53 protein-coding genes (2 of these 53 running past the window's edge) are annotated in these 57,671 nt (G+C 45.1%); 29 read left to right on the top strand and 24 right to left on the bottom strand.

Annotation, left to right across the window (positions count from 1 at the left end; translation table 11 throughout):
• The 11 genes from AC13DA_RS15135 to AC13DA_RS15185 all read left to right on the top strand — a co-directional run.
• Positions 1-1,550 carry the 3' portion of a class I adenylate cyclase gene (locus tag AC13DA_RS15135; protein ID WP_284451538.1) on the top strand. The gene continues 1,087 nt to the left of window position 1, outside the view, so 1,550 of the gene's 2,637 nt are visible here — the last part of the coding sequence; the start codon falls outside the window, past its left edge; its stop codon occupies positions 1,548-1,550.
• Between the two features lie 74 nt (positions 1,551-1,624).
• Positions 1,625-2,656 carry an N-acetyl-gamma-glutamyl-phosphate reductase gene (gene argC / locus AC13DA_RS15140; protein ID WP_284451537.1) on the top strand — a complete coding sequence of 344 codons (1,032 nt, stop codon included), beginning with the start codon at positions 1,625-1,627 and terminating at the stop codon, positions 2,654-2,656.
• Complete coding sequence (locus AC13DA_RS15145; protein ID WP_284451536.1) at positions 2,656-3,348, top strand: DUF6776 family protein; 693 nt, start codon at positions 2,656-2,658, stop codon at positions 3,346-3,348. Before argC ends, AC13DA_RS15145 begins: the two co-directional genes overlap by 1 nt.
• A 12-nt stretch (positions 3,349-3,360) precedes the next feature.
• A complete protein-coding gene (locus AC13DA_RS15150) occupies positions 3,361-3,804 on the top strand; it encodes a bactofilin family protein (RefSeq protein WP_007144006.1) in 444 nt (147 codons plus the stop codon).
• Positions 3,805-3,869: 65 nt separating this feature from the next.
• Positions 3,870-4,214 (top strand): iron-sulfur cluster insertion protein ErpA, encoded by a 345-nt coding sequence (erpA, locus tag AC13DA_RS15155; RefSeq protein ID WP_007144007.1) that lies wholly within the window; start codon positions 3,870-3,872, stop codon positions 4,212-4,214.
• Positions 4,215-4,340: 126 nt separating this feature from the next.
• Positions 4,341-5,606, top strand: a complete 1,266-nt coding sequence (locus tag AC13DA_RS15160) for a DUF2254 domain-containing protein (protein WP_284451535.1) — start codon at positions 4,341-4,343, stop codon at positions 5,604-5,606.
• Positions 5,607-5,694: 88 nt separating this feature from the next.
• Entirely contained in the window at positions 5,695-6,291 is a 597-nt protein-coding gene (locus AC13DA_RS15165; RefSeq protein ID WP_284451534.1) for a TetR/AcrR family transcriptional regulator, read from the top strand.
• A gap of 11 nt (positions 6,292-6,302) precedes the next feature.
• Positions 6,303-7,457 carry an efflux RND transporter periplasmic adaptor subunit gene (locus AC13DA_RS15170; RefSeq protein WP_284451533.1) on the top strand — a complete coding sequence of 385 codons (1,155 nt, stop codon included), beginning with the start codon at positions 6,303-6,305 and terminating at the stop codon, positions 7,455-7,457.
• 2 nt (positions 7,458-7,459) lie between these two features.
• The gene (locus AC13DA_RS15175) at positions 7,460-10,594 is read left to right on the top strand and encodes an efflux RND transporter permease subunit (protein WP_007144011.1); all 3,135 of its coding nucleotides are present in this window, start codon (positions 7,460-7,462) and stop codon (positions 10,592-10,594) included.
• Between the two features lie 2 nt (positions 10,595-10,596).
• Positions 10,597-12,018, top strand: coding sequence for an efflux transporter outer membrane subunit (locus AC13DA_RS15180; RefSeq protein ID WP_040576097.1), 1,422 nt, complete (start codon positions 10,597-10,599; stop codon positions 12,016-12,018).
• 63 nt (positions 12,019-12,081) lie between these two features.
• Entirely contained in the window at positions 12,082-12,261 is a 180-nt protein-coding gene (locus AC13DA_RS15185; protein WP_007144013.1) for a PLDc N-terminal domain-containing protein, read from the top strand.
• Between the two features lie 55 nt (positions 12,262-12,316).
• Here AC13DA_RS15185 and gloA read toward each other — a convergent pair whose 3' ends face one another.
• The 4 genes from gloA to AC13DA_RS15205 form a co-directional block, all read right to left on the bottom strand.
• A complete protein-coding gene (gene gloA, locus AC13DA_RS15190) occupies positions 12,317-12,871 on the bottom strand; it encodes a lactoylglutathione lyase (RefSeq protein WP_007144014.1) in 555 nt (184 codons plus the stop codon).
• Between the two features lie 55 nt (positions 12,872-12,926).
• Entirely contained in the window at positions 12,927-14,252 is a 1,326-nt protein-coding gene (locus AC13DA_RS15195) for an alanine/glycine:cation symporter family protein (RefSeq protein WP_284451532.1), read from the bottom strand.
• A gap of 104 nt (positions 14,253-14,356) precedes the next feature.
• Positions 14,357-15,784: a DHA2 family efflux MFS transporter permease subunit gene (locus AC13DA_RS15200; RefSeq protein WP_284451531.1), complete on the bottom strand. Its 1,428-nt coding sequence runs from the start codon at positions 15,782-15,784 to the stop codon at positions 14,357-14,359.
• A 14-nt stretch (positions 15,785-15,798) separates the two neighbouring features.
• Complete coding sequence (locus AC13DA_RS15205) at positions 15,799-16,593, bottom strand: SDR family NAD(P)-dependent oxidoreductase (RefSeq protein WP_284451530.1); 795 nt, start codon at positions 16,591-16,593, stop codon at positions 15,799-15,801.
• 98 nt (positions 16,594-16,691) lie between these two features.
• Between AC13DA_RS15205 and AC13DA_RS15210 the strand changes: the two genes are divergently transcribed.
• Entirely contained in the window at positions 16,692-17,594 is a 903-nt protein-coding gene (locus AC13DA_RS15210; RefSeq protein WP_284451529.1) for a LysR family transcriptional regulator, read from the top strand.
• 28 nt (positions 17,595-17,622) lie between these two features.
• On the opposite strand, the gene AC13DA_RS15215 is transcribed toward AC13DA_RS15210, so the two are convergent.
• Positions 17,623-20,742: a multidrug efflux RND transporter permease subunit gene (locus AC13DA_RS15215; RefSeq protein WP_284451528.1), complete on the bottom strand. Its 3,120-nt coding sequence runs from the start codon at positions 20,740-20,742 to the stop codon at positions 17,623-17,625.
• Between the two features lie 16 nt (positions 20,743-20,758).
• Entirely contained in the window at positions 20,759-21,901 is a 1,143-nt protein-coding gene (locus AC13DA_RS15220; protein WP_284451527.1) for an efflux RND transporter periplasmic adaptor subunit, read from the bottom strand.
• A gap of 163 nt (positions 21,902-22,064) precedes the next feature.
• Between AC13DA_RS15220 and AC13DA_RS15225 the strand changes: the two genes are divergently transcribed.
• Positions 22,065-22,793 (top strand): response regulator, encoded by a 729-nt coding sequence (locus tag AC13DA_RS15225; protein WP_284451526.1) that lies wholly within the window; start codon positions 22,065-22,067, stop codon positions 22,791-22,793.
• Complete coding sequence (locus AC13DA_RS15230) at positions 22,790-23,863, top strand: ATP-binding protein (protein ID WP_284451525.1); 1,074 nt, start codon at positions 22,790-22,792, stop codon at positions 23,861-23,863. Before AC13DA_RS15225 ends, AC13DA_RS15230 begins: the two co-directional genes overlap by 4 nt.
• Positions 23,864-23,890: 27 nt before the next feature.
• Here AC13DA_RS15230 and mnmE read toward each other — a convergent pair whose 3' ends face one another.
• From mnmE to rpmH, 5 genes are read right to left on the bottom strand one after another with little or no spacing between them, the layout of a single operon-like run.
• Positions 23,891-25,234, bottom strand: a complete 1,344-nt coding sequence (gene mnmE, locus AC13DA_RS15235) for a tRNA uridine-5-carboxymethylaminomethyl(34) synthesis GTPase MnmE (RefSeq protein ID WP_284451524.1) — start codon at positions 25,232-25,234, stop codon at positions 23,891-23,893.
• A gap of 9 nt (positions 25,235-25,243) precedes the next feature.
• Entirely contained in the window at positions 25,244-26,890 is a 1,647-nt protein-coding gene (gene yidC / locus AC13DA_RS15240; protein WP_284451523.1) for a membrane protein insertase YidC, read from the bottom strand.
• Positions 26,883-27,161 (bottom strand): membrane protein insertion efficiency factor YidD, encoded by a 279-nt coding sequence (yidD, locus tag AC13DA_RS15245; protein ID WP_379007012.1) that lies wholly within the window; start codon positions 27,159-27,161, stop codon positions 26,883-26,885. The genes yidC and yidD overlap by 8 nt, the downstream gene beginning before the upstream one ends.
• Positions 27,104-27,457, bottom strand: a complete 354-nt coding sequence (rnpA, locus tag AC13DA_RS15250; RefSeq protein ID WP_237701183.1) for a ribonuclease P protein component — start codon at positions 27,455-27,457, stop codon at positions 27,104-27,106. Before rnpA ends, yidD begins: the two co-directional genes overlap by 58 nt.
• A 32-nt stretch (positions 27,458-27,489) precedes the next feature.
• Positions 27,490-27,624: a 50S ribosomal protein L34 gene (gene rpmH, locus AC13DA_RS15255; RefSeq protein WP_040576298.1), complete on the bottom strand. Its 135-nt coding sequence runs from the start codon at positions 27,622-27,624 to the stop codon at positions 27,490-27,492.
• A gap of 270 nt (positions 27,625-27,894) precedes the next feature.
• Between rpmH and dnaA the strand changes: the two genes are divergently transcribed.
• From dnaA to AC13DA_RS15315, 12 genes are all read left to right on the top strand, one after another.
• Complete coding sequence (gene dnaA, locus AC13DA_RS15260) at positions 27,895-29,262, top strand: chromosomal replication initiator protein DnaA (protein ID WP_007144027.1); 1,368 nt, start codon at positions 27,895-27,897, stop codon at positions 29,260-29,262.
• A gap of 15 nt (positions 29,263-29,277) precedes the next feature.
• Entirely contained in the window at positions 29,278-30,381 is a 1,104-nt protein-coding gene (gene dnaN / locus AC13DA_RS15265) for a DNA polymerase III subunit beta (RefSeq protein ID WP_273181006.1), read from the top strand.
• A 97-nt stretch (positions 30,382-30,478) separates the two neighbouring features.
• The gene (locus tag AC13DA_RS15270; RefSeq protein WP_284451522.1) at positions 30,479-31,639 is read left to right on the top strand and encodes a hypothetical protein; all 1,161 of its coding nucleotides are present in this window, start codon (positions 30,479-30,481) and stop codon (positions 31,637-31,639) included.
• Between the two features lie 136 nt (positions 31,640-31,775).
• The gene (locus AC13DA_RS15275; protein ID WP_284451521.1) at positions 31,776-32,363 is read left to right on the top strand and encodes a DUF6151 family protein; all 588 of its coding nucleotides are present in this window, start codon (positions 31,776-31,778) and stop codon (positions 32,361-32,363) included.
• A 71-nt stretch (positions 32,364-32,434) separates the two neighbouring features.
• On the top strand, positions 32,435-32,950 hold the full coding sequence (locus AC13DA_RS15280; protein WP_284451520.1) for a DUF6653 family protein: 516 nt from the start codon (positions 32,435-32,437) through the stop codon (positions 32,948-32,950).
• A 72-nt stretch (positions 32,951-33,022) separates the two neighbouring features.
• Positions 33,023-33,733: a VC0807 family protein gene (locus AC13DA_RS15285; RefSeq protein WP_202796099.1), complete on the top strand. Its 711-nt coding sequence runs from the start codon at positions 33,023-33,025 to the stop codon at positions 33,731-33,733.
• A gap of 4 nt (positions 33,734-33,737) precedes the next feature.
• Entirely contained in the window at positions 33,738-34,403 is a 666-nt protein-coding gene (locus AC13DA_RS15290) for an adenosylcobinamide amidohydrolase (protein ID WP_284451519.1), read from the top strand.
• 73 nt (positions 34,404-34,476) lie between these two features.
• Positions 34,477-35,241 (top strand): undecaprenyl-diphosphate phosphatase, encoded by a 765-nt coding sequence (locus AC13DA_RS15295; RefSeq protein WP_284451518.1) that lies wholly within the window; start codon positions 34,477-34,479, stop codon positions 35,239-35,241.
• Positions 35,242-35,304: 63 nt separating this feature from the next.
• Positions 35,305-36,600, top strand: a complete 1,296-nt coding sequence (locus tag AC13DA_RS15300) for a DUF2868 domain-containing protein (RefSeq protein WP_284451517.1) — start codon at positions 35,305-35,307, stop codon at positions 36,598-36,600.
• The gene (locus AC13DA_RS15305) at positions 36,593-37,996 is read left to right on the top strand and encodes a DUF3482 domain-containing protein (RefSeq protein ID WP_482945999.1); all 1,404 of its coding nucleotides are present in this window, start codon (positions 36,593-36,595) and stop codon (positions 37,994-37,996) included. The genes AC13DA_RS15300 and AC13DA_RS15305 overlap by 8 nt, the downstream gene beginning before the upstream one ends.
• 78 nt (positions 37,997-38,074) lie before the next feature.
• Positions 38,075-38,494 carry a DUF4174 domain-containing protein gene (locus AC13DA_RS15310; protein ID WP_284451515.1) on the top strand — a complete coding sequence of 140 codons (420 nt, stop codon included), beginning with the start codon at positions 38,075-38,077 and terminating at the stop codon, positions 38,492-38,494.
• 154 nt (positions 38,495-38,648) lie between these two features.
• Positions 38,649-39,644 carry a GGDEF domain-containing protein gene (locus AC13DA_RS15315; RefSeq protein WP_284451514.1) on the top strand — a complete coding sequence of 332 codons (996 nt, stop codon included), beginning with the start codon at positions 38,649-38,651 and terminating at the stop codon, positions 39,642-39,644.
• A gap of 79 nt (positions 39,645-39,723) precedes the next feature.
• Here AC13DA_RS15315 and AC13DA_RS15320 read toward each other — a convergent pair whose 3' ends face one another.
• The 6 genes from AC13DA_RS15320 to hemC form a co-directional block, all read right to left on the bottom strand.
• A complete protein-coding gene (locus tag AC13DA_RS15320; RefSeq protein WP_273271272.1) occupies positions 39,724-41,760 on the bottom strand; it encodes a TonB-dependent receptor in 2,037 nt (678 codons plus the stop codon).
• 196 nt (positions 41,761-41,956) lie between these two features.
• A complete protein-coding gene (locus AC13DA_RS15325; protein WP_273180979.1) occupies positions 41,957-43,699 on the bottom strand; it encodes a monovalent cation:proton antiporter-2 (CPA2) family protein in 1,743 nt (580 codons plus the stop codon).
• Between the two features lie 18 nt (positions 43,700-43,717).
• On the bottom strand, positions 43,718-44,914 hold the full coding sequence (locus tag AC13DA_RS15330; RefSeq protein WP_284451513.1) for a heme biosynthesis HemY N-terminal domain-containing protein: 1,197 nt from the start codon (positions 44,912-44,914) through the stop codon (positions 43,718-43,720).
• Positions 44,911-45,942, bottom strand: coding sequence for a uroporphyrinogen-III C-methyltransferase (locus AC13DA_RS15335; protein ID WP_284451512.1), 1,032 nt, complete (start codon positions 45,940-45,942; stop codon positions 44,911-44,913). Before AC13DA_RS15335 ends, AC13DA_RS15330 begins: the two co-directional genes overlap by 4 nt.
• Position 45,943: 1 nt before the next feature.
• Positions 45,944-46,702: a uroporphyrinogen-III synthase gene (locus tag AC13DA_RS15340; protein ID WP_284451589.1), complete on the bottom strand. Its 759-nt coding sequence runs from the start codon at positions 46,700-46,702 to the stop codon at positions 45,944-45,946.
• Positions 46,686-47,615: a hydroxymethylbilane synthase gene (gene hemC, locus AC13DA_RS15345; RefSeq protein ID WP_273180970.1), complete on the bottom strand. Its 930-nt coding sequence runs from the start codon at positions 47,613-47,615 to the stop codon at positions 46,686-46,688. The genes AC13DA_RS15340 and hemC overlap by 17 nt, the downstream gene beginning before the upstream one ends.
• A 122-nt stretch (positions 47,616-47,737) precedes the next feature.
• Here hemC and argH point away from each other — a divergent pair, with 122 nt between their 5' ends.
• The gene (argH, locus tag AC13DA_RS15350; protein ID WP_007144045.1) at positions 47,738-49,120 is read left to right on the top strand and encodes an argininosuccinate lyase; all 1,383 of its coding nucleotides are present in this window, start codon (positions 47,738-47,740) and stop codon (positions 49,118-49,120) included.
• 29 nt (positions 49,121-49,149) lie between these two features.
• Here the strand turns inward: argH and AC13DA_RS15355 are convergent, their stop codons facing one another.
• From AC13DA_RS15355 to AC13DA_RS15365, 3 genes are read right to left on the bottom strand one after another with little or no spacing between them, the layout of a single operon-like run.
• Entirely contained in the window at positions 49,150-49,485 is a 336-nt protein-coding gene (locus AC13DA_RS15355) for a DUF3325 domain-containing protein (RefSeq protein ID WP_284451511.1), read from the bottom strand.
• The gene (locus tag AC13DA_RS15360; RefSeq protein ID WP_284451510.1) at positions 49,482-51,122 is read right to left on the bottom strand and encodes a PepSY-associated TM helix domain-containing protein; all 1,641 of its coding nucleotides are present in this window, start codon (positions 51,120-51,122) and stop codon (positions 49,482-49,484) included. Before AC13DA_RS15360 ends, AC13DA_RS15355 begins: the two co-directional genes overlap by 4 nt.
• A complete protein-coding gene (locus tag AC13DA_RS15365; RefSeq protein ID WP_273180962.1) occupies positions 51,119-51,400 on the bottom strand; it encodes a DUF3649 domain-containing protein in 282 nt (93 codons plus the stop codon). Before AC13DA_RS15365 ends, AC13DA_RS15360 begins: the two co-directional genes overlap by 4 nt.
• Before the next feature lie 498 nt (positions 51,401-51,898).
• On the opposite strand from AC13DA_RS15365, the gene sbmA reads away from it, so the two are divergent.
• Positions 51,899-53,131, top strand: coding sequence for a peptide antibiotic transporter SbmA (gene sbmA, locus AC13DA_RS15370; RefSeq protein WP_284451509.1), 1,233 nt, complete (start codon positions 51,899-51,901; stop codon positions 53,129-53,131).
• Between the two features lie 129 nt (positions 53,132-53,260).
• Here the strand turns inward: sbmA and AC13DA_RS15375 are convergent, their stop codons facing one another.
• From AC13DA_RS15375 to AC13DA_RS15390, 4 genes are read right to left on the bottom strand one after another with little or no spacing between them, the layout of a single operon-like run.
• Positions 53,261-53,428: a hypothetical protein gene (locus AC13DA_RS15375; protein ID WP_007144051.1), complete on the bottom strand. Its 168-nt coding sequence runs from the start codon at positions 53,426-53,428 to the stop codon at positions 53,261-53,263.
• A gap of 2 nt (positions 53,429-53,430) precedes the next feature.
• Entirely contained in the window at positions 53,431-54,798 is a 1,368-nt protein-coding gene (locus AC13DA_RS15380; RefSeq protein ID WP_273180955.1) for an ammonium transporter, read from the bottom strand.
• A 55-nt stretch (positions 54,799-54,853) separates the two neighbouring features.
• Complete coding sequence (eutC, locus tag AC13DA_RS15385) at positions 54,854-55,720, bottom strand: ethanolamine ammonia-lyase subunit EutC (protein WP_284451508.1); 867 nt, start codon at positions 55,718-55,720, stop codon at positions 54,854-54,856.
• Entirely contained in the window at positions 55,713-57,125 is a 1,413-nt protein-coding gene (locus AC13DA_RS15390; protein ID WP_284451507.1) for an ethanolamine ammonia-lyase subunit EutB, read from the bottom strand. Before AC13DA_RS15390 ends, eutC begins: the two co-directional genes overlap by 8 nt.
• Positions 57,126-57,304: 179 nt before the next feature.
• On the opposite strand from AC13DA_RS15390, the gene AC13DA_RS15395 reads away from it, so the two are divergent.
• Positions 57,305-57,671, top strand: the 5' end (the start) of a protein-coding gene (locus AC13DA_RS15395; RefSeq protein ID WP_284451506.1) for a helix-turn-helix domain-containing protein. It continues 602 nt past the right edge of the window; 367 of the gene's 969 nt are visible here — the first part of the coding sequence; it begins with the start codon at positions 57,305-57,307; the stop codon falls past the right edge of the window.

A 57,671-nucleotide genomic window follows, 5' to 3' on the forward strand; every position in this document is an offset into this window, starting at 1 on the left:
GGTTTACCAGATTATCCCCTGTTATTCAGTCTTTATTAGAAAAGCTCGAGCTTTATTGTAAAAAACATCAACTGGATACCCGCCATGAGATAACTTATCTCAAGCAGTTATACCGTTTGCGTTTTCAACCGCAGGGAAATCAGATTCCCTCACTGCCACTATCATTTCGCCCTGAACTTAATGAAAGCCGTTTGTATTTATACAGATTCAAGGATCAACAAGACTGGCTGGTCAGTCAGGTGCCGCTTGCAGATAATGCAAAATCGGGCTTATACCAACATTCGCAACTCATCGATGTTTTAAGCTGGGCGATCAATCATCATCTGTTAGCAAAAACCAACTGGCTGAGTGTGACAGACCAGCACCAGAAGTACACAACATCATCTGTCATAGAGCTCAGTCATTACATTATCAACCAGGGTCTGGGCCTGCTTGATATCCCGAAGCAACAAGCAGACATCACAACAACGGAAACCATTGTTCAGGTTTTGGTATTCCCTAATCTGGAGCAGCAGCCCAGCAATAAACTTTCTCAACAGGGTTTACAACTCGCCAGCAAGCAAAATGATCCGCTCAATTACAGTTCCTTTAAAGAAAGTCTGGTATTAACGATCGATTGCTTATTTATCTCCAGTCATGGTCAGATTTACAGTACGTTTTATCAGGGTCAGACGGCTGTGCTGGAGATGCTTACCAGCCTGCTACTTTGGCAGCCAGCAGCCTCCCCCAAAGTGAATAGCTGGTGTACAACGCCAGGGTTTGAAAAATCAATAAACCATCGCTTTGAAACGTTAATACCGCAAGTTTGCCAGCTTTATCAAACTCATCCACAACGAGGAAAATTTTTGATTAATCTGGCCGATCGTCCTTATCAACTTCAATGGCATGATGAGCAAGTTGAATATGTAAGACGGCCGATGTCACAAACCATCTGGCAACACCTTGCTGACAATACACACACTTTCACTGCACAGGCGCTGGATAGCTATCTTGATAAAGACCAACTTCTGAATACCCTATTGAGCTATCAGACAGCTGAGCAAGTAAGTATTTTTCTTTATCTCGAGAAAAATACCGTGGTGTATTATCTTATTGATGAATATGCCAATCTCGTCCGCCAGCAAGTTCAGCATCTCAGTGAGTCAACCCTGATGGGGCACCTTCAAATGTTTCTGTCACACATTAAGGCAGACAATAAACTTAAACATATCCGCTTTTACTTGCTCAGCCATCACCAGCAGGGCTGGAAAATCAATGCGATTGCCCGACAGAACTCAACACAAACTTTTCTACCTGTTCAGGTGACCATGGAGAGTCCGGCACTGGATGCAGCCTGCACCATTATGTGTGGTAAAAAATGGTTTGAAGGCCGTGCTGATGATACAAGCTTATTTGCTCAAGTCCATCAGCTTATTCATTCCTTACGACAAAATAACCAGACATATCCGCTTTATATCAATCAACTACAATTTACTGATAATCACGCTTACCCAACGGCTATATATATTCAGCAAAAGAACCGTTTGGAACAACTTTTCAACCAACAATAATCGATACGGGCTTTCTCTTTGGCCTGTGCTCTTTTATTATGTTGGTCTTTCATTATCGGACGACAGAGTAAGTTATGATCAAAGTCGGCATTGTTGGTGGCACCGGATATACAGGTGTCGAACTATTAAGATTACTTGCTAATCACCCTGAGGTCTCACTGGAAGTTATCACCTCCCGAAGTGAAGCAGGCATGCCCGTCAGCGATCTTTTTCCAAACTTGCGTGGTCATGTAAATATCGCCTTTTCAGAGCCAGATCCCGACATTCTTGCTCAATGTGATGTGGTTTTCTTCGCCACCCCTCATACCGTGGCGATGGCATTAGTACCTGAATTGATTAAACGTAATACTCGGGTTATCGATCTTTCTGCTGACTTCAGGCTCAAAGACCTTGCTGTCTGGGAGCAGTGGTACAACACCCAGCATACTTGTCCTGAGTTATTTGAACATGCCGTTTATGGTTTACCGGAACTGAATCGCGACAAGATCAAAGACGCACAGTTAGTTGCTGTACCGGGCTGTTATCCAACAGCCACAGAACTGGGCTTTTTGCCATTATTGGAAGCAGGATTAATTGACCCCCTGCACTTAATTGCGGATGCAAAAACTGGCGTCAGTGGTGCTGGCAGGAAAGCGGCCATACCCATGCTGATGGCAGAAACCAGTGGTAGCTTTAAAGCCTATGGCGTGAGTGGTCATCGTCACTTGCCTGAAATCCGTGAAGTCTTATCCCAGCATTGCCAGCAAGAAGTGGATTTAACATTTATTCCACATCTGGCCCCCATGGTGAGAGGCATTCATGCTACCTTATATGGCCAACTTATTTCACAAGATGTAGACTTACAAAAGGTGTTTGAAGATCGTTATGCTAACGAGCCTTTTGTGGATGTCATGCCGAGTGGTTCCATGCCGGAAACACGCAGCGTTCAGGGTAGTAATGTCTGCCGTATTGCTGTGCATCAACCCCAAAACAGTCATACGGTGGTTGTTCTTTCTGTTATCGATAATTTGGTCAAAGGCGCCTCCGGCCAGGCTATCCATAATATGAATATCATGTTTGGCCTCGATGAAAAAACAGGGATTAATGTAATTGCGATGATGCCCTGATGATTGATAAACCGTATGTAATCCAAACCAGACGACCGTTTAGAACCTTTTTGTTACTGCTGATAACACTCACAGTATCAACTTCGATTGTCTGGTATTGGACCACCCAATGGCAAAGTGAACAAAACAAACACCTTGCTGAACTAACAAAACAGAACAAAATTCTTCAGGGAGAAAACAAGAAGTTACTTGAGCAAAATAAACTTCTCTCCTCGCAGGTAAATGATATTTCGCGAATGCAGGCGATGCAGGATGCCACCGACTCTCAGTTACAATCGAATCTAGAAAGATTGCAGGATCAAGTCATTGAGCTGAACAAAGAACTATTGTTCTATCAGAATATTACCCAGGGTAATGCCAGTAGTGAACTTCAGATACGAGAGCTTCATCTCAGAGCCAATCCAGATAATCTATCGCAGTATTTCTATCGGATTGTTATTACCCAAGGTAAAAAAATCTCAAAAGCAATCAAAGGGGATGTATTGGTGACATTGAATTTTGCCGATGATAAAACCAAACCTCGGCTGGCCAATAAACACAGTTTGAAACTAAAACATGTGCAAGTGCTTGAAGGTGTATTCAGCATCGAAGAGAATGAACAACCGAAAAGCATTGATATCGAATTAAAACAAAATAAAAAAGTCTTAACTAAACGTACTTTTCAGTGGGAAGTGTCCACTACCCTGCCATAAATGAGGTTCATCATGTTCAAAAAAGATAAACCAAAAAAGAAAAAAACAACGACCCGCATAGATACATTAATTGGTCGTGATACACACCTAAAAGGCGATATCAACTTCAGTGGTGGTTTACGTATCGATGGCAGCATTCAAGGAACTATTGTTGCCAATGATGATGGTTCCTTATTAACCCTGAGTGAACAAGGAAAAATTGATGGGGAAGTCCGTGTGCCTAATCTCATCATCAATGGTGAAATAAATGGTAATGTCTTCGCATCAGAACATGTGGAGCTTGCGCCAAAAGCACGTATCAATGGCAACCTTTATTACCGCATGATCGAGATGGCCATGGGAAGTGAAGTGAACGGTCACTTAATTCGCTCTCAGGACGAAGAGGAAGATATACTCCATGTCGAGCATGAAGTCTTTGATGAAAAAGCGTCTTTCCACCTTGAGCAAAAAAGCTAAATCTTGACTATTTTAGTCAGAATTGGATAATGGCTATTAATTAACCATTTATTCGGAGTGATGACATGACAAGCGAAATGCCCAGCCCAATCATTTTTACCGAGGCAGCGGCAGCAAAAGTCAGCAATCTTATCGCTGAAGAAGGTAATGATCAGCTCAAGCTGCGAGTATTCATTACTGGAGGCGGTTGCTCAGGTTTCCAATATGGCTTTACCTTCGAAGAAGAAGTCAGTGATGGTGATACACAAGTAGAAAAAGGTGGTGTCACTTTATTGATTGATCCAGCAAGTTATCAATACTTGGTTGGTGCAGAGATTGATTACACAGATGGCATTGAAGGTTCTCAATTCGTCATTCGTAATCCAAATGCTACAACAACCTGTGGTTGCGGCTCTTCTTTCTCGCCATAAGCAAAAACATATGACCTCAAAAAACCGGTGTTTCAACATCGGTTTTTTTTTGCCGTCATTTATTGTCTTTGTTGCCTGTTAACGACGGGTTCATTATTCTGAAACGATACGGATAGAGGGTAGAAGATGATATCAAAATGGCAATGGTTATTAACTCAACTCACGCGCACATTGTGGTTGAGAGCCTCATTATTTGCAGTACTGGCTATTGTGACAGCATTAATCGCCATTCCCGCACAATCATTGATAAACAGCCCTCTTCCATTTGAGATTGGTGCTGAGGCTGTTCGGGGCATCCTAAATATCCTCGCTTCGAGCATGCTTGCCGTCACGACGTTTTCTCTCAGTGTTATGGTCTCTGCTTATGCAGCAGCAAGCTCAAGTGCGACCCCAAGAGCAACCCAACTGGTCAGGCAAGACACCACGACCCAGAATGTACTTGCAACGTTTATCGGCTCTTTTTTGTTCAGTCTGGTCGGTATTATTGCCTTGAGCACCGATATCTATGGAGAAAATGGTCGTTTAATCCTGTTTACCGTGACTATCGGCGTTATCATCCTGATCGTTGTCACCATCTTGCGTTGGATAGAGCACCTATCTTTATTAGGTCGATTGAGTGAAACCACGAACCGTGTGGAAGAAGCTCTTACAGAAGCCATGAAACAACGTATTGACTATCCATGCCTTGGTGCAAAACGCTTAGACAAAGACAACCCACCCAAGAAAGGCAAAAACGCTGTTTATGTTAAGCACATTGGTTATATCGAGCATATTGATTTGGGTGGGCTCAACCGCTGTGCCGAATCAAATGAAACTGAAATCTGTTTGTATATAGAGCCAGGTCACTTCGTTCATCCAGGTGAAGCTGTTGCTTATTATGACGGTGCTCAATCTGATACGATTGACGAAACTATCAATAAAGCACTTACCATCAATGACTTGAGATCATTTGATCAGGATCCTCGCTTTGGTTTCACTGTACTCGCTGAAATCGCCTCCCGCGCACTCTCTCCTGCCGTGAATGATCCGGGTACTGCCATTGATATTTTGAGTCGGGCAGTCAGAGTCCTGTCACTATGGCAAGAGCATAAAAATCTTGATGATGCTGATGAGAGTATTGCCTACCCACATGTTCGTATGCCAGAAGTGAAGCTAGATAATCTTTTTGATGATATTTTTCTACCCATCAGCCGGGATGGGGCTAGCATGCTTGAGATTCATATACGACTGCAAAAATCATTACTAGCCTTAAAACAAATCTGTCCCGAATGCTTTGAGAGCTGTGTAGACAAACACTCTGAACTTGCTTATCAACGTGCTTTATTAAGCTTAAAGTTAGATGCAGATAAACAACGCTTGCAAGTATTACGAGACACGATCAAATCTTCATAATTTAAACATCTGTCACAAAAATACACTTTACTAAAATTTGTTTTAACCATAAAATGAATGAACGTTCATTCATTATGGGTAGAATTTCATGTGTGCATCCTCATGCAAGGATAAACATCAAGCTATCTTATCTGCGACCTTAAAGTTGTTAGCTGAGAAAGGTTTTCACGGTTTTTCAATTAAACAACTTTCAAATGAAGCTGGCGTTGCTGCAGGAACTATCTATCTTTATTTCAAAGATAAAGATGCACTTATTGCTGATTTACACAGTACGATTATTAGTGCCGTAGCTAAAGCCATATTTAAAAACAAGAATGGCGCATTACCAATAAAAGATCAGCATCGACAAATGTGTCTGAATTTATGGCAATTCTGTCTCGAAAATGAGTCTATTACGTTATGTAAGCCGCAGTTTGATCATTTACCAATGGATGTACTTCACCACTTATATGATGATACATGGTCACAATTGAAACCGATTGCAGAATTGTATGAACAAGGACGTCAGCAAGGCGTATTAAAGAACTTACCTGATGACGTATTAAGCGCTTTTAGTTTTGAACCTATCGTAAATCTGGCCGGTCAGCAGCTTCGACGTACTATCGATATTACAAATGATGACCTAAATACTATGTTGGAAGCATCATGGAGTGCTATATCAACATCAACAATTGAGACTCAATAATGGAGTTATTCATGAAAATCTCACCTTCAATCTCACGTGTTATAGCACTATCGGCTTTATTGATATTAACCGCATGTCAATCGGATGAGCAGCAACAAGGGGCTCAACAACAGGAGAGTCATGTTGATGTTGTCACTCTCGCCCCACAAAAGGTCACATTACGTAGTTCATTACCAGCTCGCACTACCGCCTTTAGGCAAGCAGAAGTTCGCCCACAGGTGAATGGTATTATCGAGAAACGCCTATTTGAAGAAGGCGCTCAGGTGAAAGAAGGCCAACAGTTATATCAAATTGATGCCGCTTTATATGAAGCTGAAGTAGCCAATGCCAAAGCACAATTAATGCGAGCCAAAGCGGCTCTCCAGACAGCTAAATCGAAAGAAGCCAGATATAAAAATCTGCTCGCTGATAATGCCATCAGTCAACAAGATTATGATGATGCCTTAGCAACCTATCAGCAAACAGAAGCTGATATCAAAGTTCAAGAAGCCACATTAAAAACGGCCGAAACCAACTTAAACTACACGCATGTCTATGCACCCATTTCTGGGCAAATTGGTAAATCAAACTTCACAGAAGGTGCATTAGTGACAGCCCAGCAAGCAGCGGTGCTAACTACAATCTATCAACTTGACCCTATATACATTGATGTATCACAACCATCGAAACAACTACTGGATTTACGTAAACGTATTATTGCCCGTCAAATCAACAAGGGAAAGGCTCCGAAGGTTACTATAACACTGGAAGATGGAACGGCTTACTCTGAAACAGGCACCTTGCAGTTCGCTGAGGCTAATGTGGATCCAACAACGGGTGATGTGGTGTTGAGAGCCATTATGCCAAACCCAGATAATCTGCTGTTACCCGGCATGTTCGTCAAAGCGACAATTGAGGAAGGACAACTGGACAATGTCATTTTAGCCCCACAAAAAGGGATCACTTTTGATCGTGAAGGCAATGCCACAGCTTTAGTTGTTAACAAAGAAAATAAAGTGGAGTTACGTCAACTAGAACTTGATCAGGCTGTTAATGACAACTGGATTGTTAAATCAGGGCTTAATGCTGGTGATCAAATCATTGTTGAAGGTCTGCAAAAAGTCGCACCAGAAGCATCAGTTAAGATTGATAACAATACATTACAAACAGCGGATAGTGGAGCGTAACCATGGCTAGATTTTTTATTGATCGCCCTGTTTTTGCCTGGGTTATCTCCATTATCATCATGTTGGCGGGGATAATTTCCATTTTTCAATTACCGATATCCCAGTATCCGACGGTAGCTCCACCCTCAGTAGAAATCAGTACAACCTATCCTGGCGCTTCTGCAAAAACGGTTGAGGATACGGTTATTCAGGTTATCGAACAAAACCTAACGGGGATTGATAATGTACTTTATATGTCTGGTACCAGTGATTCATCTGGTGCAGGCTCGTTAACGGTCACCTTTAATGCAGGTACTGATGCCGATATTGCCCAGGTACAAGTACAGAACAAACTACAATCTGCCATGCCTTTGCTACCTCAAGCAGTTCAGAATCAGGGCATAGAAGTTACCAAGTCCAGTGCGGCGTTTTTAATGGTGCTTGGCTTTTACTCTGATAATGGCAGTCTGGACAAATATGACATTGCTGACTATGTCTCGGCAAATATCAAAGATCCCTTAAGCCGTATAAATGGTGTAGGTCAAATCCAAGTATTTGGCTCGCAATACGCCATGCGTATCTGGCTCAATCCAGATAAATTAGCACATTACAAATTGACCACAGCTGATGTAACCAGTGCCATTAGTGCACAGAACGTGCAAATTGCTGCCGGTGAACTCGGAGGAGCACCCGCTGTTAAAGGTCAAGAATTTAATGCCAGTATTATCGTACAGACCCAGCTGGAAACACCGGAAGAGTTCGGCCAAATCATCTTACGTGTGAATGAAGATGGTTCACGCATCAAACTGTCTGATGTGGCTCGTATTGAATTAGGTGGTGAGAATTACCAATTTGAAACGGAATACAATAGACAACCGGCTGCTGGTATCGGTATTAATTTAGCTTCAGGCGCCAATGCACTGGAAACAGCCAAAAAAATTCGTGAGCGTATCGACGAATTATCACCTTATTTTCCAGAAAGCCTGAAAGTCGTTTATCCATACGATACGACACCTTCGGTCAGAATCTCGATAGAAAACGTTATTCACACCTTAATTGAGGCGATCGTTTTAGTGTTCCTGGTCATGTATTTATTCTTACAGAATATCCGGGCCACATTGATTCCAACCATCGCCGTGCCGATTGTATTATTAGGGACGTTCGGTGTGCTGTTCGCTTTCGGCTTTAGTATCAATACACTGACGATGTTTGCCATGGTGCTGGCGATAGGTTTGCTGGTTGATGATGCGATCGTGGTGGTTGAAAACGTGGAGCGGGTCATGCATGAAGATGGGCTCTCCCCTAGGGAGGCCACCCGCAAATCAATGGATCAGATTACTAGTGCGCTCGTGGGCATCGTTCTGGTACTTTCAGCCGTATTTATTCCTATGGCCTTTTTTGGTGGCTCAACGGGCGTAATTTACCGACAATTCTCGGTAGCCATCGTCTCTGCTATGGCCTTATCGGTTCTGGTTGCCCTGACATTGACCCCCGCCCTATGTGCAACATTGCTCAGAGCAGGCGATGATGAACACAATGATAAAAAAGGCTTCTTCGGCTGGTTTAACCGTAATTTCAACAGAGCAACGAATAAATACCAAAGCTCTGTCGGCCATATGATTCACCGTACTGGCAGATATATGCTTATTTATTTATTGATTGTGGGCGTATTGGCGGTTTTATTCACTAAACTTCCCACCTCTTTCTTGCCAGAAGAAGATCAGGGCACCATGTTTACTTTGATGACATTGCCTGCCAATGCCTCAAAACAACGTTCTGCTGAGGTGATGAATAAAATAGAAGATTATTATCTTGATCAAGAGAAAGAGAGTGTCAACTCAGTCTTCTCTATCATCGGCTTCAGCTTTGCTGGTCGTGGTCAAAATAATGGTATGGCCTTTACCGATATGAAACCTTGGGATGAAAGACCTGGTCAGGAGTTAAGCGTACAAGGTGTTGCCGGACGTGCATTCCAATATTTTTCATCCATCAAGAATGCCATGATATTCCCTATCATCCCTCCTCCCATTACTGAACTCGGTAATGCCAGCGGCTTTGATTTACAGCTCAAAGATGTGGGTGGACAAGGTCATGCTGCATTGATGAATGCTAGAAATCAATTACTGGGTATGGCTGCTCAAGATCCAAGGTTAACGGGTGTGAGACCCAATGGTCAGGAAGATACGCCTCAATTTAAAATCGATGTGGATCATACAAAAGCAGCGGCTTTTGGGGTGGACTTAAACCAAATTAATCAGACCTTTAACACAGCTTGGGCATCCACCTATGTCAATGATTTTATTGATAATGGTCGGGTCAAGAAAGTCTACGTGCAAGGCGATGCGCCATATCGTATGATGCCGGAGGATGTATCAAAATGGTATGTCCGTAATAATGATAATGAGATGGTGTCACTGGGTTCTCTGTCAGAAGGACGCTGGATTTATGGTTCACCACGACTTGAACGCTATAACGGTGTCTCATCAGTGAACATTCAGGGTGAAGGTGCGCCTGGTGTCAGTTCTGGTGACGCGATGAAAGCCATGGAAGAGTTAGTAGCTAAACTACCTCCAGGTTTTTCTTATGAATGGACAGGTCAATCTTATCAAGAACGTGAGTCTGGCGATCAGGCACCACTACTCTATGCTATCTCTATCATGGTAGTGTTCCTGTGTCTGGCAGCACTATATGAAAGCTGGTCAGTGCCTTTCTCCGTTTTAATGGTTATACCTTTGGGTATTATCGGGGCTGTCTTGTTTACCATGGCCCGTGGATTATCGAATGACGTGTATTTCCAGGTAGGCCTATTAACGACTATTGGTCTGGCATCAAAAAATGCCATCTTAATTGTTGAGTTTGCTAAATCACTTTATGAAGATGGTATGTCGCTGATTGATGCCACCATGGAAGCGGTCAGAATGCGTCTTCGCCCTATCATCATGACATCACTTGCCTTTATGCTTGGCGTATTACCTCTGATGGTAGCTACGGGGGCTGGCTCTGGCAGTCAAAATGCCATTGGTACAGGTGTTTTTGGTGGTGTTTTCACTGCTACCGCATTAGCCATATTCTTTATACCCGTCTTCTTTGTTGTGGTATTTAGTTTGCGTGAAAAAGTGACTAAAAAATCATCACATAATGAAGTTAAAAAGGCCTGATTATGATAAAACCTCTTAAACTATCTGTTGCTATAACGGCGATATTAACGATATCAGCATGTTCTTTGATGCCAGATTATCAAAGACCTGAGCCGAATATTGCCATTGCTAATCAATCAGTCGAGAGTTCAACCGATGTGGCTGAACTCGGCTGGAAAGATTTTTATCTTGATCCGAAATTGGATCAATTGATCAGCATTGCGTTAGCCAATAACCAGGATCTTAGAGTTTCATCGCTGACGGTCGAACAATTACGTGAACAATTTCGTATTCAAAAAGCCGCCAAATTACCCACTGTTAATGCAGAAGGCTCGGTGACACGTCAACGCACCCCAGAGTCATTAACTGGTACAGGCCGAAGTGGCATCACTGATACTTATAGTGTTGGGCTAGGTGTATCTGCTTGGGAACTCGATTTCTTTGGACGAATAGATAGCCTGTCAGAGTCTGCATTACAACAGTTCCTGGCTTCTAAATCATCACGCGACAGCATGCAACTGACCCTGATTGCCCAAGTAGCTGATGCCTGGTTTAGTTGGTTAGCGAGTGATGCACAACATCAATTATCATCAGAAACACGGGAAGCACGTGCTGAAAGTTATCAACTGATTGAAAAACGCTTCAAAAGTGGCTTAGCTTCTGAACTGGATGTCAGACAAGCTGAAACAGCTCTGCACGAAGCACGTGTTCTGGAAGCGCAATACCAGCAACAAGCAAATCAGAACTTCACCAACTTACAGCTCTTAGTGGGCCAAAGCTTGGATAAGGATGAATGGAAAAAAGACTGGTATGAAATAAAAACACTGCGTGATATTCCTGCTAATCTGACTTCTGATGTGTTGTTAAAACGTCCTGATGTGATGCAGGCTGAGTACAATATTAAGTCTGCAAATGCTGATATTGGTGCAGCCAGAGCCGCATTCTTCCCGCGTATCAGTCTGACCACCTCACTCGGTTTTGGCGGTACAAGCTTTGGTCAATTAGGGGAGGCATCAAGCCGTCAATGGTCTATCGCACCGCAATTTACCCTGCCATTACTTGATTGGGGTGTCAATCAAGCCAACCTGAATGTGGCAGAGTTACAAAAAGACATTAATATCGCTCAGTATCAACAAGTGATTCAGGAAGCATTTAAGGAAGTGCGTGATGAGATGGAAGCGCGTTATACCTTAGATGCACAATTGCAAGCACAGAATGATCTAACGGCATCCACCAAACGCAGTCTGGAATTAGCTCAATATCGCTTCAACGCTGGTATAGATAGTTACCTGGATGTATTGGATGCCCAGCGTAGTTCTATCAACAGTGAATTAAATCAGATTGATACCCGACTGCTCAGACTTCGTAATCAATTAACGCTATACAAAGCATTGGGTGGTGGCCTGTATGAAGAAACACCATCGCCTTCGCCACAACAGAAATAATTTTGTATCCGTCATCAGCTTAATTTAAGCTGACTTATATTTGTTGAAATTAAGGAGAGAAAAATGGATTTACAAGTGGGCGGCATATTAGGTCTGATTTGGTTAATCATTGTTATCTGGGCCATTATTAAGGTTGCCAATAGCCCTGCTGGTGGTGGCGCTAAGATATTATGGATACTTATCCTTCTGCTATTTCCTGTATTAGGTCTGCTGATTTGGTTCCTGCTTGGACCTAAAAGCTAGTCTAACCAGCCACGCAAAAAAAAGGGGCTTAACGCCCCTTTTTTAATGCTTTCATTTAACCTAAGTGATCTTTTAGTAATTCTGGCTGACGTTCAGGCGTGAAAATTTCAATCCAGTAACCATCCGGATCTTGAATAAAGGCAATGCCTTTCATTTTGCCATCATTCGGTTTCTTCACAAACGGCACGCCAAATGATTCAAACCGCTCACATGCCGCATCAATATCCGGTACCGCAAAGCCGATATGACCAAAGCCACGAGGATCACTATTGCCATTGTGATAACTGACCTCATCATTATCTTCATCACCCCAGTTATGTGTCAGTTCCAACATCGCAGGCATGGCAAACGTTTGTTTGATACGTTCATCATTATCCGTTGAAATCATTTTCACTTGTTCGGGCGATAAAGCGGCCATAAAGTAAAGCGTGAACTTCATCTCTGGAAAATCAAACCGTTTAACTAAAGTCATACCCATCACTTCAGTGTAAAAAGCCAGAGTTCGTTTGGGATCTTTAATCCGGAACATGGTTTGATTAAATACAAAATCATGGGTAGCAGGATCATGTGTCTCGCTCAAGCCTTCAGCATTGTCAAAATGACGACTCATTGTTCTCTCCTTTATATAAAACAGATAGTGTTATGACCATTCTTATGATGATGGTTCACTTGGTATTAAAATAACGCTGACTTTCCTCTTTCACTACTTTCGAAAGCAGTAAAATACCAATGAGATTAGGAATGGCCATCAAGCCATTCATCAAATCAGAAAAGTCCCAGACAAATTTCAGCTCGCGGGTTGCGCCAACAATGACTGCGGCGACAAACACAATACGAAATACGATGATGGCTTTCTCACCCAATAAATATTCCAGTGCTTTTTCACCGTAATAGCTCCAACCTATTAAGGTGGAAAAGGCAAATAAAGCCGTGGCTATCGCAACAATATAAGTCCCGGTTAGTCCTAATGTTTCGGCAAAACTGATACTGGTTAAGATATTGGCTTTCACCCCTTCCTGCCAGGCCGTGGCTGTTAAGATCACCAACGCTGTTGCTGTACACACCACCAGGGTATCAATAAATGTCTGAGTCATAGACACCAGTGCTTGTTTCACCGGATCATTGGTCCGGGCCGCAGCGGCAGCAATTGGCGCAGAACCTAAGCCTGATTCGTTAGAAAACACACCACGAGCAACACCATAGCGAATCGCCGCCGCCACTGCGGCACCAGCAAAGCCACCCCCCGCCGCAATCGGGTTGAAGGCGTGCCAGAAAATTAAATGAAAGGCTGCCGGCACTTCATCTATATTGATACCAATCACAACCAGTGCCGCCCCTAAATAGGCCACAATCATAAAAGGCACTAACATTGAAGTGAATCGTCCGATTGAACGAATTCCGCCAATTAATACCAGCCCCGTTAAAACCATCAGTACAAAACCCGTTGTACTGGTTTCGATGCCAAATACCTGCTGTACGGCTGCAGCCGCGGAATTGGCCTGGGTCATATTACCAATACCAAACGCGGCACCGACAGTGAAAATAGCAAATAAACTGCCTAGCCACGGTAAACCTACGCCTTTTGATATGTAATACATCGGGCCACCACGCATACCGTTTTCACCTTCTTCACGGTATTTCACCGCCAACATGGCTTCTGCATATTTGGTCGCCATACCGACCAGCCCCGTCACCCACATCCAAAATACGGCGCCGGGACCGCCTAGTGAAATCGCAGTCGCCACCCCAACAATATTGCCAATTCCGACCGTTGCAGCCAGCGCAGTGGTTAAAGCGGCAAAATGACTGATATCACCATCCGCTTTATCTTCTTTATGAAATACTAACTTGAGTGCATGGCCTAACGCCCGAAACTGAAGTCCCTTTAACATCAAGGTCAGATAAAGCCCGGTACCGACCAGTAAGATGAGCATTGGTGGTCCCCAGACCCAGCCGGATAAAACCGACACCCAGTGTGAAAGAAATTCCATGTATGCCTGACCTGTTAAAAGTTATTAATGCATTTGAAGTTAAGTGAGATACATGCTGCTGTCAAACTTTACGAACAACCACGCTTTCAGCACCATTAACCAGATCAAGACACTGTTTTAGCTTTGAGAATAGAAGCACCCGCATCTCTTGATAAACTCAATGTATCGGCAATTGAAATTAACGCCAAGACAGCAATGATCCAAAAGGCTAACTGGAAGTCCTCAGTCTGAGTTTCCACTAGTGTGGTTCCATGTAAAAACCACATGGAAAAAGCCAATACCAGAGCGGCAAAGGCGATGCCAATACCCCGACTCATCTGCTGCAGGACTGAAAACAATGTGCTGGCATCACGCATTTGCTGTTCACCCACATCAGCAAAGCCAATAGTATTGAGTGCAGTGAAATGCATGGAGCGATTCATGCCACTGATAAATAACACCAGAACCATTAACCAATGTGGTGTATTCACTGTAAACATGGCCATAGCAACAAACCCAGCCGATACCATCAGTCCATTCGCTATCAGCACCCGGCGGAAACCAAAGGTATTCATAATCCAGGTGGTGGCAGGTTTCATGCACAAATTACCAACAAATAACCACAGTAATAAAATGCCAGCATCCACCGCTGACATGCCGAACCCTAGTTGGAACATCAACGGCAATAAGAAAGGCACGGATGCCACAGCTATTCGGAAAAACGAACCACCCACAGCGGTAATTCTGAAAGTTTTAATCGCTAAAGGCTTCAAACTAAATAATGGATATTGACTGCCAAGTAAGTGTTTAATTGATACCGCCAACAAAGCTAAACCAACCATGATTAAGCTGAGGCTGTATGCCACCTGCAGTCTACCTGCACTCAAACATTCCACACCGGCCATAAAAATACCAAAGCCGGTTCCGGTCATTAAAAAACCACGGATATCAAAAGGTTCTCGTTGCATTACACGATGTGCCTGAGGCTGAATTAAGCAGTGGGTAACGATTAATATCAGTAAACCAATTGGAACATTAATCAGAAAAATCCAATGCCAGCTCCAGTGGGTTGCGATCCAGCCCCCCAAAAAAGGGCCTAATACCGGCCCGAATAAGGCCGGCCAGGTTAGAATAGCCACCGCTTTCACAATCTGATTTTTGGGTGTATCTCGTAATACCACTAGGCGGCCAACAGGCACCATCATCGCGCCACCAAAACCTTGTAAGACCCTGGCCGCTGTAAAGCTCATCAGCCCAGTACTCAAAGCACATAACACTGAGGAAAAAATAAATATCAGTACCGCCAGCGAAAAGACCCGTCGCGCACCAAACCGATCAGCCGCCCAGCCGCTTAATGGCATAAACACTGTTAAGGCGACGAGATAAGCTGAGACTCCGACCGACAAATGAGCTGCCGCAATATCAAAATCCTTGGCAATAACAGGCAAAGCCGTTGCAATAATCGTGGCATCAAGCGTTTCCATAAAAAACGCCGCCGCCACTAATAAAGCAATCGCAATCCGTCTGTTTATCTCAATGGGTCCTAAATGCATTTTATGCCTGGTAGTTAAACAATATCATCTACTACGCCACCATCCACTCTCAGAGCTGCACCGCTGGTCGCTGATGCTTGCTCAGAACAAACATACACCACCATATTGGCGACCTCTTCCACCGATGCTGGCCGTTGTATGATTGAACTTGGTCTGGCTGCCATCACAAAGTCTTTGCCGACGTCTTCATAAGACTTGCCTGTTTTTTCCACTTCATCGGCAATCATGGCTTTAAAACCATCAGAAAGGGTTGGCCCAGGCAAAACACTATTCACCGTCACGCCACTGCCAGCGACACGCTTTGCTAAACCTCGTGAAAGTGATAACTGAGCTGTTTTGGTGACACCATAATGAATCATATCGTCGGGAATATTACGTCCTGACTCTGACGAAATAAACACCACACGTCCCCATTGCTTCGCTTGCATGGCAGGCAGGTAGGCACGAGACAAACGCATACCTGACATCACATTGGTAGCCCAATAGGTATCCCAGGTTTGATCGTCTGTTTCAAAAAAATCGGCTGGGCCAAAGATGCCAGCGTTGTTAACTAAAATATCCACTTCAGGCACTTTACTGACTAATTGTTGGCAACCCTCAGCGGTTGATAAATCTGCAGCGGCAGCGATGAGTTTTGCCTCAGGTAGTTGTGTTTTGATGCGTGCTATCGTCTTGTCAACAGTTTCCTGACTGCGACCATTAATCACCACCTCGGCTCCCGACTCAGCTAAACCTGACGCAATGGCAAAACCAATGCCAGCCGTTGATGCTGTCACTAATGCTTTTTTTCCGGTGAAATCGATCTTCATCGTGTTCTCCTTAGTTATTTATCTATTTATATTGTAGGCGACCACTAATATTGATTAAATAGAGAGAATGTAAATTCACTATTTCGAAATAGTTAACAATGAAACGTATTGATGATCTGCTGGGTTTAAGAGTATTTGAAAGAGTTGTAACATTGGGTAGCCTGACAGCCGCCGCCCAAGAATTAGGCATCTCCCTCGCAGCAGCCAGTAAACGACTGACTAAGCTGGAGCAGTATCTGGATGTACAACTGATTCATCGCAGTACACGGCGATTATCTGTCAGTGATGAAGGACAAACCCTTTATGACTACGCACAACGCATTGTGGCTGAATTAGCACAAGCGGAAGAGGCGATCTTGCAAAAGTCAGAGCAACTCTCCGGCTCTTTAACCATTACCTCTCCCAACAGTTTTGGTCGACGCCACTTGGTCAAACTGATTGCCGAGTTTAAACGTCGACATCCTGGTATTAGCATCCAGCTGCTGCTCAGTGACAGCATTGAAGATATGATTGCAGAAGGTATCGATGTCGCCATTCGTTATGGTGAACTGCCAGACTCAAGACTGGTTGCCCGTCGTTTGCTGAATAATGAGCGTATCTTATGCGCCTCACCCGACTATCTTGCCCGATATGGCACGCCTAAGGCCTTAGAGGAACTGCATCAGCATCAATGTATTATTATCAGTCGTCATACTGAAATTAACTGGGCTTTCCCAAGCCACACCTTACATATCCAGCAAGCGATAAGCAGTAATGACGGTGAGGCCGCACATGTCATGGCATTACAAGGCATGGGTATCGTGCTGAAATCATACTGGGATGTGGCAGAAGACCTGATGGCAGGCAAATTAATTCAGGTCTTAGCAGAGCAAGCCGTTATCAGTGCCCCCATCAATATCATTACCCTAAAAAATCAGCATCAACCCGCAAGAATACGGCTATTTATCGACTTCTTACTTAGTAGTTTGCAACCAATGCAAATGCATAAAGAAAAAACCTGACCTCCCTTCGTTGCCAACACCAAAACGGTTATCCTACGCTCACAGAACGGCGACGCCAAGCACTCAAACGCTCTTGTAATCCGATAACAAACACATAAAAGGCCGGTACAAAAAACACGGCCAATATCGTACCGCTGAGCATGCCACCAAACACGCCTGTGCCAATGGCATGCTGGGTTTCAGCACTGGCGCCACTGGCAAGCATCAATGGAACGACACCAAGCGTGAAGGCCAGCGAAGTCATCAGAATGGGTCGCAGGCGCAGACATGCTGCTGTCACAGCGGCATCTATCAATGTGCGCCCTTCAGCATGTAACTGACGAGCAAACTCTACAATAAGGATAGCGTTCTTTGCTGACAAACCTATGATCGTTATCATGCCGACTTTGAAGAACACATCATTGGGCATGTCACGCAGTAGCACAGCCGCCACTGCCCCCAACAAACCCAACGGTACGACCAGCATCACCGATAGCGGAATCGACCAGCTCTCATACAATGCCGCCAATACCAGAAATACAACCAGGCCTGATAACAACATCAGCATCGGTGCTTGCGCGGCAGATTGCCGTTCCTGCAGTGACAGTCCTGACCAGGCTATCGCAAAACCTTTGGGTAACTGTGCGACTAAACGTTCCATCTCCACCATCGCTGCACCACTGGAAAAGCCGGGCGAAGCTTCCCCTGAGATACGTACAGAAGGAAAGCCCTGAAAGCGAATCATCTGTTGCGGCGACTCGCCCCATACAGGGGTCACAACTTCTCGTAGTGGTACCATGCCACCATTCACATTACGCACTCGCAGGCCGAGTACATCATCCAATTGCATACGAGCATGGGCGTCAGCCTGTATGATAACTTGCTGCATACGTCCCGCATTGGGAAAGTCATTAACATACAGTGACCCCATCGCTGCCGATAAAGTACTGCTCACAGCAGTGAAGGACAGCCCCATTGCCTCAGCTTTTTGCCGATTGATATCCAAGCGAATGCTCTCGCCAGGTGGCAAGCCATCGGGATAGACATTGCTGACCACTTCGCTCTGTGCTGTCAATGCCAGCAGTTGTGCCTGAGCCTCCAACAAAGCCGCTTCACCTTGATGAGCCCGATCCTGTAGAAACAGGCTGAAACCGGAGGAAGTACCCAACTCGTCGATGGCCGGAGGCATCAGACTCATTACCGTTCCCTCGATATTATCAGCCATGGCCTGCTGTGCCAGAGCCGCTTCCTCAGCTGCGGTAGCACCATTACGCTGGTCCCAGTCTTTAAGCATTGTGAAGGCCATAGCTGCGTTCGGACCTGAACCGGCAAAACTAAAGCCCAATACCACCAGATTGGCATCCAGAGCTGGACGTGAAGCAACGTGTGCCTCGTAAGCCTTGACCACTTCCAGAGTGCGTTCACTGGTGGCACCTGTGGGTAACTGGATAGAGGTCATGAAATACCCCTGATCTTCCTCAGGCAGGAAAGATGAGGGTAACTGCTTGGCAGCGACGATAAGCACCACACAAAGCACAGCAAATAACGCCATCATCCGGCCAGTATGGCCAATCATGCTCGCCACCCGTGCACCATAGCCGGCTGTCAGACGCTCAAAGCTTCGGTTGAAAGCACCAAAAAAACCGCGCTTGTGATGGTGCTCAACACTGACCGGGCGTAATAAAGTAGCGCAAAGAGCAGGCGTCAGAGTCAGGGCAAGAAACGCTGAGAACAAAATAGACACGGCCATCGATAGGGTGAATTGCTGGTAGATAATTCCCACTGAACCGCTGCCAAAAGCCATAGGGATAAACACAGCGGTTAACACCAGAGTGATACCAATCACTGCACCAGTGATCTCCTTCATCGCTCTTGAGGTTGCTTCCCTTGGCGACAGCCCTTTGGTCGCCATCAATCGCTCGACATTTTCAACCACCACGATGGCGTCATCGACGATAATACCAATGGCCAGCACCATGCCGAACATAGTGAGTGAATTGATCGAAAATCCGGCAAGCAGCATCACAGCAAAGGTGCCAAGCAACGCGATAGGCGCGACAATGCCAGGAATCAATGTGTAACGCAGGTTTTGCAGGAATAAGAGCATCACCAGGAACACCAGTGCCATAGCTTCAAACAAGGTGTAGATCACCTTCTCAATAGAAACTTTGACGAAAGGTGCCGTATCGAACGGCACTGAGTAGGCCATGCCAACAGGCAGACTCGGTGCAAGTTCGGCCAGACGCTCGCGTATCGCAGAAGCCGTCTGCACAGCGTTTGCGCCGGGTGATAATTGGATAGCCGCGCTGGTTGCCGCCACACCATTCTCACGATTAGAGAAACCGTACGACTGCGCGCCAAGCTCAACTCGCGCCACGTCACCCAGTACCAGCTTCGCCCCATCAGCACTGGCACGCAGAACAATAGCAGCAAACTCCTCGGGGGTCGTCAGTTGTCCCTGTACAGTCAGTGGCACGGTCAGGCGTTGTCCCGGCAGTGCTGGCTCATCACCAATTCGTCCTGGCGCAATCTGTACATTCTGCTGCTCAATGGCCTGAGCCAGTTCATTCATAGTCAGACCATAAGCGTTAAGTTTATTCGGATCGACCCAAACGCGCATCGCCTGCTCGGCACCAAATAACTGCACACGCCCCACCCCTGCAATTCGACGTAATTCCTCGACAATATTCCGCGCCAGATAGTCGTTCAATGCGACTTCATCGAACTGACCGTCGGGTGAGGTCATACCGACCATCATCAAAAAACTGGAGGAGGCCGATTCAACCTGCAGGCCGCTCTGTCTTACAGTTTGGGGCAGTCGCGGTTCCACAGCTTTAATACGGTTTTGCACATCGACCTGGGCCAACTCCGCATTAGTACCGGGTTTGAATGTAGCGGTTATCTGTGCAGTACCAGAGGTATCTACCGATGACTCGAAGTACAGCAAATTTTTCACTCCTGACAATTCGCGCTCGATCAAGCTCACTACCGAATCATTAAGTGTCTGAGGTGTCGCGCCTGGATAAGTCGCATAAATGCTGACCGAGACCGGCGCTACAGAAGGATAGCGAGAGATAGGCAATTGCGGGATGGCAATAACGCCGATCAATACAATAAACAAGGCGATCACCCATGCAAATACTGGGCGGTTTATGAAAAACTGGGGCATGTTGACTTCTCCTGGCTCAGTGTAGCTGATGACTCTCAGCAGCAGATTGCCAAGGGTGTGTGACAACCTGTATAGCCGGACTCAGGCGCTCAATGCCCTCAATGACTACCGACTGACCAGCGCTTAGACCGGAGATGACACGATAATCGCGTCCCACCAGCTCACCAAGCTCAACGGCGACCAGCTCTGCCTTATCATTTGCATCGACTATCCACACACTGGCTTGACCCGCCGTACGAGTCACTGCCTGCTGGGGGACACTCAGAGCATCCGTATAGTAAGCTTTGGCGATACGTGCTTGTACGTAAAGACCGGGCAACAGACGATACTCAGGGTTATCCACCAACACACGTAACAACACATCGCCGGTACCAACATTTACCTCTGTGCCAGAAAACAAAATGTGCCCTTGTATACCGAGAGGCTTACCATCACTACTCAAAATATCCACTGCCAAGTTTGACCCTGCCGTGCCAGCCAGTTGACGCATCGTTTCCAACTCTGATGCTGGTAGACGGATGTCTACGTATACTTGATTGATTTGTTGGATTCTGGCCAAAGGAGTGGCATCTGTTGGCGAAACTAATGCCCCCTCACTAACCAGCGCTTGGTCAATACGGCCATCAATAGGGGCCTCAACACTGGCGAATTGCAAATCCAGTTTACGTCGAGCCAGGGTAGCTTGAGCTTGAGCTACATTCGCTCTAGCCTGGTTTCGCAATGAAACAGCATCATCATAAACTTGACGGCTGACCCCGCCAGCCTCCGTCAGAGAGACGAGACGGTCTACCTCCAAACGTGCTCGTTCCAACACGGCTTCAGCATGCTGCAAAGCTGCCGCTGCAATATCGACATCGACTTTAAATGGCGCTGGATTAATTTGAAACAGCACTGAGCCGGCTTTAATTTCAGCCCCCTCCTCAAACAGACGGTGTTGCAAGATACCACCAACTTGAGCGCGGATCTCAGCACTGCGAATAGCAGTGACTCGGCCTGGCAAGTCTTCAGTAACTAATAACGTTCTGGCTTGTGGCGTCAACACTGATACCTTTACCGAATTGGGCGTTTCTGCAAGCTGCTGTGTTGAATCACAACCTGACAATACCAACACGGCAAGCCCTACTAAAACAATGCTTAGGTGCCACGGTTTGATGAACATAAACGACTCCTCGCTAAACGTATCTTTCGATAACGCCGCTCTGATTAAACGCTAGATAAACAAGGCTGAATTATGACGAGCTGCTATTGCGAATTATTCGAGGCTTTGTGGAGAAAGTATGGAGGGAGTGATACAGTTCAACAATTTAGCGTTGGAGCAGTTCATGTCCAGTCTTAATTCCCCTGTAAGCCCAACAAATTCAGCACTCGTATTGATTGCAGAGGATGAAACAGAGATTGCTGATATTCTTATTGCTTATCTACAGCGCAGTGGGCTACGTACTCAACATGCCGCTGATGGTCAACAAGCATTGGCCATGCATCAAGCTCACAAGCCTGATCTATTGCTACTCGACGTACAGATGCCACATATGGACGGTTGGAATGTACTAAATGAAATTCGCTCTCATAGTGATACACCGGTCATCATGCTCACAGCACTTGATCAGGATATCGATAAGTTAATGGGCTTACGTCTGGGTGCAGATGACTATGTGGTGAAACCATTCAATCCAGCTGAAGTAGTCGCTCGTGTACAGGCAGTATTGCGACGCGTACAAAGCAGTACCCCGGCCACGACTAAAATGCTGCGTGTTGGCAAGTTCCAAATTGACTTAGATAACCACGAGGCCAGCATCTACTGTAATGAGCAACAATTGACACTGGATCTCACCCTGACCGAATTCAAGCTTCTCGCCTGTCTGATGGGTTCACCAAAACGGGCTTTCAGCCGTGAAGAACTGTTGGTCAACTGTCTACCTGAGGGTGATTCTCAGGAACGTACCGTAGATAGTCATATCAGCAAATTACGTAAAAAACTGGAGGCGCTTGATATTCACGGTGTGCCTGCCAGTGTCTGGGGAGTAGGTTATCGCTTTGGTGGTGAAACATGAAATCAGCAGCGGGGTTACGTCGGCAAATAATCAAGTCGCTGGCCGTGATGACGATGGGCATCATTTTTCTGTCAGTGTTCGGATCCTATGTGTTTTATGGTGTTGCCACGGCCTATATGCCGGGCAGCATATCCGAAACCTGGATACCCTCCCAGGTGGAGATGATCTGGATCGTTTGTACAATCATCACTGCGCTGGGGATCGCTCTGTTCGTCGCCATTCGTTTGTCACGGCGTATTCTCACACCACTTAACTCTGTGGCATTCAGCTTGCGTGAAGTCGCCCAGGGTAAACTTAACGCCCGTGCCAAAACCGACCAACATGCGATGGGAGAGACGGCACAACTGGTGCAAGACTTCAATGCTATGGCTGAACGCTTACAGTATATGACCCGGGAACGAGAATTCTGGAATGCTGCCATTGCTCATGAACTTCGTACACCGGTCACCATTCTTCGCGGTCGTTTACAGGGTTTGGCCGAAGGTGTCTTCACACCTAATAACGATATTTTCGAAGGATTACTTCGACAGGTCGAAGGACTCAACCGTCTGATAGAAGATTTACGAGTATTAAGTCTCAATGACAGTGGTCACTTAGAGTTACAGCTGGACGAGGTGATGCTGGCCGAAGAACTCAGCGTAGTAATAGAGAGTTTTACTTCAACACTGAACGCAAGAGGATTTACGCTAAAGCAGCAACTGGATCCCACACTAAAAGTTCGCTGTGATGTTATACGAATACGGCAGGCTTTGATGGCGCTGCTGGAAAATGCCTGTCAACATGCCGATCCTGGTGCGCTGACAGTCCGCCTTAACAGTTCAAAGGACAGCTGTTATTTGAGCGTGGAAGATGAAGGCCCAGGTATTCCTGCAGAGGCCGCAACCGATGTGTTCGAGGCATTTCACCGTGTTGAACCCTCTCGCTCACGAAAAAGTGGCGGTAGTGGGCTTGGTCTTGCCGTTGTTAAAGCGATAGTTGAGGCACATGGAGGGCATGCAATTTGCCAATCTACTAGCGCTGGAGGCACGATTTTCATTCTGTCATGGCCCATTCAGCTAGAGACAAAATGAAAAGTACTGATTAAAGATTTTTTCTATTTACTTACCAATACAAAAACTGGAGAAAATATGATCTAATAAGTCTTCAGTAGTAAATGTGCCGGTAATTTCACCTAGGGCCTGCTGTGCAAGACGTAGCTCTTCAGCTAACAATTCACCAGCACCCATGCCTGAGAGACAGTCATAACCATTGACGATAGACTGTCTGGCACGTGCTAAAGCATCCAGATGTCGACGGCGGGCAATAAACACGCCTTCTTCTTCCGGATGAAACCCTACCGCCTGATAAAGATGTTGTTGGAGTAACTCAAGCCCATCCCCAGACTTCGCCGAAAGATATAAAGTGGGATAACCATTTTCTTCCGTCAAACCTGTCTGATGACCACTTTTATCAATCTTATTACGGATAATAGTCAGTGGTTTATTCGCTGGTAGCTCTGCCAGAATCTTTTTATCCTGATCGGTAAGCCCTTTACTATCATCAATCAACAATAAAATATGATCGGCTTGAGCAAGTTCATTTTGGGTGCGGCGAATGCCTTCCAGCTCAACGATATCGTCTGTGGCATCATGCAAACCGGCGGTATCAGAAATACGTAAAGGTAGACCACCGAGGTGAATTTGTTCACGCAATACATCGCGTGTCGTGCCTGCCACATCAGTCACTATCGCTGCATCATGACCCGCTAGCTGATTGTGTAAACTTGATTTACCTGCATTGGGCTGTCCGGCCAACACCACGCTAATACCTTCGCGTAATAAGCGGCCTTGTTTGGCAGAACCGGTAATACCATCAAGAGTTTTTAATAAATCCTGTAATTGCACATCCACTTGCGCTTCAGCGAGAAAATCAATTTCTTCATCGCTGAAATCAATAGAGGCTTCGACATACATTCTCAGATGCGTCAGTTCTTGCAGAAAATCATTAATGCGATTGGAAAAATCGCCTTGCAGTGATCGCATCGCACTTCTTGCCGCCTGCTCTGTTGAGCTTTCAATTAAATCGGCAACAGCCTCAGCCTGGGCTAAGTCCATTTTATTATTGAGGAAGGCACGCTCGGAGAACTCACCAGGCCGAGCCATTCTGGCACCCAACTCAACAGCACGCTGACAAAGTCTGTCCATAACAAGCGGGCTGCCATGTCCCTGAAGCTCAACAACATCCTCGCCAGTAAATGAAGCCGGACCAGGAAAATAAAGGGCAATGCCTTCATCTATAACACCATTATCGGCATCACGAAAGTGAGTAAACTTGGCGTAACGCGGTGTCGGCAACTTACCGCAAATCGCGGTCACAATCTCAGCGCTTTTTTTACCTGAAATTCTGACGACACCGACACCACCGCGTCCAGGCGCGGTGGCTACTGCAACGATCGTATCCATCAGCGCTGCTTAGAGGGCATCCATCTTACGAGTGATATACCACTGCTGTGCAATCGACAACACGTTATTCACCACCCAGTACAACACCAAACCCGATGGGAAGAAGGCGAAGAAGACGGTAAACACCAGCGGGAAGAACTTCATCATCATTGCTTGTGCAGGATCTTGTGGTGCAGGGTTCAATGTTTGTTGGAACCACATTGAAATACCAAACAACACAGGCAAAATGAAGTATGGGTCCATGGCTGTTAAGTCATTAATCCACAAGATAAAGTCAGCTTGGCGTAATTCAATACTTTCTACCAAAACCCAGTAGAAAGACAGGAATACAGGCATTTGCACCAGAATAGGTAAACAACCGCCTAATGGGTTAATTTTCTCAGTACGATAAAGATCCATCATCGCCTGATTGAACTTCTGCTTGTCATCGCCATAACGTTCTTTCAGACTCGCCAGCTTTGGCGTTAACTTACGCATAGCCGCCATTGAGCGGTAACTTGCAGCAGATAGTTTGAAGAAAACTAATTTGATCAATACCGTCAGTAACACAATAGACCAACCCCAATTACCGGTCAGTTTGTGTAACCATTCCATCACCCAGAATAAGGGTTCAGAAATAATAGTAAAGATGCCGTAATCAACCGTCAGTTGTAAGTTCTTAGCTACTTTCTCCAGACGTTCGGCTTTTTTCGGCCCCAGATACATTTCATAATCCGCATGACCTTCACTTCCAGCCGCAACAGAAATAGCTGGCATTCTGACACCGGCAGTGTAATTAGTGCCATTAAGAGAGCGTGCGTAGTAACCTTTTTCTTCATCATTTTGTTCAGGCACTATCGCCGCTACAAAATAATGCTCAATCATCGCTGCCCAGCCATCCTTCGCTTTCTGATTGAATGGTTTTTCATCCAAATCATCAAACTTCACTTTTTCATATTCATTACCTGTGTTTGAGAATACAGGTCCGCTATAGGTATAAATGAAGCGTGAACCACTGGATTGTTTTTGACGATTGAATTGTGCATACGGGTAAGCAGAAAATGCATCAGCGGTATTATTGATAATCTTGTAGTCAACATTCACCACATAGCTATCACGTTTGAATGTATAGGTTTTCACTACTGTCAGGCCGTTATCAGCTTGCCAGTAGAGCGGCACTTTAATTTCGTCCTGGCCATCTCTTAATTGATAGTTTTGCTGATCAGCTTTATAGATAGCGTAGTGTGTTGGCACATCCATATTCGAACGCAAGCCAGATTGTGAAACGAAATAAGCATCACTTTTATCACTCAAAAACTGCACCGGTGTATTGGGTTCTTCAGAGCTAACGGCATATTTCAATAAGGCCAGATTTTGAATATCACCACCTTGTGTGCTGATTTCAATATCCATCACATCCGTTGTTACATGGATTTTTTGTTTCGTCGCTGCAGACGATTGCGCCGATTCAGGCACATCAGGTAAGGCTTCAGCAGAAACCGAAGGCATATCTGGCAACGCTGCATCGTTTGCGGCCAACGAGCCATCATCGATCTGGGTCGAGGTCGTATTTTGTTCGGTTTGTTGAGGATGTACGTAATCTTTTTGCCATGCCTGCCATAACAATAATGACACGATGAGCAGACCAAAAATAAATAGGGTTCTGAGATTATCCATTACGATTCTTTGTTTTTAGTTCAGGTACAGGATCAAGTCCACCCTCATGCCAAGGGTGACAGCGGGATATTCGACGCAAACCAAGCCAAGTTCCTTTAACAGAACCATGACGTTCGATTGCTTCTATCATGTATTGTGAGCAGGTTGGCTGAAAACGACAATGCATGCCGATGAAAGGGCTCAGTAAAAGTCTATAACCTCGGACGAGGCTGATTAGGATTTTTGCCATTGCGCCACCACTGTTAACCAATGTCGCTCCAATGCTGCCCATATTTGAGTGCTATCTCGTTCTGTCACACCGGGGCGTGACAATACAACAATATCGATGTTTGATAAGGCGGATTGATTCTGTCGAAATGATTCGCGAATAATCCGCTTTAAGCGGTTGCGTTGATTGGCTAATTTCACGTGTTTTTTAGCTATCGCTAGTCCCAGTCGGGGATGTCCCACTGAGTTCTCAACCGTTAAAACCGTCAGGCCCCCACCACCAGTGCGTTTTCCTTGACGGAACACCCGAGAAAAGTCTCCCGGGCGATTCATTTTCATGGCTCGGCCGAATGTTGCCAAGTCATGCCCTCCCTGAAGGATGTCAGAGAAGATTATACTGACAGTCTTGCGCGACCTTTTGCACGACGTGCGTTAATAACGCGACGACCACCAACTGTTTTCATACGTGCGCGGAAACCGTGTGTGCGTTTGCGCTTCAGATTGCTAGGCTGAAAAGTTCTTTTCATTTCACCAACTCCAGAAATATTGATTGTTTTGCTGCCTGCGGTGCTAACAGCAGCAAAAACCGCCGAGGCAAAAGACACGGGATTATAAAGTTTTAAGGCATAACAAGTCAAACCAGAGTGACTTTCATTTTTTCTGTGGTTATTTTACTTGCCAAAAAGCTGGCTTAAGGATAACTTTAGACCTCCTGCGTTACCAGCTATACTATCAAAAAGCTTAGCTATCCAACGCACCTCATTTTTGTTTAAACCGGTATAAATCAAGGAGTTAATGTGTCATCACCCCTTTGGGAAAAATGTCTGTCCCATCTCGAAGGTGATTTGTCGGCACAGCAGCTGAATACTTGGCTTAGGCCGCTGCAAGCGATCGAAACCGAAGAGAGCTTACGCTTACTAGCGCCCAATCCTTATGTAAAAGCATGGGTTCAGGAGCAGCTAGAAGCACAGATAAATCAGCTGGTTCATCAATTAACTCAAGGCCTTATCGAATATGTTTCGATTGAAGTAGGTACCATTGATCATGTGCCTCAACGGCCAAAACGTGTGGCAACCACTTCCGCGCCAGCCAAAACCAATAAAGAAGAAAAGTCAGAAACGATAAAGTCAGAACCCGCACTGGGTAGTCCTATCAATCCACTCTTCACCTTTGATAGTTATGTCGAAGGTAAATCTAACCAGATTGCACGAGCGGCATCGCTGCATGTAGCGGAAGCACCGGGAACAAGCGGTTATAACCCACTCTTTTTATATGGCGGTACCGGACTCGGCAAAACCCATTTGATGTTGGCCGTGGGTAATAAAATCAAGCAAAACAATCCTAAGGCTCGTGTGATTTACCTGTCATCTGAACGTTTTGTTCAGGACATGATTACCGCATTACGCAACAACGCTATTGATCAATTTAAAACTCACTATCGTAGTGCAGACGCATTATTGATTGATGATATTCAGTTCTTTGCCAAAAAAGAGCGCTCGCAAGAAGAGTTTTTCTATACTTTTAATAGTTTGTTAGAGGGTCAGCGCCAAATCATTCTGACCTGTGACCGTTTCCCCAAAGAAGTCGACAACTTGGATGAGCGTTTGCAATCACGCCTGGGTTGGGGCTTAACCGTGGCTATCGAACCACCAGAGCTTGAAACACGTGTGGCGATTCTGATCAAAAAAGCGCAACAAAACCTGATTACTCTACCGGAAGACGTGGCTTTTTTTATCGCCAAGCGTATAAAATCGAATGTGCGTGATCTGGAAGGTGCATTGCAGCGCGTTCTGGCTTTTTCTCGCTTTACCAATCAGCCCATGTCGATTGATATGGCACAGGAAGCATTGAAAGATTTGCTGGCACTGCACCAAAAGCTAGTGACACTGGAAAGCATCCAGAAAACAGTGGCGGAATATTTCAAAGTGCGTGTGTCTGAATTACTGGCGAAAAAACGTACACGCTCCATCGCGCGACCACGGCAAATCGCCATGGCGCTTGCCAAAGAACTAACCAGTCACAGCCTGCCAGAAATTGGTGAGTCTTTTGGTGGCCGTGACCATACAACTGTCCTGCATGCGTGCCGGAAAGTTGCCGAATTAAAAGAGTCGGATCCCCGCGTGGCTGAAGACTACCGTAACCTTTTACGAACACTGTCGAGTTAACCCGAGAGAATCATCATGCAATTTACTGTCAGCCAAGATACTTTAGTGCGACCGCTGCAACTGGTGTGCAGTATTGTTGAACGCCGCGCTACGCTACCGATCCTGTCTAACGTTTTATTACGTGTTCAAGGTGACCAACTATCTATGACCAGTACCGATATGGAACTGGAAATGATCGCTACCTTACCCGTAGCCGTTGAAGAAGAAGGTAAAACCACCGTTTCAGCACGTAAGTTGCTGGATATCGTCAGAGCGCTGCCAGGTAATGCGACCATCAGCGTGAATGCGGCAGATGGTAAAGCGGTAGTCAAAGCCGGTAAAAGTCGCTTTTCATTGGCGACATTGTCCAGTGATGACTTCCCGGACAGCGAAGGTGCTAATTACATTGATGAAATTTCATTGCCACAGTCGGCACTGAAATCTTTACTCGACGAAACCAGTTTTGCCATGGCAAGCCAGGACGTGCGTTATTACCTGAATGGTTTATTGCTCGAACGTGACGATACAACCTTACGAGCTGTTGCTACCGATGGACATCGTCTCGCATTGGGTAGCCTGACCACAGCCACCCCTGTCAGCGAAAAAAACAGTGTTATCGTGCCGCGTAAAGCGATTATTGAACTCGGTCGCCTGCTCAATGACAGTGATGACATCGTTAAAATGGCCTTCAGTAATCAACAGATCAAAGTTGAATTACCTGATATTCACTTTACCTCCAAGCTGATTGATGGCCAGTTCCCTAACTATGAACGCGTGTTGCCACTCGGGGGTGATAAAGAAGTTCTGGCGGATCGTGATGAATTAAAACAAGCCTTATCACGAGCGGCTATCTTGTCGAATGACAAACACCGTAGCGTACGTATCAACTTAGATACCGATCAATTAAAAGCTACGGTTACTAACCAGGAACAAGAATCAGCTGAAGAAGAAATCAGCGTGGACTACAAAGGCGCTCCATTAGAAATTGCTTTTAATAATGCCTATCTGCTGGACTTACTGAATGCCATTCCAGATAACAAAGTGAAACTGCTTTTCACTGATGAAACCAGTAGCGCACTTGTGACCCCGGCTGATGAAAAATTCGAACGCCAATACGTCGTCATGCCAATGCGTCTCTGATATGTTTTAGAGAAACATCCTTAAACTCACATCAGCACCACATTAACAATACAAGTTTATTTGTATTCAGTATGAAGGACTTGGAGAGAGTAACAGTATGAAACTAACGCCCTTTTACAAAAGGACTTTAGTCGGTCTACTGAGTTTATTTTTTATTGCTTTAGCAAGTTGTGGCCAATCACGTGATGTTGAACTGCCTGAAGACATCAAACAAATAACCCATGGCGATCTCGACGCATGGCTAAAAAAGACGCCTTTTGAAGGCTTATGGGATCCCGGCGAAGACAAAAAAGCAGAGACCATTGTCATCACCAATGTGCATCAAGTATTTCCTTTTATTGGCAAATTAAAAAATGCCTCGGATGATAATAAAAACTTTACCGGGCAAGATGGTGATATTCACGAAGATGCCTGGCAGGTATTCAAAGATCCCAAATGGGGTGAAGTTGTCACCTACGCACAACTGGCTTACGACCCAGAAGAGCTGTTTTTATCTCCTTCTTACTCCGAAATGGGAAACCCGGCATTTTCAGGTAGCCAGGACATCAAGTTAAGTTATTCAGGCAATCTGACTGCTACGCAGGTCATAGACCGTAAGGGCGATAGTAAAGCCGCTATCTACTGGGTAAACAGTAATATGCAAACGTATCTGATGGGGTTTTATCAGAATCAGAACCTGGTCTTTGAGGTGGCATTTCCCTGCAAAATAGAAGAGAAAGCCATGTGTCTTGGAAAATTAAAAGACATTAATAAAAAGCTGCAACTCAATATCTCAAGCTGGGAGAATGCCAGCGTCGATATGCTTCAGCCCAGTGATAATAAGGATAGTTTCTGGCAAGACCCTTATATCGGCATCTTTCCGGATGACTATGAAATCCCTTCGGTAAAGGTCAAAACTCGTTTCACTGATTTCAAACTGCAAAACCTGAATGTCCCACAGCAAAATGCTGCCTATCTATTCAGCTATGAAAATAACTATGGGCTGCATTACATCAGTTTCAATAAAGAGCCATCACCGCTGAGCCGTGCTGAGTTTGATAAAGCACATGAAACTCAGAAACATATCGAGGCAGCTAGTCTCGATGTAAAAATTTATCTGTCAGAAAGCGAGAAAGATAATCTTCATCAGATTAAAGCAACCGCTTATATGAAGAACAAACAACAGCTGACCATTAACGCCCGTTATCCTGTTAAGGACCCAGATGCCCGTGATGAAATCATGGATATTCTTGAGCATCTGAAAATCGCTCAATTCTGATAAATAACAAGGCGTAGATAAGAACTGTTCATATAGAAGCCAAAACCTTGATTTATTATGCGCTTGATTACGATAAGCTTAGTCAGGGCTAGTTGGTATTTATAAGGCTAATAAGGACAGAAGGAACAGATAGACCATGATGCATAAGATTCAATGTGAATGTGGCAGCCTGCTTGGACATATTGACGGTAAAGGTATCACCAGCAGGGTGATTTGTTATTGTTCAGACTGTCAGGCATTTGCAAAGTATCTTGGTAAGTCGGATAACATCCTCGATGCGCATGGTGGCACCGATATCGTTCAGTTAGCTCAGCCTCGCTTGCATATTACCCAAGGGTTAGAGCATCTGGCCCTATTACGACTTTCTCCTAAAGGATTATTACGCTGGTACGCCTCCTGCTGTAATACACCCATTGGTAATACTCTGAACAATCCAAAAGTATCTTTTATTGGTTTGGTGCATTCTTGTCTGGATAAGACGTGGTTAGAAACCGATTTTGGTCGTGACGTGGCCAAAGTGAATACGGAATCCGCAACAGGTGAGCCTAAACCCAAAACCAGTGGTTTATTCGGGAATGTCATGCGTTTTTTTGGCATTGCCCTGTCAACGTTGATTAGTGGTAAATATAAACACTCCGAATTATTTACCAAAGATGGCGCACCCATCGTGACGCCAACCATTCTCACCGATGAGCAACTCGGCCAGTTAAAAAAGCAGAAGTAATATCAACATGATTGTTCGGCTTCATACCCCGATTATGATAAACCGTTATAAACCTTAAAAAGGCACAGAATATGGATATCATCAAATGGGCTGAAAAACTGATGTCGATGGACGAAAAAAGTTGGCAACGGCATGCTAACCCATGGAGTGTGTATTCACGTTTTACTACCTTGCCCTTGCTCTCTCTCGCCTTTTATTCACGTGAGTGGATGGGGATTTATTCGTTAATACCTATTGTTTTGGCCCTTGTCTGGATTTGGCTTAACCCACGATTATTTAACGTCCCATCATCCACCGATAACTGGGCGTCGATGGGCACCTTTGGCGAACGACTGTATTTAAATCGCAAAAACATCCCCATACCCGTTCATCATCAACAGGTTTGTATGCTGCTGCAAACATTGTCAGCTTTAGGCATACCGTTTTTTATTTATAGCTTATACAGCCTGAATGTTGGGTTGCTGATTGCCAGTAATATCTGGATTATGGTGTTCAAAGCCTGGTTTGTGGATCGTATGGTGTGGCTATACAGGGAGATGAAAAACAGCGATAGCAAGTACGCTTCCGAGGAAAACCATAAACAATAAAAGGTAATCCCATCAATTATCTACATCCTATATAATCACTGACTGATTTATAAAAGCCAGACAAAAAATACGATGATAAATAGCACGCCAACACATAAGCCACGCCCGTTTGTAGACCTGATGGTCAGTATCGTTTTACCGTCAGTGATCTTGATGAAATTGAGCGGACCGGAAGACTTGGGAGCCAGTGGTGCATTAATGGCGGCACTGGCTTTTCCTCTTGGCTGGGGAATATTCGAACTTATCAAATACCGTAAATTCAACTTTATCGCTCTGCTGGGTTTAATCAGTGTGTTACTCACCGGCGGCATTGGTTTATTTGAGCTCGATACTAAATGGCTAGCCATCAAAGAAGCGGCTATCCCAGCCATTATCGGAATTGCTGTTCTCGGCTCAACCTTCACCCGATACCCACTGATCAGAGCCCTTTTGTATAACCGTGAAATCATGGATGTCGATAAGATCAAAGACCGCCTTGAAGAAAAAAACAGTACGGCATTATTTGAAAAGCGTCTTCTCAACGCGACCTATTTATTAGCAGGTACCTTTTTATTTTCAGCCATTATGAATTTTTTACTGGTGAAATGGTTGGTCACCAGTCCAACTGGTAGTGAGGAGTTTAATGAGCAACTAGGCTTGCTTACACTTTATAGCTACCCGGTTATTGCGATTCCTTCCATGCTGATGATGATCGGTATCTTTTATTATTTATGGCGGACTATTCATGATTTAACCGGTCTTAAACTTGAAGAAGTTGTATCACCGAAGGTCGCCAATAAATAATCACGTGTCCTCTGTCAGACTGATTCATCATCCAGACTATCTCGTGCTGTTGCCAGCAGAGCGATGCAGAGTTTTAAGCTCGGCTGTGTTAAACGGCGGACTGCAAAAAGCCAGCGCTTTACTCAATATGCGGGTGGATAAACATTCTCCGCTACCCTGTCTGGCACCAGAGCAAACCTTACTAGATAAAGCAGAAGCACTGGCATTACCACCAGTCATTATCGGCATGATGACCGCTGCCTCCATGCAGTCATTAGGTCACCATTTTGAACACAGAGAGACTTTAACGGTTGAGTGCTGGGTAACGAGCGGGCTGAGTAATGTTAGACGAGTAGGTGATAAAGCCGATGATCACGCTGTGCCGGGCACCATCAATATCTGCTTATATATTAATCAAGCATTATCCGATGCTGCACTTGCCGAAGCCTTGATATTACTCACCGAGAGTAAAGTGACTGCTATTCGTGATGCCGAGATTATCAGTCCGGTTTCTGGTCTGCCCGCCAGTGGCACTGGCACTGATAGCCATGCCGTTTTTTGTCCCGAAGCTGAACCCCAACATGCTTATTGCGGCAAACACACAACGCTCGGTGAGTTAATAGGTCGGGTGGTACTCCAGGCCTGTTCCATCAGTCTGACTCATTCTTTACGCAGTCTGACCGAAAGCTGATAACACGATTTCCCCCCTTTTCGATTCGGCTCAGCTATCATGCTACGAATTTTGTCTGCTGAGTGATGACTGTATGGATATTCTTCAAAGTATTATTTTGGGGTTTGTTGAAGGCCTGACGGAGTTCTTACCCATTTCTTCCACCGGACATCTGATTGTCGTCAGTGACTGGCTCGGACTGGCACAAACAGACAGCAATAAAGCTTTTGAAGTCATTATCCAGTTAGCCGCAATTCTGGCGGTGATTGCTAGTTATAAAGAGCGTTTTTCACCTAAGTATGTCGGTTTGTGGACAAAGGTTGCTTTATCTTTTGTCCCGGTCGGGCTTGTTGGTTTGTTATTTCACGATCAGATTAAAGACCTGTTTTCTGTTCAGATTGTCGCTGTGATGTTTATCGTGGGCGGCATTATTTTTTTACTGACAGAAAAATTTATCAGCGAGAAACCACCACAAGTTGATGATATCAATGAGGTTAGCTACACGCAGTCTTTGATTATCGGCATTGCTCAGGTGTTTGCATTAATTCCCGGCACCAGTCGAGCAGGTTCCACCATTATCGGTGCACTGCTTGTAGGCTTGAGTCGCAAAGCCAGTGCTGAATTCTCATTTTTACTTGCCCTGCCAGTCATGGCGGCTGCATCAGGGCTGGATTTGATATCGCATTATCAGGATTTTGCCAATACATCCTTCTTACCGCTGATCGTTGGTTTTGTTGTCGCTTTTATCACCGCTTATCTGGTCATTAAATTATTTATCCGTTTTCTGGCGAACTTTACCTTTGTTGCTTTCGGCTGGTATCGCATTGTGTTTGGCGTCTTGTTACTCGTGCTGTATTAAACAACATCGCCCTGAACAGACTCATTTCAGCTTGAATTCATCGTATTTTGTATACTAGCTTGCATGGCCTCTAAACACGTCACTAAAGCTATTGAGCAATTTTTCTTCAAAGGTGGAGCTACACGAGCATTATTTCGTTGGCTGGATTTTCGTTTATTTGTTTCACAAAAAAATAATAAGTTAATACCGTCATCTGACAACCGTTCTCACTCCGCCACAGAGTACTTACAGGCATGGCAACAGCAGATGTCACTGACCACACCAGCCACCAGTATTTTACGGCTTCTTGCTGTCGTCGCCGTACTGATTGGTTTTACTGCCATGGCTGGGGTATTAAATGTCAGTCAAGCCTCATTTATTAACATCTGGGTGCCACTCGCTTTATTTGCGTTTTTACCGCTATTACTCACATTAAGCAGCTTTTACTTTTCTTTTGTATCGCCCGCCAAACATAATCTGCATCATCATCCCTTGCTGCATTGGTTGATAAATAAACTGAACCTGCAACAATTCATTCCCTACAAAAATTTACTGCTACCTTGGTTATTGTGGCAATTACAGTCAGCGGCTATTTTATTTTCAGCCTCCGCATTACTGGCTTTTTTTATTCTGGCGACATTTCAGGACTATCTGTTTGGCTGGTCATCCACCCTCATTACTGATAGTGCCACTATGACACAATTAATGACGGCGATAAGCTGGCCCTGGCATTGGCTGCTAGAAGCGCCCACCGCCGAGTTAATCCAGCAAACTCGATTTAGTGCTCAGGCCAGTGATCTGACTGTTTCGGCCAACGATGTATGGTGGATGACATTGGTGATGGCTATCGTGGTTTACGGTATTCTGCCCCGCCTGCTGTTAGCATTATTATTGCGCCAACAGTTTATCCGGCAATTGCGTAGTAATATTCAAAACAGTAGTGATGTGGAACAGTTTATTGTGGCGCAACAGCATCAGGTCAGTCGTAATCCTATTCAATCTGATGATCATCATGTGGAAAACGGCACGGTCAGTTTACCCTCGACAGAAACGGTACTGATAAGCTGGCAGCAACCTGACATTCACTTTAATGTGGAAAAAAACTTAGGCTCGGATGACTGGTTACAAGATGAACAATGGCTAAACTCAGCAGCCAGCCAGTTTGATAAACCGGTATGGATTATCATTGATCCTATACAGACACCCACAGGTGAACTGGCAGATTGTATTGAATTACTTCAACAGCATAATGAGTCAATCAATCTGGTGTTATACCCGATTAATGCTGATGATTCACGTTACCAGCAGCAACAAAAATCATGGCAGTTTTTTGCTCAACGGCACGCGGTTACATTAAAAGAAGGTCATCCACATGTCTGAGTCTGTCACGCATCCTGTCTTCGCCGTCGTGGGTCATCCGAATAAAGGTAAATCCAGTATTGTCGCTACCCTGACCCGTCAGGATGCCGTCAAAATATCTGAAATTTCCGGCACCACCACATCGGCACAGACCTTTGATCTGAATATTGATGGTGAGACACAGTACACACTGGTGGATACACCCGGCTTTCAACGTCCAAGACAAGTGATGTCCTGGTGTCAGCAACACGCCCCGAACGCAGCTGAACGCAAAAATACCATTCAGGCATTTGTAAGTGAGCAGCGCGCCTCAGGCAATCATAAATTTCATGATGAAGTTGAGTTATTACAGCCTATTTTAAATGGTGCTGGCATTATTTATGTGGTGGATGGTTCTATTCCCTATAGCCCTGAATTTGAGGCCGAAATGACCATTCTGCAATGGACAGGTCAACCACGTATGGCATTGATCAACCCGATTGGTGGCGAAGCGTATGTGCAGGAGTGGCAGGATGCATTAAGCCAGTATTTCAGTGTGGTGCGGGTGTTTAACCCCATGACGGCAGACCATCAGAAACAATTCACTATTTTGTCGGCCTTTGCTGAGTTATACGAACCCTGGCGCCACACTATCGAGTCCACTGTTGAACTACTCAAGCAATATTTCGAGACCCTCGAACGACAAGGTGCATTCGTGGTGGCAGAGCATATTCAGCGAATACTCAGTCATGTCAGTGAAATCAAAGTGCCTGCCGACTTTGTGAAATCGCGTTTGCAAGACAAATTAAAACATGATTATCAAAGCACGCTGCGTCATATTGAAGCGAGCATGCAAAAACAGTTACAAGCCTTATTCGCACATCCTGAAATGCAGATGCAAACGCAGCAGTTAAGCGCCGACTATCCTGACTTATTTGATATCAGTCATTGGTATCTTTATGGTTTAGACAGACAAAAAATTGTCGCTTTATCTGCCTCTGCCGGCGCGGCGGCTGGTGCTGTCATTGATGTTGGTATGGGTGGCACATCACTGATGACCGGCGCATTTTTTGGTGGCTTAGTGTCTGGCGCCGCATCATTATTCGCCACAGCCAAACCAGAAAACCTCAAAATTAATGGCATCCCCTTAGCGGGTGAGACATTAAAAGCCGGGCCAATGAAAGAACTGACCTTTATTTTTGTGGTGCTGGGTCGTGCTGTCGATTTTCTGGAAATCATTCTACGCCGCACCCATGCCGATCGTTCTGTCGCGGAGCTACCTGAGACTAACCTGACCGCACGTATGAATCATTTACCCAAAGTTGAGCAGGTGCAACTCACCCGCTTGTTACAAAAAGCGCACAAAGGTTTAAGTGACTCAGAGTTAGTCAAACTGCGTGACTGGATATTAAAACTCTGCCTATCCCCTTCAGCATAAACCGGACAGTATTTACATTTTCTTAACAACGGCTTTTATACCTTGGTTTTATCATTTTGATAAATAAAGGGGGCAGCTATGTCTCGTATTTTGCTGATTTTACTTATGCTATTAAGTCCTATTGCCTGGGCAGAGGTAATACAAAGCCTGCATTCACTGTCAGAGCTAAAATGGAAAAACCGGCTTATCCTGATTAATGCCGGTGATGATATTAATACCTATCAGGATGAACTCTCGCAGAGGGATGCAGAGATAAATGACCGTGATATTGTCTGGTTTCTGATTAAGCAAAGTTCTCTAAGTACTAACTACACAGGTACAGTTACAGATAATCTCACTAAAGAAGTTCGTCAAAAACTACAACACCATAACAGCTTGGTTTTATTAATGGGTAAAGATGGTGGTGTCAAAGCTACTGACACACAGTTAAGACTTCATAAGCTCTTCAGCGAAATTGATAGCATGCCGGTGCGTCAGCGTGAATTACAACATCCCTAGTTATATTAGTCACTTGTAAGCTGAACCAGCTATGACTTGTGTCTAACTATACGCAGTCAAGACACTATGCTATTAATGATCATAAACTGGTGCGAAGAACCATCAGTGTGATGCTGCTTTCGTCAACGCTGTTTTAGTCATGGAGGGTGTGTCTGTGGATATCATCAGTGCATTATTTGATGGCAATTTTATGCCCCATGGCCATTGTTTAAAATGGCAAGCAGACTTACTTGTCCTGCATGTTGTTGGCGATACGCTGACAGTCATTGCCTACTTCCTAATTCCTATCGCTCTGATTCAGCTGGTCAGAAAAAGAGACGATCTCGCCTTTAACTGGATATTTGTGATGTTCGCTGCCTTTATTTTTCTCTGCGGCGTGACACATCTAATGGCTCTGATTAATATCTGGCATGGTTATTATTTCCTTAGCGGACTCAGTAAACTCGCTACCGGCATCGTATCCATTATGACCACCGTTATGATTGTCTATTTATTACCCAAAGTGATTGCGATTCCCAGTAATAAAGACTTTAAAGTAAAAAATGAACAATTACTGTTGGTACAAAAAGAGTTACTTGCAGCCAATCAATTATTAGAACAACGGGTGGAAGCACGTACCAGAGAATTAGAAAAGTTAGCTCGTACTGATGCACTGACTGGTGTACTTAATCGAGGTGGTTTGATAAACAATTTAACGGATGAAATTGATCGGTCAGTTCGCTATAAACATCCGCTAAGCTTGTTGATGATTGATCTTGATCATTTCAAACATGTGAATGACCAATTTGGTCACCAACGTGGCGATACCGTATTAATTGAGGCTGTTAACATCGTCTCGAAAGCATCTCGACACAGTGACACACTAGGCCGCTACGGTGGGGAGGAGTTCCTTTTACTGCTTCCTGAGACAAATGTTACCGAGGCAAAAATACTCGCTGAACGCATCAGACAGGATATTGAGCAACATCCATTTTGTCAGGATGAGGGCCTCAATATTTCATTGACCTGTAGTATCGGGGTGACTGAATATGAAGCTGGGCAGACACAATCCAAGCTACTACAAACTGTCGACCGATTGTTATACAGTGCCAAAAATTCTGGCAGAAACAGAGTCACCGTTAATGATGATATAGCCGCAAAAGATCCATAAAAAAGCCATACGGCATCAGGCTTTTACCCAATTCCGCATGGCTAATCAGCTTTCGGATATGAACTTAACTTATTCCGGATTAGAACTCATAACCATAACTCACCATATATTCTGCCGGTGCGCCATAACCAATTTGGTTTCGACCTGACGAGCCACCTGTTGCCCCCAGGAAATATTTTTCATCAAAGATGTTGTAGGCATTGAACTGAATTTTATGCTTACCCACCCGATAAGCCGCCATTAGATCCACCAAGGTATAGCTATCTAATTTAACTGCTTCATTGTCACCAGCATAGCGTTCTCCGACATACTTGATGTTGCCACCCACTCGCCAGTGACTATCAATTTGATAGGTTGAACCTAATGAGAACAACTGATCGGACACATCATTCGGTTTTTTACCTGTATCTTCATCTTCTGCATCTAAATAAGTATAGCTGGCAGTGGTACTCCATTGCTCTGTCAACTGACCACGAAGCTCTAATTCAAAACCATTATGTTTTGAGGTATTTCTATCCGTTACATCGCCTGTTGTGGCATCCGTTACAGGCCGCTCTTGTTCAATTTGGAATATAGCAGCATTGAACATTAAAGCATCACCTAATGTATAAGCTTTGAAACCAATTTCTTTTAGATCAGCCGAGTAAAACTCCGCCGCACCATTACTTACAAAGGTGCCGGCATTGGGCAGTTGCCATGACCGTGAAAACGTCGCATAGGTCGATAAATCTTCAGTCAGACGATAACTGGCACCTACACGATAACTCCATTTGTCGTCATCCAGGTTTTCTTTCGGGTTACCCACACGCTGTTGTTCCAGGTCCATCTTGTCGTGACGCACATTACCGGTCAACGTCAGATCACCAATGGTGTACATATCCTGCACATACAAACCATAGGTTTTGGTGTCATTCTTTCTAAAGGGTTCAAAACCACCATTAACCACATGCTCCGTGACAGGATCATAGATGGATTGGTCTGCTTTTGAGACAGTACTTAAGTCTAAGTCAATTTTGGTTTGTGTATATTCTGCACCGAACAAGAATTCATGTGAGCCTACAGACCATTTTAATTCCGATTGCAGTGCGTTAAAACGGCGGGGATCATAGCCAAAATCATTTACAGATTGTCCGACAGTAGCTGTAGCAGCTGTTACATTCCTTTGACGCGTACCTTGTTGTTCCAGCTCAACACGACTTATCACCACACGATTATTCCAGACTAAATTCGGGGTGAATTTGAATTCATCGTTCAGTGAGAAACGTACACTTTTTGATTCTTGATAATCATTGCTACTACCAAAGTAGGTGCTGCGAGACACATTCACTGGTTTGCCATTGATGGATGGCACACCACGGTAAGGTACCAAATCCTGTTTTGATATTTCCAAATCCACATCTAAGGTGTGATGATCGCTAGGGGTAAAACGAAGTGTCGGTGCAATGAAATAATCTTTTGAATCAACATAATCGACAAATGAATCGGCTTTGCGAACTTCCAGATTGATACGGCCATTAACTGTATCTGAAAATGAGGTCGAACTATCTACCCGCCCTATCATTTTTCCATGACTACCTAAACTGGCATTCAAACGGGTGAATTCATCACCGTTTGCACGTTTTGTCACCAGGTTAATCAAACCACCTGTTGAGCCACGACCATACAAAGCACCCGCGGGGCCTTTGACTACCTCGATTTGCTCAATATTCGCTAGGCTACGATAAGACTGCAAGCCAGTATCATCGCGCATGCCGTCACGATATACATCGTTCAAGGCATCAAAGCCACGAATGACAAACTGATCACGGCTGCCTTCCCCAAGTGTGTTATTAACACCAGCTACACCATTTAATGCATCAACCAAGCGCACTGCACCACGATCGGTAATCTCAGTATCTGTTACTACAGAAACAGATTGCGGCACATCAAGCCATTCTGCATCTGTCTTACTTCCAGATGTGGGTGAGAACTGCGCATAACCTTTGTATGCCTGACCGGTAACGACTAAGGGATTCATCGTCGCTGCTGAATTGCTCGTCTCATCTGCTAATAAGGGAAATGAATAAATTGAACAGAGTGTGACGAGAGAAGAAATGAGTCTTTTTTTTGTATTCACAATGTATGTGCACCAAGCCTATTAAAGAAATTGAGCACAAATCTTATTGATACTTATTAACATTTGCAAACATAAAAAAGCATTTATTAACATCAAACATCCCTAATTATCTTAGGAATGCGTTTATTGAACGGTAAAGAGATGATAATAAAACGTGATACTGAACAACAGAAAAAGCAGGCCAAGGCTCAATAGCCTAATGTTTTAATTCACCCAGCACGACTTTATTTTCAGTGACTTTTTTCACCACATTCGAATAGTAGTCATCCCTGAATTCATTAATAACCCGGGCAGCAACGGTATCTTCAACACCACTACCCAATAACACCTCTTCTGTCAGCCTGAGGCTGGTTTCCAGTGTTTCTGAAACCGTGGTCGTGGCCCCCTGAGTAATTAATTCCGCACAGTGTTTTCTGTCGCGCGCGCGCGCATGAATCGGCATATCCGGATAATACTGGCGTACCTGAGCTACCAATCTATCTACCTGCGTCGGATTATCCAGCGTGACCACAATCATCTTGGCCCGATCGGCTCCCGCGGCCTGTAATACTTTGACCTTACTGGCATCACCAAAAAATACCGGGAACCCCTGTGCCCTGGCATCTTTTACCCGATGTTGGCGCATATCCAAAGCAATATAAGGAACGCCGGCAGCACCCAGCAAGGTACCGACACGGGCGCCAACACGACCGAACCCCGCTAGGATAACGTGCTCCTGATCATGCTCAACAAACTCGGTGGTGTAATCTTCCTCATCGTTTTCTGCATCAGGTGTATAGAATTTCAGTAATAAGTAATTGGTCGCCCTTACAACAAAGGGGGTCAACACCATGGTTAAGGCAATCACCAGCGTCAAAATGTCACTGACTTGCGCTTCTAATAACCCCAACGATGCCGCAAAGCTAAACAGAACAAAACCAAACTCACCGCTCTGAGATAACAAGGCCCCTGTTTGTAAGGAAATATCATGACGGGCACCGGTAATACGGGCCAGGATATAGACAACAACCGTCTTAATGGTCATCAGGCCCCAGGTCAGCAATAGGATATCGCCCAGACGATCCCATAACAGACTGAAATCAATGCCCATGCCGACAGTCATAAAGAACAGTCCAAGCAAGATACCGCGGAAAGGCAGAATATCGGCTTCTATCTGATGTCGGTATTGTGATTCAGCCAACATCACACCTGCCAGGAAGGCCCCCAGCGCCATCGAGAAACCTACACTTTGCATAATCCAGGCAACGCCCAGCACTAACAGTACCGCGACAGCAATAAACACTTCCGGATCCTGGCTGGCAACAATTCTGGCTAATACCGGATTCAACAGGTAACGCCCGGCAAACAGCAGCGCAATAATCACCAGAATACCGATTAGCGGATTTACATCTGGACCAACTACTTCAGCACCGTTACCCACAGCGAGATAGGAAACCAAAGCCAATAATGGCACGACGGCAATATCCTGCAATAACAGCACGGAGAAGGACATGCGTCCCATCACGGTGGAAATACCGCCACGTTCAGCCAATAGTTTCAAACAAAAAGCGGTCGATGACAGGGCTAAACCAAAACCAATGATAATGGCACTGTGATTATCCAGCCCTAACCAGATGGCAATGCCATAAATGGCACCTGCGGTAATCAGCACCTGAGCAAGCCCCAGCCCCAGCACCATTTTACGCATTTGCCAGAGTTTATCCGGCTTGAGTTCAATCCCTAAAACAAACAGCAGAAAAATAACGCCAAACTCAGCTAAATGCCGAATATCTTCAACTTCGGTGATTACACCCAAGCCCCAGGGACCGAGAATCATACCTGCGGTTAAATACCCCAAAATCGCACCAAGCCGAATAGCATGGAATGTAGGAATAATAATGACCGTGGCCAATAATAAGGCCAGAATTTCTACCAGATAATCGCCACCCGCTTCTTGCACAAATTATCCCTTTGTTAATTAAATGGTTGCATCAGAACTAAGCATCAATGTCAGTCCTTGCTTATAGGTATCTGCAGCAGCTTCATTTTTGTCCAGCGCCAATTGCACTTCAGCTAAGACCTGATAAGTCTCGCCTTTGGCATCTAAGCGAATGCTTTGTTGTAAATATTCTTCTGCCTTTGTCCATAACTGGTTGGCTTTCGCCAGACGCCCAACGGTTAGTAATAAACAGGCATTATCCGGATTGGCTTTAAGCCACTTTTCTGCCGTCGCTAAACGCGCCAGCAAGTCACCCTGCGTCAGCACGCCGTAAATATACACCAGCTTATCGCTCCAGTTATTGCGCATAAACTGTTCAATCTGGGCAATGGCCTGCTCTTCCTGGTCTTGCTGAATTAGCCCATTCACATATGGCACAAGCATGGCTTCTGTCTGCCGTGCTTTGCTGGATGATTTTTCCCACACCTCAGCCATTTTTTGCCAGTCCTGTTTGGCTAATGCCATCTGTAACTGCCCTATAGCTGCTTCCTGATCCAAAGCTGCGACTTCATTGCGCTCCAACACATGGCGTTTACGTAAATCGGGTAATACCGATTGCATTTCCTGCCATTGATCCATGTCCTGATAGAGAGACTGCAATAACTGCAAAACATAAGGATGTTTCGGTGCCACTTCACGCAAATGTTGAAGTGTCGCGAGCGCCTGCTCTTTTTGACCGGCCGATAATTGTAGCTCTGCCTGAACCACCCCGACGGCAATATCAGCGCCTTCGGTGGTTTCATGGGCCAGGCGTAGATAGTTATCACGACGCTCTGGTGCTTGTTGTTTTTGCGCCGCTCTCGCTGCCGCCAGATAATGAAGTAATGGTGTTTCACTGTGTGTGGCATGACGTACCAAAATACGTTCGGCCTCTGTCCAGCGTCCTTCTTCCAGAGTGATCAGACCACGGGTTAAAGCTCGATTAGCCCGCTTTTGTCTTTGTGTTGTCTTCCAGGCATTAATTCTTTTTGGCGTCTGTTTTAACAATACCAGACTGCGTAATGCTAAATAGCCTGCCACCACCAGTAGGATATAAATAGCCGTAAATACAACTAATGATGTTTCCAGACTCCACTGTCCGTATTGCAGTAAAACAAACCCTGGTTCAAAATCGGCCGCCCAGATTGCGGCAACACCCAATGCTAATGCTAAAGCGATAATGATCAGCATTTTCATTGCTGATACTCCTCTAGCCAGTTCAACGAGCCTGAAATATCCGGAATAGACACGTCAATTTTCTGTTCAGCCAGTGAATTAAGGCTGGCCAGCATGGCATCACGTTCTTCACCGGTAAAATATTGATCGAGCCAGGTAATGGCTGTTTTTAAGCTATGTTGGAAACTATCGTTATCGGCATTGAGTAAGGCAAGACGCGCACTTTCCAGTTGTAAACGCAGATTTTGATAGAGGAAGTAGCGTTGTTCCGGTACAAGTACGGCCGCTTCACCAGATTGCTCATGGCGAATCACGACTAAAGAGCGCAATTGTTGCCAAATATCTGAGATGGCTTGTTTCCATGCCGGCGTTTCTGTGCTGGTAATATCGGCCGTGTCTGGAGACTCAGAAAAATCGACTTCTGGCCCTTTTTTAACTCGCAGTTTATCGACATGGGCAGCCAATGTTTGCAGTTGAATCGCCATGCCGGGTATATCCAGGGTTGTCAGTGATTGTAATGACATTAATTCTTCTGCAATCTCAGCGCGCAGAGGATGAAGCCGATAATCAGAAAGTGCTTCTAGTTGTTTATCTGCCATGATCAAAGCCTGGATGGCTCCAACCACGTCATGTGCTAATACAGCGCGCTGGTTGGCGACATTGAGCAGGTATTTGACTTCCTGCAATGCCCACCGCTTTTGCAGCTCAGCATTGGATAACTGCTGTTTATCAGTGAGCTGCTGTAATTTTTCCGCTAATTGTTTTTGGTCACTATCGAGCCGACCTAACTGCTGCCTGTGCTGTTCTAACTTTGATTGCCAGTCACCGTTTTGGCTGGATAACTCGGTCAGCGAAGATTGAATATCGGCTTCCTGCTGCTGGAGTTGCTGATAAAACCAGCCAATACTGACAGCGGAAAGTAGTACGACAACAACAAGCGCAATCCATATCAAGCGATAGACTTTGGCATCATCCTGTTTATTCTTTTCAAGCAGCTCAGCATCCTGCACATTGTTATCTATCGTTTGCTTTGCGTCTTTATCTGCCATGTTAATCGTCCATATTTATCAGAGTATCAACAACTGCATTATCACTGGCATCGGCTGATACATGAATGGTTTTGAAGCCTCGTGAGGAGGCGTGCTGTTTTATCCTATCACTGACCACCGTCAATGGTTTATCTAACAAACCTGGCCATGTATTCATAAAGATACTACAAAGATTATCAACACCCGCCACACTGGTACAGATGACTTTATCCGCCAACATGGCTTGCTTTTGCATTGTGGCTGTCGGCTTGGCTAAAACACGTTGATAAACTTCAACATAAGTAATCTTAGCACCTCTGGCGGTTAAGGTATCGGCCATATGTTCTCTGCCGCCGTTACCCCGCACAATGAGAATATGTTTACCGCTGACCTTATCAGCCTGCATTAGGGACATTTGCAACAGACCTTCACTGCCGTTAGATATTTCTGGCTGACAATCAACAGGAATAGCATGCTCGCGCATAGCTTGCGCTGTACCGTCACCCACTGCGGCAAACTGACACGGCTGAGGCAATTCATCCCCCCAACCAGCCATAAAACTTTCCACGGCATTACGACTGACAAATATCAGCCAGTCAAAACGTTCGATATTCTCTGTCTGCCAATTTTTTCGTGCGATATGTTCAATATCAATCACTGGCAGAATCAACGCTTTGCCACCCGCGTTTTCAATCAAATCGGCAAGCGTCTGGCATTGATGCTGTGGGCGGGTCACCAGAATCTGTTGCCCCGCTAACGGTGCTTTATTCACCGTAAACATCTGCCAGAATTTTATCTGCACCTTTCGCCAGCAGCATTTCAGCGACTTGAATACCCAGTTTTTCGGCATCTGCCGCTTTACCACGAACTTCCGCAGTGACCGTATTGGTGCCGTCCGGCTGACCGACCAGACCACGCAACCAGACGTTGTCATCATCTAACATCGCATAACCTGCAATCGGTACCTGACAACCGCCGGACAGACGTTTGTTCAAGGCTCTCTCTGCGCGCAGGACAACAGCGGTTTTATCACAATGTAATGGCGCAATAAGCGCGTTCATTTCTGCGTCATCAACTCGGGTTTCAATGCCTAATGCGCCTTGTCCAATGGCTGGCAAACTTTGTTCCGGCGTTAAAGCGCTACGGATACGGTCATCAAAGCCTAAGCGCTTCAAACCGGCCATTGCCAGGATAATCGCATCAAACTCGCCATCATCGAGTTTACGTAAACGGGTGTTTACATTACCGCGTAAAGGCAGCACTTCCAGATCAGGGCGGTGGGTGCGCACCTGACATTCACGACGCAAGCTGGATGTTCCTAAGCGCGCACCATGCGGTAATTCATCAATACTCTGGTAATGGTTGGAAACAAACGCATCATGCGGATCTTCGCGCTCGCAGATAACAGGCAGATGTAAACCTTCCGGAAACTCAACCGGCACATCTTTCATCGAGTGCACGGCGATATCGGCGCGTCCATCCAACATGCCTTGTTCCAGTTCTTTAACAAAGAGCCCTTTGCCGCCTACTTTTGCCAGTGGCGTATCAAGAATGATGTCGCCCTGGGTTTTCATACCAATCAGTTCTACTTCGATATTTTGATGTAATTCTAAGAGGCGTGATTTAACAAATTCAGCCTGCCACATGGCAAGAGGACTGTTGCGAGTGGCAATACGAACGATTCTTTTAGTCATGGAATAAGGTCACTTCAGCGTTGTCGTTAATAAATAGTGTCGATTCTAGCATTTCACGCATTGACTCTCGACTATCCGCGTTATAATGACGCCCTGTTTTCAACGAGCCTGATCTGATTGATATGACTACAGCCAATAAAAAACTCTCATCTGCCAGACTAACGCAGCCTACCGACAAATTTGTCGAAGAATTTACCGCCTCTGTGCAATTTGACCAACGCATGTTCCGACAAGATATTCGCGGCTCAATTGCGCACGCCACCATGCTGGCCGAAGTGAAGGTGCTGACTATCGAAGAACGCGATCAGATTATCGCTGGCTTGCAACAAATCGAACAAGAAATTGAAAGTGGCGACTTTGAGTGGTCTATCGCTCAGGAAGATGTGCATATGAATATCGAAGCACGTCTTATCGCCCTGATTGGTGAAGTGGGTAAAAAACTACACACCGGCCGTTCACGTAACGATCAGGTGGCCACAGATGTGCGCCTCTATCTGCGCGATATGATTGATCCTATCGGTCAGCAGCTTAATCGCCTGCAAGAAGCCTTATTGAATGTCGCTGAACGTGAAGCTGACACCATCATGCCTGGCTTTACCCATTTACAGACAGCACAACCGGTCACATTTGGTCACCATATGATGGCCTGGTATGAAATGTTAGTCAGAGATGCCGAGCGTCTTGAAGACTGTGCCAAACGCGTCAACAGCCTGCCGTTAGGTGCTGCAGCACTCGCAGGTACCACATTCCCGATTGATCGTGAGATGACGGCCAGTTTATTAGGCTTTGATCGTATCTGTCTAAACTCTCTGGATGCGGTCAGTGATCGTGACTTTGCGATTGAGTTCAATAGCTTCGCCTCGATTCTGATGATGCATTTATCACGCTTCTCAGAAGAGTTAATCATCTGGTCTTCGGCGCAGTTTGATTTTGTTGATTTAGGTGATGCCTTCTGCACCGGCTCATCGATCATGCCACAGAAGAAAAATCCGGATGTGCCTGAATTAATCCGCGGTAAAACCAGTCGTGTTTACGGCAATATGTTTAACCTGCTGACCTTGATGAAAAACCAGCCATTAGCCTACAACAAAGACAATCAGGAAGATAAAGAGCCGCTGTTTGATACCATCGATACCTTATTAGGTTCTCTGCGTGTTTATGCAGACATGATGTCTGTTATTACGGTCAAAGCTGACAATATGCGTCAGGCTGCATTACGTGGTTATGCCACAGCTACTGATCTGGCAGATTATCTGGTGCGTAAAGGCACACCATTCCGTGATGCTCACGAAGTGGTTGGTTTGTCGGTGGCCTATGGCATCAAACATAAAAAAGATTTGTCAGAACTGACGCTGGAAGAACTGCAGCAGTTTTCAGCTAACATCGAACAAGATGTGTTTGAAGTATTAACATTGGAAGGTTCAGTCGCTGCCCGTAATCACTTGGGTGGCACCGCCCCTGAACAAGTCAAAGCGGCTATTCAGAAAGCACGCCGTCAACGCTAAATTATCTAGTTTGATGCAGTAACGACCGGTTACTGCATCAACCATAAGAAACTGGCCGACAACATCATCAAAAATGCGACTCTGACTGCCCACTTAGGCCAGTACGACAAAAGTAAGACTAATACGATTGAGGTCACGGATAATACTGAGACCCAAACAACAAAACCTGTTCCTGCACCCCAAACCTGCCACATGGGTAAATAAGCTAATATCAGCACAAGACTTGCTGTCCAGCGTAAAACCCGTATCTGTGTAGCCGTTAAACGTCTATCAGTCACATCCATCAAATGTCTTGGCATCGCCAGACTCAAACCACTCATAGCGGCATAACACAGAGCAACACTCATCATCATCGCCACACTCATGATATGGCCTCCGAACGTTTTGCCGGTTGAGAATAGCGTTCAGTTGCAGTTAATTTACGGCGTAAAAATAACACCAGTCCCAGACTCATCAAACCAAACACCAGCACCGTTAGCTCAAAGCCAACACTAACCCAATCACCGATCTGCCAATACGACACTAACCAATGTCCAGTGGTGATGAGATTCATCACTGGCAGCAACAGGGCAAGTAAAGTAAATATGATCCATTGCTCAAACCAGGCTTTGGTCGCGGGACGGCAGGCTGAATGGAATAACATCAATAACCACAGATAGAAAAAGCCTTTTATTTCCCAGGCTGCGCGATCAGCAATATCAACAGGAATCAATCGATTCAGCCAGAAATACCCAATACAAGCCACCGCTAAACCACTAATGGCAGCAATATTCAGCACCTCAATCACTCGATAAACCCGTGCGGTTTGTGCGCCAAACTCATTCAATGATTTTTGTCGACGTTTGACCAAAAACAAAATGGCACCAGTTGCCATCATCAAAGCTCCGGCCATGCCCATAATGAAATACAACCAACGCACGCTATAACCACCAAAGTTGGCAAAATGCATGATTCGCATCACACGTTGTACTGCCATCGGTGTGCCTTTATCGTATTCACCGGGCGGGTTGAGATTCATCACATCGCCATTGGTTGCATCAAACTGCACATTACCGATTTCATCTCTCAATAATTGACCGTAATAGTCCTTCTCATCAAACCAGCCAAATACTTTAGTCACGGCACTACTGTCACCAGGATGCTCAACGCTCATAAACCGCCCAGGTTTACCCATCATGACTTCTGCTCGCTGGAATAAAACGGATAAGTCAACGACATCGGCATGCACACCTGTTTCCGGTCTGTGCATGGGTTCGTCGAGCAACTCAGCAAAAAACTGTTGTGGATTGCTATAGTTGGCTAATACCCCAGCAGGCATATAGATCGATAAAAAGATCACCAATCCGGTATAGGCAATCATTAGCTGAAATGGCAGCGTTAAGACGGCCGAAGCATTATGCCCATCTAACCAGCTACGCTGTCCTTTCTTTTGTCTGAATGTAAAAAAATCTTTAAAAATACGCTTATGAATAATAATGCCGCTGATAAGGGCCACCAGCATGATCATTGTAAAAAAGCCTACAAACCAGATACCGGCCATGCCTGCATGAAACTCATAATGCATATGTACAAAATGATGGCCGCCTTCTGTTTCACGGTTTTCGACGACGGGCATAGGTTCACCTGTCTTCAGGCTGAGTAAGGTGTCTTGAGCTGTATTTTGCTGATCACGCCATGAAACGCGGATTCCTGGATCGGTTTCTGTTGGCAGGCCAATCCTCCAGAAATGACTGTCAGGAGCATGCGCTTGTAGATAGGCCTGAGCTTTTTTTATGGCATCAACACGTTGCTGTTCCGTCATGGCCGCTGGATCAAAATCTGACACAGCCGTCACCTCAGGTTTCATCCAATGCGTGATATCTTCGTCAAACACCCCAATGGTGCCGGTCAGAAAAATGGTGAAAAGTGCCCAACTTGCGACCAGTCCCCCCCAGGTATGCAGCCAGCCCATCGCTTGTCGGAAAGACTCTTGTTCCTTTTCCGGTTGATTTAACTCACTCATGACGCCATCCTCGAAATGAGTAAACCTGCACCGCCGAACATCAAAGTTGGTATTAGCATCCCCAACCAGGCACGCTTACTATCTCTGACAACAAAGATCCAAATCACCGCTGCCGTGTAAATGGCATAACTAAATAAACTGCTGGCCACGATGGCATCAGGTTTATCCATAGGCACAATAGCCGATAAAAAAATAATAACGGCAGACGTTAAAAAATATCCGCCGATTGTGGCGGCCAGAACCAAAGAAATAATTCTAATTGGATATGGTAATTGCATAGTAGAGGTAACTCTCAAGTTACTGATTCAAATTTATTTATCAGGGTAAACAGTCATTACTCAAGGGCAGCTGAGCAAGGACTTTGGATGAGAGAACACAAACTCCCCTCATCACCTATGTCGTATGAGCGTCAAAAAAAGTGCAATATTTTTCCACTTTTATTTAACAGGCTTAAATTTATCATCTAAATACTACCATCAAATAATAATCATATGCATTTAGATTAACTGAAAAACATTCTTTTTTAGCAAACTCAGTTCATGCTTGTCCTTGTAAAGCCGTGTTTGTTTATCTCTAAAATGTCATTTCCAATGCTTCAGCACTATTCGGTTATCAATTAGTCATGAAGATAAAGCCTGGCGAGTCCGAATTTATCTGCAATTTTTATGTTTAATTTCAGATGCCTGAATACAGACTTCACAGATGGATGAATAAAGCATCTAAACATGCTGTCAACATGCCATAATTTGCATCACAAAAATAAGCGTAGGTTGATTATGTTTAAATCTTTCTTTCCCAACTCTCCCTGGTTTTGGCCATCAGTTATTTTATGGTTAGCATTTTCCGCCTTTATTTGGGTGGCTTTTGGAGCAGATATATCTGCTGCTATTGGGTTACCAGTTAACCCGGATGCTGAACAAGTCATCGGCTTACGGCATTTTGTTACCAATGAGTTTTTAACCTTTTACCTATTCTATTTTGTCTCTGTAGCTATCTTTGCTGCATTTTGGTTTATCAAGGCACCAAGTCGCTGGCAATGGTGGTCGGTCATCGGTTCAGCGGTCATTTTCTTTTCAACTTATTATTCTGTTCAGGTATCGGTGGCGATAAATAATTGGCGTCGACCTTTTTTTGATGCGGTACAAAATGCCTTATCACCCACGGGGGGTGTTTCAGTTGATCAGTTATATGACTTGATTGCCATTTTCGCGGAAATCGCCTTTTTAGCGGTATTCATTTTTGTGATGACCCGTTTTTTAGTCAGCCATTATATTTTCCGCTGGCGCACCGCCATGAATGACTACTACACAAAACAATGGGGGAAGGTGCGTCATATTGAAGGTGCTTCGCAACGGGTTCAGGAAGACACCATGCGTTTCGCGACGATTATGGAAAATCTGGGCGTCGCATTGATTGATGCCCTGATGACATTATTCGCGTTTTTACCCGTGCTTTGGTCATTATCACAATATGTAAAAGAGTTACCTTTAGTTGGTGAAATCGCCTATCCCTTATTTGTCGCTGCTCTTGTCTGGTCGATCTTCGGCACAGGCTTATTAGCACTGGTTGGTATCAAATTACCCGGCTTAGAATTCAAAAATCAGCGTGTAGAAGCCGCCTATCGTAAAGAACTGGTTTATGGTGAAGATGATCACCAACGTGCTCAACCGATGAGCTTGAGAGAACTGTTTGCCGATGTGCGTAAAAACTATTTCACTTTGTACATTCACTATATGTACTTCAATGTGGCCCGCAGCATGTACTTGCAGGCAGATAATATTTTTGCCTATGTAATATTAGTGCCTACGATCGCGGCGGGAGCCATTACTTTTGGTATTTTGCAGCAGATTTTAACGGCATTCAGTCAAGTCAGTTCATCATTCCAGTATTTAGTGAACTCATGGACGACTATCGTTGAACTATTGTCGGTTTATAAACGTTTAAAATCGTTTGAAGCGTCGATAAACAATGAACCGTTACCAGAAATTGATCAGCAGGTGACATCGTAAATCGCGTCGAGGTGGAATGGCGTCGTGTAAAAGGCCCTATCAACGTCAACGCCTGAAACAAAAAAATAACCCCGACACAAGATCGGGGTTATTTATTCATCACATGACTAGGTCATGTTTCAGTCTGACTTACTTTTCGATTTTCTCAAATGCTTCATTTTCATGTTTAGCGATTGAGGCAATCAGCGCAACAACAATGGCTGCAGCACAGATAGTGAATAAACCTAAAGCAATTGGATTATCAGCAAAAGTAAAGTAAGCCCCTACATTTTCCCATGAACTAATTGATGTTCCCATAATTACACTCCTGGTTCTGGATTAGCCAATTTGTTTGGCACGTCACTTGATGTTATTGCTGGTACGCCATTCGCTTCTGGATATGGTTTAGCAATGATTTCTACTTCATCTAAGCCCAGCTCTTCAGCTGCTTTAGGTACACGTAATGCATTAGCTTTTTTCAGTACCCAAGAGATCGCATAACCTGGGATGAAGCCAACTGCAGCCATTACGATGGCACCAATGGTTTGACCGACAAAACTGATAGGTGGCAAATCACCCACATTCGGCATGCCATAAGCAAATACGCCCACTAAGAACACAGCCCACACGCCGGTGAAGCCATGAACTGCTACCGCACCTACTGCATCATCAATACCAAAGTTTTCAACGATTTTCGCGACTTTAACCGCCATGATACCGGTGACAACAGCAATGATGAACGCTAATTCAGGATCATAAAGATCTAAACCAGCTGCCACTGAGATGATACCGACCAGACCACCAGACATTGTCCAGAATGGGTCACGGCTAGCCATGTAACAACCAAGTACACCACCCGCAAAGCCCATCAGCGTATTGAATGCAAACGCAGATAAGTTAGTTGGGTTGTTATAAATAGTTGTCCAGCCTGTTTCGCCACCGTTGAAGATGATACAACCGCCCAGGAATCCGAAGAAACCAAAGATAATCATCATCAGACCGATTAATGTCATCGGTAAGCTATGTGGTGCGATAGTTTGAGCCACACCGTTGATGAATTTACCCACACGTGGACCTAAGTTAATCAGTACACCCAATGTGAAGAAACCAGCGACAGCGTGAACCACACCTGATGCGCCAACATCGTGATAGCCCAACTTCGTCAGTAACCAACCATCTGGATGCCAACCCCAGGCACCGGCCAGAATCCAGACCACACTACCCAGGAATACAGTCAGAATCAAAAACGCACTGACACGAATCCGCTCGATAACGGCACCGGACAAGATCGAACCGGTTGTGGCACCGAACATGGCAAACGCTGCCCAGAAAATACCTGTGCCCATATCGGTAACATCAGGTCCCATGCTTTTCGCCCAAGGTAATGCACCTGCAGCATCAATTGGAATAAAGCCGTTCGGGAAAGCGTTATAAATCCACCAGCCAAACAAATAAAACGTGGGAATAATGACCGCTAAAGCGAGAATATTTTTAATACCTGCCGCTAAAGCATTTTTACTACGTGAAGCCCCCATTTCGTAGGCCAAGAAACCAGCATGAATCATGATCATAATGGCGGTACACCACCAATAGAACACTTCGACATTCATAGACTGATGCATTTGAAAAACCGCTTGCTGAGCATCGAGTGCCGCTTGCAAGGATTCTAGCGTTGGCGCATTGTCCATCTTACTATCCTCTTATTAGTTAACATTAATACACATCCACCTTTATTGGTTGGCGCTACTTATCCAGCAAAAAGCTGGTTTGAACGGCGTTGCTATCAATAATCTTATCGGTAGAGCGATCCTTGATAGCAACGCCAGAACACTGGAGTCTGCGGGCCTCAGTCAGCAAATAAAGGCTTTTCTGAGCCGCAGCAAAATAAGAAAGTCCCGCCTTTCTTACATTGGAAATACAGTTACGTTTGTCATCGGTCAGGCCACGTTTCGCCGCCCAGGTCAGATACAGACCCAAACTATCGGGTGAACTTAATCCCGGACGTTCGCCAATCAGTACTAACACCGCTTTGGCATTTAAGGCTTCACAGACATCATCACCCACGGCAACACGACCTTGTTCAACCAATACAATGGGGGCCAGTGAGTAAGCGTTTTCACTGCCTTGCATGGCTTGCACTAAGGTTTCAATAAACACCACAGCGTTTTCTTTAATCGCGGTGGCGGATAAACCATCGGCAATCACAATGGCTAAATCGTAGGGTTCTATGGCTTTATATGGCTTGAGTGCAGCAAGACTGACTTCATCAAGTTGTCTGCCCCAGTCCGGACGTTGCAAATAAGTCATTCGATCCGTTGCCAGACTGTGCAGTACAAGAGGTGTTTCGGTGTTTAATACGGGGTATTTTTCAGCCAAGGCGACTAAGTCTTGCTGTAAGCCGGCAAAATCCAGCTCGGTATGAACGGCATCACGTGCCTGGGCATGAGCTAATTGAAATTCGAGAGATTCACGGGTCGGTGTACTGACACCAGCACGACCCAAGCCAATACGGGCATCCGTAAACTCACGCAGACGACGCCAAGGATTATCCGTGACAACAGCGTCATCCGTTTTTTTTCTGATAGGAGTGAGTCGTTCGGTCTTAACCATCATTGGTTCCTGTGGCTAAGCCCCTGAGGGTGCCAGCAAAGGCCGGCGGTAACTGATTTGATAACTTGGCATGACTGGCATCGGTCATGATCTGCATTTTTTCCAGCCACTTTTCGAACTCAGGTGAAGCACCTAAACCTAAGACCCGGCGCGCATATAGCGCATCATGGAATGAGGTGGTTTGGTAATTAAGCATGATGTCATCAGAGCCCGGAATGCCCATCACAAACGAACACCCCGCTGTCGCTAATAAAGTCAGCAGATTATCCATATCATTTTGATCGGCTTCGGCATGATTGGTGTAGCAAACATCACACCCCATTGGCAGCCCAAGTAACTTGGCACAGAAATGATCTTCCAGACCTGCACGGGTAATTTCTTTGCCATCAAACAGATATTCAGGGCCGATAAAGCCAACTACCGTATTCACCAGTAAAGGATTAAATTTTCTGGCAACCGCATAGGCTCTAGCTTCACAGGTTTGTTGATCCAAACCGTGATGCGCATTGGCTGATAAGGCGCTACCCTGGCCGGTTTCAAAATACATGACATTTTGACCGACCGTGCCTCGTTTCAAAGACAAGGCAGCTTGGTGTGCTTCAGCCAACGTCGCTAGATTAAAACCAAAGCTGCTATTGGTTTTTTCTGTACCACCAATAGATTGGAACACCAAATCCACTGGTGCGCCGTTTTCAATACATTCAATCGTGTTAGTGACATGCGTTAACACACAGGATTGAGTAGGAATTTCATAGAGTGAAATCACTTCATCCATCAACTGCATCAGGCGAGTTGCCTGAGCCACATTGTCTGTCGCGGGATTAATACCGATAACGGCATCACCGGCACCATACAACAGACCATCGAGAATACTGGCCGCAATACCATTAACGTCATCGGTAGGATGATTGGGTTGTAAGCGTGTTGATAAGCGTTTGGGTAAACCAATCGTGTTTCTGAAGGCACTCACGACCCGGCACTTCTGTGCCACCAGAATCAAATCCTGGTTACGCATGATTTTAGAGACGGCAGCGACCATCTCAGGCGTTACACCGGCGCGTATCTGACTCAGCATTTCACTACTGGCTTTGTCTGATAATAACCAGTTACGGAAATCACCTACCGTCATATGTGAAATGGGTTCAAACGCATTCACATCATGTTCATCAATAATCAGTCGTGTGACTTCATCTTCTTCATAAGGCACGAGGACTTCATTCAGAAATGTTTTAAGAGGCACTTCAGACAACAATAATTGCGCGACAGCACGTTGTTCTGCACTTTCAGCAATGACACCCGCCAGTCGATCGCCCGAACGTGCAGGCGTGGCTTTTGCCATCAGATCGGCTAAGTCAGCGAACTGATAGGTCTTGGTGCCTAATTGGTAACGATATGTCTGTGTCATAAACTGCTTTATTTCCGATTACTTGGAATAAATTTTGCCTTTAAGTAAACAAAGTTTCCTAAAATGAACTTGCGAGATTTATACCGGGTGACTATCGAAAATTGGCAAAAGTTTTTTGGGTTGTTATTCAGCAACTTATTGAAACAAATTGCATAATGAAAATGAAACAAGGGGAGCAAATGAAAGAAGAAAATATAAAATTTGCACCAAACCAGAGCAAAACCGCTACGCGTTGGTGCGTTCTTGAAGCAGAAGATGTGGATGAACAAGCACACAATTTAAAAGCCTGGCAGCAACAATTTGATCAAATCAGCCTGGGGCAATTTTATGGGCGTATTGAAGAGGTCATGTTTGAGCATGTGCACGCTTTTCGAGAACACACCAGTCGTGCCGTTCGCCAACAATGCAATGTCTGGCCAAACGCAATCTGGATGGGCTTTGCTGTGGATGAAAAGTCATGTCGCATCAACGGGCATCAGGTAGAAAAGAACCAGCTGATGATTCGTCCTGGCAATACCCAGTTTGAACTCATTACACCGGAAGACT

It is taken from the genome of Methylophaga sp. F-2, from assembly GCF_056859315.1.

Excerpts from the sequence above, each read along its gene's own strand:
- yidC (WP_284451523.1), bottom strand. The coding sequence starts at position 26,890 with ATGGATAATCTCAGAACCCTATTTATTTTTGGTCTGCTCATCGTGTCA.
- AC13DA_RS15275 (WP_284451521.1), top strand. The coding sequence starts at position 31,776 with ATGATGCATAAGATTCAATGTGAATGTGGCAGCCTGCTTGGACATATT.
- AC13DA_RS15175 (WP_007144011.1), top strand. The coding sequence starts at position 7,460 with ATGGCTAGATTTTTTATTGATCGCCCTGTTTTTGCCTGGGTTATCTCC.
- AC13DA_RS15210 (WP_284451529.1), top strand. The coding sequence starts at position 16,692 with ATGAAACGTATTGATGATCTGCTGGGTTTAAGAGTATTTGAAAGAGTT.
- sbmA (WP_284451509.1), top strand. The coding sequence starts at position 51,899 with ATGTTTAAATCTTTCTTTCCCAACTCTCCCTGGTTTTGGCCATCAGTT.
- AC13DA_RS15280 (WP_284451520.1), top strand. The coding sequence starts at position 32,435 with ATGGATATCATCAAATGGGCTGAAAAACTGATGTCGATGGACGAAAAA.
- AC13DA_RS15390 (WP_284451507.1), bottom strand. The coding sequence starts at position 57,125 with ATGACACAGACATATCGTTACCAATTAGGCACCAAGACCTATCAGTTC.
- argC (WP_284451537.1), top strand. The coding sequence starts at position 1,625 with ATGATCAAAGTCGGCATTGTTGGTGGCACCGGATATACAGGTGTCGAA.
- AC13DA_RS15360 (WP_284451510.1), bottom strand. The coding sequence starts at position 51,122 with ATGAGTGAGTTAAATCAACCGGAAAAGGAACAAGAGTCTTTCCGACAA.
- AC13DA_RS15150 (WP_007144006.1), top strand. The coding sequence starts at position 3,361 with ATGTTCAAAAAAGATAAACCAAAAAAGAAAAAAACAACGACCCGCATA.
- AC13DA_RS15215 (WP_284451528.1), bottom strand. The coding sequence starts at position 20,742 with ATGCCCCAGTTTTTCATAAACCGCCCAGTATTTGCATGGGTGATCGCC.
- AC13DA_RS15160 (WP_284451535.1), top strand. The coding sequence starts at position 4,341 with ATGATATCAAAATGGCAATGGTTATTAACTCAACTCACGCGCACATTG.
- AC13DA_RS15165 (WP_284451534.1), top strand. The coding sequence starts at position 5,695 with ATGTGTGCATCCTCATGCAAGGATAAACATCAAGCTATCTTATCTGCG.
- AC13DA_RS15205 (WP_284451530.1), bottom strand. The coding sequence starts at position 16,593 with ATGAAGATCGATTTCACCGGAAAAAAAGCATTAGTGACAGCATCAACG.
- AC13DA_RS15170 (WP_284451533.1), top strand. The coding sequence starts at position 6,303 with ATGAAAATCTCACCTTCAATCTCACGTGTTATAGCACTATCGGCTTTA.
- eutC (WP_284451508.1), bottom strand. The coding sequence starts at position 55,720 with ATGGTTAAGACCGAACGACTCACTCCTATCAGAAAAAAAACGGATGAC.
- AC13DA_RS15285 (WP_202796099.1), top strand. The coding sequence starts at position 33,023 with ATGATAAATAGCACGCCAACACATAAGCCACGCCCGTTTGTAGACCTG.
- AC13DA_RS15225 (WP_284451526.1), top strand. The coding sequence starts at position 22,065 with ATGTCCAGTCTTAATTCCCCTGTAAGCCCAACAAATTCAGCACTCGTA.
- AC13DA_RS15185 (WP_007144013.1), top strand. The coding sequence starts at position 12,082 with ATGGATTTACAAGTGGGCGGCATATTAGGTCTGATTTGGTTAATCATT.
- erpA (WP_007144007.1), top strand. The coding sequence starts at position 3,870 with ATGACAAGCGAAATGCCCAGCCCAATCATTTTTACCGAGGCAGCGGCA.
- AC13DA_RS15330 (WP_284451513.1), bottom strand. The coding sequence starts at position 44,914 with ATGAAAATGCTGATCATTATCGCTTTAGCATTAGCATTGGGTGTTGCC.
- AC13DA_RS15295 (WP_284451518.1), top strand. The coding sequence starts at position 34,477 with ATGGATATTCTTCAAAGTATTATTTTGGGGTTTGTTGAAGGCCTGACG.
- AC13DA_RS15195 (WP_284451532.1), bottom strand. The coding sequence starts at position 14,252 with ATGGAATTTCTTTCACACTGGGTGTCGGTTTTATCCGGCTGGGTCTGG.
- AC13DA_RS15300 (WP_284451517.1), top strand. The coding sequence starts at position 35,305 with ATGGCCTCTAAACACGTCACTAAAGCTATTGAGCAATTTTTCTTCAAA.
- AC13DA_RS15145 (WP_284451536.1), top strand. The coding sequence starts at position 2,656 with ATGATTGATAAACCGTATGTAATCCAAACCAGACGACCGTTTAGAACC.
- yidD (WP_379007012.1), bottom strand. The coding sequence starts at position 27,161 with ATGGGCAGCATTGGAGCGACATTGGTTAACAGTGGTGGCGCAATGGCA.
- rpmH (WP_040576298.1), bottom strand. The coding sequence starts at position 27,624 with ATGAAAAGAACTTTTCAGCCTAGCAATCTGAAGCGCAAACGCACACAC.
- AC13DA_RS15200 (WP_284451531.1), bottom strand. The coding sequence starts at position 15,784 with ATGCATTTAGGACCCATTGAGATAAACAGACGGATTGCGATTGCTTTA.
- AC13DA_RS15270 (WP_284451522.1), top strand. The coding sequence starts at position 30,479 with ATGAAACTAACGCCCTTTTACAAAAGGACTTTAGTCGGTCTACTGAGT.
- gloA (WP_007144014.1), bottom strand. The coding sequence starts at position 12,871 with ATGAGTCGTCATTTTGACAATGCTGAAGGCTTGAGCGAGACACATGAT.
- AC13DA_RS15220 (WP_284451527.1), bottom strand. The coding sequence starts at position 21,901 with ATGTTCATCAAACCGTGGCACCTAAGCATTGTTTTAGTAGGGCTTGCC.
- dnaN (WP_273181006.1), top strand. The coding sequence starts at position 29,278 with ATGCAATTTACTGTCAGCCAAGATACTTTAGTGCGACCGCTGCAACTG.
- AC13DA_RS15365 (WP_273180962.1), bottom strand. The coding sequence starts at position 51,400 with ATGCAATTACCATATCCAATTAGAATTATTTCTTTGGTTCTGGCCGCC.
- mnmE (WP_284451524.1), bottom strand. The coding sequence starts at position 25,234 with ATGGATACGATCGTTGCAGTAGCCACCGCGCCTGGACGCGGTGGTGTC.
- AC13DA_RS15340 (WP_284451589.1), bottom strand. The coding sequence starts at position 46,702 with ATGTTTACGGTGAATAAAGCACCGTTAGCGGGGCAACAGATTCTGGTG.
- AC13DA_RS15180 (WP_040576097.1), top strand. The coding sequence starts at position 10,597 with ATGATAAAACCTCTTAAACTATCTGTTGCTATAACGGCGATATTAACG.
- AC13DA_RS15355 (WP_284451511.1), bottom strand. The coding sequence starts at position 49,485 with ATGAGTGTGGCGATGATGATGAGTGTTGCTCTGTGTTATGCCGCTATG.
- argH (WP_007144045.1), top strand. The coding sequence starts at position 47,738 with ATGACTACAGCCAATAAAAAACTCTCATCTGCCAGACTAACGCAGCCT.
- AC13DA_RS15380 (WP_273180955.1), bottom strand. The coding sequence starts at position 54,798 with ATGGACAATGCGCCAACGCTAGAATCCTTGCAAGCGGCACTCGATGCT.
- AC13DA_RS15335 (WP_284451512.1), bottom strand. The coding sequence starts at position 45,942 with ATGGCAGATAAAGACGCAAAGCAAACGATAGATAACAATGTGCAGGAT.
- AC13DA_RS15230 (WP_284451525.1), top strand. The coding sequence starts at position 22,790 with ATGAAATCAGCAGCGGGGTTACGTCGGCAAATAATCAAGTCGCTGGCC.
- AC13DA_RS15375 (WP_007144051.1), bottom strand. The coding sequence starts at position 53,428 with ATGGGAACATCAATTAGTTCATGGGAAAATGTAGGGGCTTACTTTACT.
- AC13DA_RS15310 (WP_284451515.1), top strand. The coding sequence starts at position 38,075 with ATGTCTCGTATTTTGCTGATTTTACTTATGCTATTAAGTCCTATTGCC.
- hemC (WP_273180970.1), bottom strand. The coding sequence starts at position 47,615 with ATGACTAAAAGAATCGTTCGTATTGCCACTCGCAACAGTCCTCTTGCC.
- AC13DA_RS15305 (WP_482945999.1), top strand. The coding sequence starts at position 36,593 with ATGTCTGAGTCTGTCACGCATCCTGTCTTCGCCGTCGTGGGTCATCCG.